This is a genomic window from Bacillus sp. PK6-025, assembly GCF_056530265.1.
In genome coordinates, this window is sequence record NZ_CP096509.1 from 1,466,667 (window position 1) to 1,519,961 (window position 53,295).

The window sequence follows — 53,295 nt, forward strand, 5'->3', positions numbered from 1 at the left end:
TCACATCGGTCATCGGCAATTTATATGGTCTTGAAAAGCAGATTAATGAATATCTTCATATGAAAAGCCTGTATGTATTTATGTTCATCCTGCTGACAATCTACTTGACGGGACAAATCGGCTACGGAAAACTGATATCGACCATTTATCCTTTGTTCGGCCAGCTGAGCCTCGTCTTTATATTCTTTTTGATCGTCAAAAGGGTGCCTGAGCGTTGAATGGCAGGCATTGCACTTGGCGAAACATGCGATTTGTGATAAGATGGCGAAGGAAAATTGAAACAAAATCCGCTTGAAACTGCGGGAGAGGTTCTAGCAAAACCCTCTATAAAAAACTAAGGAAAGCTGTATCCTTGGGGTATGGCCTTTTTTATTGTTTTTTTGCTAGAACACTTTTCTCACAGAGAAAGGTGTTTTTTCGTTTAGATATCAGTGAATCTCTTCTTTTATGAAATACTGACGGAAAGCGGAGAAGGAGGAATTATGAAACAGGAAAAAGCGATCGTCGTATTCAGCGGCGGTCAGGACAGTACGACTTGCCTTTTGTGGGCGCTTCGGCAATTTCAGGAGGTGGAAGCGGTCACCTTCCAATATAATCAGCGGCACCGAGAGGAAATCGAAGTCGCGAAAAAGATCGCTGAAAAGCTTGGCGTCAAGCATCACCTTCTTGATATGGAACTGTTAAATCAGCTCGCGCCGAATGCTTTGACAAGGGATGATATCGAGATTGAGGCGAAAGAAGGCGAACTTCCGTCCACTTTTGTTCCGGGACGCAACCTCGTGTTTTTATCGTTCGCTTCGATCCTCGCCTACCAGGTCGGCGCGCGGCACATCATAACAGGTGTATGCGAGACGGATTTCAGCGGCTATCCGGATTGCCGGGATGAGTTCGTCAAATCCTGCAATGTCACTGTCAACTTGGCGATGGAGCGCCCGTTTGTCATCCACACGCCGCTGATGTGGCTGAACAAGGCGGAAACGTGGGAGCTCGCCGATGCGCTTGATGCGCTTGATTTCGTGAAAAACGAGACGCTGACGTGCTACAACGGAATCATTGCCGACGGCTGCGGCGAATGCCCGGCCTGCAAACTTCGGGCGAATGGCTACAATGAATATATGAAAATGAAAAAGGAGCGAGCTTAACAGTGCTTACACAAATTTACCCGCAACCAAGCCATCCTTACTCTTTTGAACTAAATAAAGATATGCAGATGTCAGCCGCGCATTTTATTCCGAGAGAGGATGCGGGCGCATGCAGCAGAGTCCACGGCCATACGTATACAATCAATATCACGATTGCCGGGGATGAATTGAATGAATCAGGATTCCTTGTCAACTTCAGCACCATTAAAAAATTGATCCACGGGGAATACGATCATACGCTTTTAAATGACCATCAGGAATTTTCGGGTGAAAGCGCGGATCGGATCCCTTCGACAGAAGTGGTGGCGAAAACGATTTACGATAAAACAGAGGCTTATTTGAAAGATCTCAAAAACCGTCCGCATTGCGTTCAGGTGTTTGTCAGGGAAACGCCGACAAGCTATGTCGTCTACCGTCCGAAACCGGGTGTTCACAATGGCTAAGCCGATTCCCGTACTTGAAATTTTCGGTCCGACGGTTCAGGGAGAGGGGATGGTCATCGGGCAAAAAACGATGTTTGTCAGAACAGCCGGCTGCGACTATTCGTGCAGCTGGTGCGATTCAGCTTTTACCTGGGACGGTTCGGCGAAAAAAGACATCAAATGGATGACCGCTGAAGAAGTATACGAATCTCTTAAAGACATCGGCGGAAACGCCTTCTCGCACGTTACGATTTCAGGAGGCAACCCGGCGCTTTTAAAACAGCTGGACGGACTGATTTCCCTTTTAAAAGAAAACGGTATACGGACAGCGCTTGAGACGCAAGGGACGTTTTATCAAGACTGGTTTGCCGGAATCGATGATTTAACAATTTCGCCAAAGCCGCCGAGCTCCAATATGAAAACCGATTTTAACAAGCTTGATCATATTGTTGAAAAACTGAAAGAGCACGGCCGGGCGGAAGCGGCAAGTTTGAAGGTCGTCATATTCACGGCGGAAGACCTTCAATTTGCAAAGCAAGTTCACCAGCGTTATCCTGATGTCCCGTTCTTTCTCCAAGTCGGAAATGACGACGTTCATACAGAAGACCAAGAGCGGCTCGTCGAACGGCTGCTTCAAAAGTATGAACAGCTGGTAGAAGCGGTCACGCGCGACCCTGAATTGAACCGCGTCCGCGTTCTCCCGCAGCTCCACACCCTGATCTGGGGTAACAAACGAGGCGTTTGATTGAAGAAAGGAAGATGAATGATGACCACAAGAAAAGATTCAGAACTCGAAGGCGTAACCCTTCTTGGAAATCAAGGCACCAATTATTTGTTTGACTATTCTCCGGAAGTGCTTGAGTCTTTCCCGAATAAACACGAAAACAGGGACTATTTCGTGAAATTCAACTGCCCTGAATTCACATCCCTGTGCCCGAAAACCGGACAGCCCGATTTTGCCACGATCTATATCAGCTACATCCCTGATAAAAAAATGGTAGAAAGCAAGTCTTTGAAACTGTATCTCTTCAGTTTCCGAAATCACGGCGATTTTCACGAAGACTGCATGAACATCATCATGAACGATTTAATTGAGCTGATGGACCCGCGCTACATCGAAGTCTGGGGCAAATTCACCCCGAGAGGCGGAATCTCGATCGACCCGTACACAAACTACGGCAAGCCCGGTACAAAGTATGAAAAAATGGCCGAGTATCGGATGATGAATCATGATCTGTATCCGGAGACGATTGATAATCGGTAAGAGGTGCAGGAGAAGTGAGGGTTTGTGATCGATGTGTGACTGGAGTGACAGTAAAAGTGTGACTCGGGTGTGATGCCGGTGTGACGTCACTGTGACGTTTTTTATCTATAATATAAGCGGAACTTAATGCTAGTGTGACGTAGACGTACGATTGAGTGCGTCTATTTTTTTTGTCTAAAACGCGGTCCGATCCGGAAAGTTTATACGCAACTAATAATGAACGCAGAAAAACGTGTGCCAATCCGAAAGTGACTTCGCAGTTATTTATGACAGCGAAATTTTAAAAACGGTGTCCATTTCGGAAAGTCGTTGCGCAGTTATAAGTGAAGGCGGAAAAATTTCGAATTTATTGTGCGGTTTTGAAAAGTCGCGGGTATTATTTCGTGAAGGCTACAGCGGGGAGTTACTAACGCAAAGGAGGCGGTTGTCATATTACCGAGAATGAGGATTACGGGAGCAGCGGCGGAAATGCTCGTAGTAAGCGATCTTATATTGAAGGGTTACGAGCCGTACTTGCCTACGATGGGGAATACGGAATGCGACATGCTCGTTGAAAAAGACGGAAAGGCATATCGGGTTCAGGTGAAAAGCGCGCGTTCAGAAGACGGTGAAAAGGTTAAATTCGATATTACCCGTCCGAGTGCGTCCAGTAAGCATTACAGCAAAGAGGATTTCGACATTCTTGCGCTACACGACTTTTACTCCGGAAAAACGGCGTATCTAGTTTGGCGGGATCTTCCGCATAAAAGGAGTATTACGTTGAGGTATTCGAATACAGTCGGCAGCAACGCTTTTGTAGGCGCAAATGGACGTCTGTTCTTCGATGACTACTTAGAATTTCCGGAGATCATTACGAAAGAGATTGCGGGGTGATAAACGAATGACAAACGAAGAACGGGGCGTTTTGGATTTACGCGAGCACAAATTCGCACAGGTAGCGAGCAGCGTGTTAGCTGACGTCAAGATTCTCGACAAGAGTGCGCAAAAGCTCGTTTATACGATGTTGTCGATGCACGCGGACAATCACAGCAAGCAGTCGTTTCCTTCGGTCAAAACGCTGGCATCCGAATGTTTCTGCTCGGAGAATACGGTCCGGGAGGCTTTGCGTAAGTTGAAGGATGTTGGGTTGATCGACATTCGCGAAAGAAGGAGTAAGGAGAGCGGACAATTATCGAACCTGTACGTGCTGCTGCCGATACCGAAAGCATTCGAAAATGAAGCCGGGGGTTCATGAGGTGAACCCGTCCCTTGCTCAAACGACAGACGAACTATACTCATTTACTATACGCATTATCTATACTCAATTAAATAATAGCGCTCATATACATTCGCGCGGATATTCTTTATTAAAAGATGTATCGCTATTAATAACATCTGCAAGAGTGAGCGTATGCGAACGATTGCTAGGTCTTACTAATAAACGAAAGGATGTGCGGTATGTTTACGAAATACGAGCTCGCTGTTCTATACGAAGCTTTAAATGACTTGCGCCCGGAAACTTGCGCGCTGGTACAAGATGAGCTGCCGGTTTCTGTTTCAGAACTACGCGTTAAAGTTAAGCGACTAATTAACGAAGGAGCTGACGAAGATGACGGAAGTACAAACGAATGACCTGAAGTCGACAATCGAATTTTTACTCGACAATATGGAGCTTGTCGCCCGCCAAGTCGAACTGAACGCGGTCCTGATGCGAAAAGGAAAGGACGCCCTTATCCGCGCAGGATTCACCGAAGACCAGGCGTTTGAAATTATCAAAGCGAGAGGAGCGATGCTGTAATGCCGATTGAAATCCCGATTTCCCATGATTACAAACTCACGTCAGACGAACGCAATATCATCGTAAATGAACGCTATTTCACCGATCCAACGAAAGCGCCGAACTGGCCGAAGCGGCTTGCCGAAAATCCCGACCTGGATCCGTCACCAATCGCACGTTGGCGGGAGATCGCGTACTTCTCATCCGTTGATCGCGCAATCATGTTCGTTATGGATCGGCGTGTAAAACTATCGGACGCCACGACGCTGGAAGAGCTCGCACGAATTATACGGGAATTTCGCGGGGAATTAGCGGCTTTGCTGACGGTCGAGGGTAATCGTAAGGGCTGACGTTAGAAGGGCGAAAATACACGGAATGGAGGCGTTAAAATGAGAAACGGTGTTTATACAGAGGTTAGCGAATTAGCGGGGAAAACGCTAGACAAAATTACTCGATGTGCTGACGAAGAGTTATGGTTTTACACGGAAGACGGAGAAGTATACTGCATGTACCACGATCAAGACTGTTGCGAAAGCGTATATATCGAGGATGTTTGCGGAGATCTTGACGATTTGGTCGGCAGCCCGTTAGTCATGGCCGAAGAAATTTACGAAGATAGAGAGCCGTTAGACAGTTGGGACGATAGCTATACGTGGACGTTTTATAAATTCGCTACGAATAAAGGATACGTAACAATTCGATGGTACGGCACCTCAAACGGATATTACTCGGAATCAGTCTCTTTTGAGCGACTGGATGAGGAGGCGTTAAAATGATCGTTCCAAAATTCGATAGAGACCGCATTATCCAGGACGCAAAGGGACTCGGAATTGAGGTGCGGGAGGTAGCGCCGGGAGAGGGCGGCGTGTTTATCCAGGAGAAGGACGGATCAGAGCGTGAGTTGACGACGTTCGATCTGTTTCCGGAAGCCAAAGAAATCGCAGACCTATGTTGTGCCCTTGCCGGATTGATTGCGGAAAACGAGCGGCTGAAGAAGGCTCTGAAATTAATCGAATCGAAGTCGGAGATTCCCGAAGAATCAGTCGATTTAGTTCCGATTACTGAGTTATACGAAATAAATTTACACGCAAAGGAGGCGCTAAGATGAGCGAAATTAAAAGGCCGTTAATTACGAAGGAGCAGGCGTATGCGTTACTTGGGCTATACGCAGAGGAATGGTCGAAGGAGGACGTTCTGGAATACCATGTAACGCGTGAGTGGACGGACCGATTTAGTCCGTTAAATGATCTAGACACCGTGACGCTCGCGTCCGCATTAATCAACGGATATGAAGTCGAAAAGACGCCGGAGGAGAAGGTGCGGGAATATTACGAGAAACTCTGCGATGGGTACGATCGAGCACAGTTCTATGAGGACGAAGGCAAGTACTTGCTCATGAAGCGAGCAGTCCGTAGAACGTTGGATGCTCTCGGAGTCCAAATAGCCGGGATCAATGACGAAGAAGGTGACGAAAATGCCGACGACAGATAAACCGGTATCAAAATGGAATACGCACGACTTCCAGGCGTACTTAAAAGCGGAGCATGAGCGGCTGTACGGCGTCCCTTACGTTCCGATGCCTACTCGCGAACCATGGAAGGCCGAAGCGGGAATGCTCGGGCGCTGGGTCGGAACGAAGCGGAAGCCGAGCAAATACGGACCGGAAGTAACGAAGCGCTTCATAGATCTGTGCTTTGCGGAATACAGGCCGACGGCAGAATGGCCGGGCATCAGCTTCGGATTTATGCATACGTATATGGGACGGAATTTGCAGCGGGCAGTGGCGGAAATCAGGGCCGAAGAAGCGGCGCAACAAAGGCGGGAGCAGCAGGCGGAAATCGGCGACGACTTCTATTAAACGGAGGGATTGCGATGACTAAAACGAAAAAGTATGTGCGGATTATGAAAGCGGGAAAACCTTCGTACTGGTATGCGGATAAGATCGGTCAGGTGTTCGAGGTTACTCGCGACTTTGGAGAAGACTATACGGTAATACATTTAGAAGACGCTTATATTTACCGTGTCGCGAAAGAAGACGGAGAACTTATCGTCACAGAGAAGCGTCCAGCCAAGAGGCATGATCGAATTTTAATTACGAATGCCGCAATGCATGGTCTTTATAAGAATGGAGACGAGTTTGTTGTTGATATGGAGTATACATTCGGAAACGGAGTATCCGTTTATGCAGAGTACGACATACATCGGTTGTGGGGGTACTACGTGACTTATAGCGAATACGAAGTCATCGTCAATAACGAAGTTGAAAACGGGGAGGCTGACGAAGTGGAACGATATGATACTGCAGTAGAAACAGCAAGAGATGCGATCGAAGAATTACGCCTGGCGGCATACGCAAAAGGGTTCGAAGATGCGAGGCGTGAATTAACGGCGACGGCACCGGTTGAAAAGACTGCACAAGAACGTCGGGATGAAATCGTTGAGCAGGCGAAGGCTGATATCAATGAGTTGAAAAATCGCAATTTCTACGAAGTGCCTGACGCTGATAATTTCTATAACCCCTACATTTGTACTGCGGAGTTTATTGTAAACAACCAAAAACGAACTGTTGTAGCATTATTGCGTGGTGCTAATACGAGCAAAGTCTACGCAAGAGGTATCGCCAAAGCCGCACTGGACGACTGCTTCAACGTCCATATCGGAAAGGCTATCGCTCTTCATCGCGCACTCGGTATCGAAGTACCTGACGAATATCTGAACGCACCGCAGCCGACTGAGGTTCGTGTGGGAGACGTTGTTCGAATCGTAGCTACTGACGGGCGGGTCGCAGAATATACAGTCGGCAAATTAGAAAACGGCAAAGCGTACGATGCTGATTATCCGGATATGTTTACGTATTTAGACGCACAGAAACGGCACGGTCATCTTTGTAAAAATCCAAAAACAATTGACGATAGCCGGACGGAGGTGGGCGAATGTCTTTAAAGTATACGATGAGTCAGGCGGAAATCGTCGAAGCTATGATGCAGTGGCTTCAGCGGAAAGGGTATTCGGTAACTAACGGAAAATTTGTAGTCAACCCATGGGACCACGAAGTTAAAGCGGAGTTTACTATCCACAAGAACTAACGAAAGGAGTGAACGCCATTGACTAACGAAAGACACTGCGTCCTGGCTAACGGATGCAAAGCGGCCGGCACGTCCGCCTGTACCCGCCAATGCCCGCACTTCATCGCACTACACGGCGCGTCTGGCAACGGCGGTCGATCTGCGGCGGCAGGATTACCGCGAGAATATCGTTTGACAACGCTCGCCAATTCTCCGGCTCGAACGAGCCAGCCTGCGGTATATAAATCGGTTGAAAACTACGTCAAGACGTTCGAGCGCCAATTTGAGCAGACGGAAGGCTATATCGAACCGGCTGACCGGATTAAGTCGTTGTATCTCTACAGCGCAAACTCCGGCACCGGAAAGACGACGACAGCGGCGGCAATCCTTAACGAATGGCTGCGCGTTCATTACAGCGGATCTTTGCGGAGAGGTTTAACGCCATCACTGCGTCCGGCCTATTTCCTCGATGTGAACGAATGGCAAACGGAATTCAACCTCGCAACCATGACGAATGACGAGCACGGCTTGACGGAATTCAAACGGAAGATGACGCTGGCGATGGCGGCTCCATTTGCGGTATTGGATGACGTAGGTGTGCGGGATTGTACGCCAGCCTTTCGCGGATATCTTCACGCAATAGTTAACGCAAGAGTGACGAACCAACTTCCGACTGTCTATACGAGCAACATTGCGCTCGGACGTCTTTCGGATGTGTTCGGAGAGAAAAGGCTGGCGGACCGGATCGGCGATTTGTGCTGGGTGAGCGAATTCGAGGGCGAATCGAAAAGGGGGCTGCGGAGATGAAAACGGACATCGCTTTCGGAGACCTAGTTGCAGTAGACGGATATCCAGACCGCATTTTCTTCGTAGAAGCGCGAAGGAAAGTCGAAGAAGAGGACGATACCGGCGTTTCTAATTACGTTGAATTCGATCTGGCAGACGCAATTCACGGCGAGTGGATTCTCGCTGATTCGAACGACATCCGCCTAGTCTGCCGCAGTCAGTTTGTTGACGAATATCTTGACGGAGTTGATTACGAAAACTATCCGGAGCCGGAGGGAACGGCGTTTCACTTTGCGGAATTTCTTCCGGAATTGCCGAGTGCCGATACCATAGCTAAGCTTAGCGAAGGACTTGAAAAGGCGGGGAGTGAAATGGCGAAAGACAAGACGAAGAAAATCGATGAGCTGCTCGATAAGTACATCGATTTTATGACGCTTTATGAGCTGATTGGCGACGAGGATTACAAGTCGTATGCTGATGGAGTTCTGGCGAAATTGAAGCGGGAGGTCGAGCGATAATGTACCGCCTACTCTATCCGTTAAAGTGGACGTTTGCTGTGCTAGATTGGACGTTTTATTACATCGGTGTCGCTGCGGCTTCCGTTTCGGGCATGTTCGAAAGCGCAGCCGATAACTTCCGTATACGTATAGAAATCGCAGAGCAACTGAAGAGGGGCGCTAGAGTCGTTTATATCGAGAAGAAGAGGAGGGATCGCGGATGAACTACGGTGTTTTAATGCTATCGAAAGTAATCGAACAGAACGATCCGAACGCGCTGCTGCGCTTTAATATTACCGCCGAGGATCTGCCGACGGAAGGCGAACGCAAGGCACTCCGATACATCACGGAATATGCGGAGAAACACGGAGGCCAGGCGCCGACGGCCGAGATGGTTGCGAATGAGGTGCCGGACTTCCAGCCGGATTTTAATATCGATGCCAATTACGATTACCTTGCGGAAAAACTACGGAAACAGGCTGCGTTGCGAGAGTTCGTTGATATCGCGGAAAAGGAGCTTCCGGACCGGTTTAGCCAAGCGCAAGATAATCCGGAAGAATTATTTTCGTGGTTGACGGAAAAAGTCGAAAGTCTTAAAATAAGAACAAACGTTCGTAGTTCGGTCGGTACCGACATCAAAAAAGATACCGACAAATTCAAAGCCGAATACGAAAACCGCAAGGCTGGCGAGTCTTTCCGGATCTGGCGCAGTAAATTCGAATTCATAAACCGGGCGATGGGCGGCTATGTTTCGTCGAACGTATACGTTATTTATGGGAAATCCGGACGGGGAAAATCGGCCATAGCGTTGGAGGAAGCGATTAGTTGTGCGATGCAGGGGGCGAACGTTCTAATCTGGTCGATGGAGATGGGATGGTATGAGGTTCTCGTCAGGCTTTACGTTTCAATTTCGGGAGAGTTTGGGATCGATAATAATCCGTTAGAAGACGTTGATATGGAACTCGGAATCGACTACGCAGGCCCTGGCGGCTTTAACTCGCGAGATGTTCGCCATGGCAAGCTGTCCGAAGAATTCGAAGCCGGTTTTATGGAGTTCCTCGATAGGATGAACGAATTGATCCCGGGTAATATCATTGTCCGCGCGGTAGACGACGAGGACTTCGACTCTCGGAAACTCCGCGATCTGAAGGCGGATATACTCGAAACGAAAGCTGACGTCGTGCTAATCGATCCGTTTTACTATTTAGATTACGAAAAGAACACGTCAAAGACTGCGGGTGGAGACGCGGCCGAAACATCGAAAAAACTCCGTCGTCTAGCCGGTCAAACAAAAACGACTGTCTTTGCGTTGACGCAAGCGGAAGAAGGTGAAGGGAAAGACGCTGATTCCGAATTAAAGTTGCCGCAGCGTAAGGACGTCAAGAAAACGAAAGCCTTACTCGAAGATGCTGCGCTATTGATTGCGGTGGATACGAACGCAGAGGAAGGTCGAGGCCTGATCGGTCTGAACAAAGGACGGGATGGAGGCGAAGGGAAGAGCGCTGAGATCATTTATCTGCCGCAGTTCGGCGTCATCAAACAACTAGGAGGAGCCGAAGGGTCAGCGGATCAGTTCGACTTTTAAGCAGTTGGAATATAACGGATAACATTGTCAACATTTACCGCGGAAAATTCTGAATACTTTCGACAAAATACGATGGAATTTTTCGAAATCAGGGCGTAATATATAGAACAATCCGGCCTAATTAGGACGAAAGGAGTGATACGAAAGTGCCGATTTTAACGTTAAATGGCCGTCAGGTCGACGTCGACATCCGATTTGAACTCGAACAATTCGAATGGACGCGGCCGACCTGGACGGACGAGCGACTCCTGGCCGCAAGCCCTTTCCGATATGACCGGACACCGAGCTTCTACGTTTATCTTGACGATACGACATCCGCAAAGGCCGGCTATTGGGGCGATAGCGGCTATTATGACGCAGAGTATGCACGGGGCGGCTTCGTTAAGTTGCTGGCGTTCTTGCGCGAAGAAACCGAAGAAGAGACGGTCGAATACCTGATCGATGCGTATGCGCCGGAATCAAATGACGGTAAATTAACGCTCAGGCTGCCGAAGCTGAAGATCGCAAAGAATCGCGAACCTCTAAGCGAATCGATACTCGACGATGTGTCTGCGGGGCCTAACGATTATTTAAACAAGCGCGGAATCATGCCGGCTGTCCAGCGTCTAATGGGCGTGGGAATGGTTGGCGGTGCGGTTGCGCTACCCTGGCGGCTCCCGAACGGCCGGCTCGCCAACGTAAAGTATCGGTCAACGCGGGGCAAGGCGTTCTGGTATGTCAAAGGCGGATGGCCGATACGGGACCTTGTTTACGGAATGAATGTCGTGTATGACCGGCGGCTGAAGCGCGTTGTCTTATGCGAGGCGGAGATCGATGCGCAATCGTGGATGACGGCGGGAGTGCCGGCGATCGGAACCGGAGGATCTTCGTTCAACCAAAAGAAGGCGGACATTATCGTCCAGTCTCCGATCGAACACGTAACCATCGTGACGGATAACGATAAGGCCGGCGAGAAGTTGCGGGCGGAGGTCGAGCGTTATTTATACGGGAAAGTCGGACTGGCACACGGATATATTACGGAAGGGAAGGATGCGAATGAATTTTTGCTTGCGGAGGGGAGAGCGGAGTTGAAGTCGGTGTATGAGCGCGCAGAGGACGTTAAGAAGTGGCGGGTGGAGTTACCTAAACGGGTAAGTTTTTCGTTGACGGGCGACACTTAATCCCGTCAGCGACCGACTACCTGTTATTCCTCGACGATCCATTCGTACAGGTCGTCCATGCGGCAGTTTAGAATTACCGAAAAAGTTTTCGCAGTATCCAGGTTCATCCGTTTTGTTCCGTGTACATAACCGGATACATGCGATTCTTTAACGCCAGCCCTATCGGCGAGCTGCGCTTGGTTCATTCCAGCTTCACGGAGTCGGTCGCGAAGTAAACATTTACCTCGACGATACTTAACCGTATTAAACACCTCCGCAAAGCTTTTGCTTCACGGGGAAATTATAGCTTAAATATCGTTATTTTTCTACGTTATCAGGAACTATTTTAATGACTTTCTCAACGGGCACCTCTAGGAATAAGCAGATTTTTTCCAGGGTACCTATATACATTTTGAGATTGTTTTGTAAGTGGTTTTCTTTAATACTAGCTTGCGTCCTGGAACTGATAACTTGTCTCAAATCACTCAGTTTCATTCCTTTTTCTCTTAAAGTATCGAATAAAGGCGAAAAATCAACCATTGAAAATCCTCCTAAAAAATATGTTTACACGTATAAACATTTTCGTTATAATTCAATTATACTTAATCAGGGAATAAAAGTCATTCATTATTTAATCGGGGTGAATTACATGGAAGGTGTAAGGGAGTTCTTATTTAATAAAATTGAAGACAGAGATGACTTGGATGACAAAAAAGTTGCGGACTTTTTAAATATTTCTACAAGACAGGTTTATTACCTAAAAAGCGGACAGAGGGAGTTAACTTTTAGAAATGTATTGCGCCTAATTCTTCTTGTAGATCCTAAAAATTATAAAAGCAAAATGCGGCAGTGGTGCCTTAAAATGAGAACAGATGATTGTATTAAAAACACATTTGAGTATGCTGCTGTAACACGTGATGTTGGACTATTAAACCAATTGTTAACCAAACACAGGACAACAAAAGGTGTTATTGGTCAGTATGTGAAGGTTTACTCTTTTATATACAGTTATATGACTGGCGAAACAAAATTTCACCAAATGGGCGACGCGCTGTCTGCCTTAAAAAACATCAGTGATGCTTCTTTAAAAATTCTCTTGAATATCTACAAATGCATCGTTCTACTACACAAACGTCAATTCTCCTACTTAATAGATAAGGCAGCTGATATCGAGGCCGAAATTAAATCTTTGAGCGACAAGACACGGCTGTTCTTAAAGGAATGCTATCTGTTTCGTCTATCGGAGGTACTTTCCGTCGCGAATTTGTTTTTGAACAACTTAGAAGAGGCTAGGCACTACGCTAGTATTATTCTGCAATCTAATATCAACAAAAGAGCTGAATCAGATGCCTATTATGTGTTAGGTATGTCTTATCTAATTAAAAGCCCCAAAAAATGTCTTTTTTTCCTTGAGAAGAGTTGCGCTACGGCCGCGGAAACTAATTCAGAGTTAATAATGGAGGTTTCAGAATATAACCTGAGTATGGGGAAACTTCTCCTGTCTATTGAATTAGATAAAGATGATCACGAATCAGTTTTATCAGTTCAGCGCTATAAAGAAGGAAAAATCTCCTTTTCTGAAGCAGAGAAAAATGTTAAAAAAGTCGGCGATCTCGATTTATTGGATTACCTTAGAAGTATGGAAGGAAAAAAAGTTGAAAGTTTGTATAAAAAATTTCACTATTTCGTTGCCAATTCCAATCTTTATTTCGCAGTTATTATTGTGAGGGATTTGATCAACGCGGGGGAAAATTCCGAGTTTGTTAAATCTCTTGCTAATCTAAGTAAAGGTAATCCAAAAGGAGAGGTTTTATTTGAAAAAGATTTTATCAGTTGCTTTAGTGTTGGGAGTAGTTGTGGCAGGAGGGTTAGCGCTTAAATCAATTAATGGTGGCGGAGTAGAACAGCAGAAAGAACTTGCAATTAATATCATAGGAGGTTAGGACAAGGTCGCCCATTTAGGGCGGCTTTTATTTATCCATTTTGTTTAAACGTGTGAACAAAAGTAGTATTTCAAAACCTTGTTCACTTTCAGAAAATTCAATATCAAATCATGCTAATATATGGTCATGGAAGAAAAACTTATAAAAAAATAAAAAACATGTGCCAATCTTTATCCAAGATTCGCAGTTATTATTGAAAGGGGAAATGATAGTTGGAACACGAAAAAAACTTAATAAAGCTGATTGATGAGTTCCAGACCACAGGGAGCAGCCAATCATTCCGAAACATATTTGATCATTTCAAATCTATGGTTTCAAATATCGCGAGGAAATACTCAAGAACAAGCGCGGTATTGCGGGATGAAATTGTAAGTGAATTAAACGAACGAGTTTGGTGGTGTGCAAAGAACTTCGACAAGCAAAAATCAACCGATGTTGTTAGCCACTTCAAACTACACTTAGCAAGAGCTGCGATCGATGTTACCAGGAAAAAGAATGGGACATATGTTAAGCGATCAATTCCGTTAGACACGACCGCGGAGGAGAATGCGGCAACATTCGAATCTGCATCGGATTTCGATTTAGAATCTTATGTAGTTGATCGAGTATCAGGCGAAATAAAAACGGACCACGATAAGCGGCAACTTATCGAGGCCCTAACGAATAACTCAGATGCTTTAACGACGGCAATCGTTAAAGAACATCTTTCACCCGAACAACCTAGCGCCCGGCAAATTGGACGTAAGCTAGGTGTTCACCACTACACCGTAACACGAGAGATTCGCAAACTTGCGAAAAACTATGACGCATCACAGCACGGCGATATTAGTGTTTATCTTGCTGTATAAAACGTAACTAGCCTCGGGAGGCGTAGCCACATCCTCATGATAACCGTTCTCATGTCAAAAGACAAGCGAACAGTATGCGAACACACCTTCCGATCTAGTACGTTTTACCTAAATAATATGGAGGCGAACGTACTATGAATATCCCCAAAATTTCCGATTCCAATACGTATCCTGCGCTAGATCCGCGCAAACTTACCGAAATTTTATATCAAGGCGCATGGCCGGTCGATGAAGATCCGGCGGACTACTACCGACCACAATCGATTAAGGCGGTGCGCGTCGGATGAAACAATACGAAGTCACAAAGCACGCTATTGATCGCGCAGTCGAACGTCTCGGTGTCTTGCGGTCAGTCGCTCCTAATCACCTCGTTCAATTAATGCAGACGGCAGTTTATGTCGGAAGCAATCCGGATAAACGAGGCGGTCGGCAGGAAGTATACGATCACCACAAGAGCAGAGTTCGATTTATCGTATATAAAAATAAAATCGTGACCGTTTACAAAATGCCCGCACCACTCGACGCAATCCCTGACGAAATGAAGGCGGCTTTACGGCGCAAAGCAAACGCAATGATCCGCCGTATCAAACGCGAAGTCCGTGCTCTTAACGTCCAGATTGCGGAAAAGAACCTCGAAATTGCGCAGCTCGAATTGAATCGCGCAAAGGCCCGTTCGAATAAGGTTATCGCCAGTATTGACGCAAAAATTTCCGATCTGAAATCCGAATATAGCGAGCTTGCGGCCAAACGCTCGGAATTAACCGAGAAGGAAAAAGGAGTCGCCGCCTATGTCTAACGCATGGCTATTCGAAATATTTGCGGTGATTGCCGCGCTTGTACTTGGCCGACTTATTTACGAAGTTAATCGCGAAGAAGGCGAATAAGGGCGGCGGATAAGCGGCCCGGCGCTCGGAGAATGTCGGGGCGGCCGTTAAGTAACGGAGTCGCGTCGCTACGGCTTAGCGCTGGCGGCGTTTCGGACGCAGATACCGGCATTTTGCGAGGGCTAAAAGCCTCAAAATTAAAACGTAGGGGGAAATCGAATGAGTCTAAGAGATACTTTGAAGCAACGTGAGGAACAGCGTGAGGCAGCGCAATCAGGCGGTGAGTTCCCGGAAGGTGTCACTCGTTATGTCCGTATGGGTAAACACGGAGAAGTAAACGCGGAAGGACGCACATTCGTTATTCTCGCTGATCCAGACGACTGGTTTGCGTATTATGTGCATGAGCAAAGCACATTTAACGGCCAGAGGACGATCTATCACTTCCGTAAACATACGTGCCTGCATTCTCCGAAAGGAATTCGTGCTGATCAGAGCGCATTTAAGAAACCGAACCCTGACGCTTGCCCGTCTTGCTTAGTTGGTGCTCCTCGTAAGCTGTACGCGTTGATTCCGGTTTATGATCTCGAATACGAAACATATCGCGTAATCGATACGAAAGAGTTCCACATTAACAACTTGATCGCGGACTATGACAAAGCCGAAAAGATGGGTCGCAAGTTTAATCCGGACTACACTCTCGTCGGTGAAGCCGTTCATATCAAACAAGTCGACAAGTCGTTCTCGTTAGAATCTGGCGATGCCTCTCCGGAACAGCTTGAGGAAGCGAAAAAGTTCATCGGAATCGACTACGAGTATGAAGAACTCGCTAACTTCCGTGAAGAGGCCGACATCGTTAAACTACTGCACGAAGCGGATGAGGAAGCGAAGATTGATCGCGCTAAACTGCCACCAGTATCGGAATCCAATAACGAAAAACCTAACGAAGAAATCAGTGACGATGATCTACCGTTTTAATAAAACGAAGGAGGGCGATTGAATGGCGCATCTCAAGGAAACTATCGGCAAATATTCCGAACTGATCGCCCGCGCGGCTTTATTAGCCAGCGGGTGGCAGGCGGTATCAAAATCGGAGACAGAAGAATCCTTCGATATCAGCGCAAGAGATCCGGGCACTGGCGAATGGAAAACGTTCCAGGTTAAGACGATCCGGGACCGTAGAGAAGATCGCGGTTTCTTAACGGTAAGTGGGCGCAAAGGAGACGGCCAGCCTTATACGCCTGAAGACGTCGACTTCTTCATCGGAGTGCTAATTGGTGAGGGGGAATTCCCTCGTGTCTGGATGATCGATAATCGCGGCATTACGGACTATTGGGGGCCGTCAGAACGGGAAGGCAAGCGTTGGGTCGAAATGGATATGAATTTCATGCGGGAAGATTTTGCGGAAAATAACGAAGCGGAGGCGGTATGATGGCGAAATTAGAAGGTGTTAAAACTCTAGATATGGTGAACGGTGAAATTACGAAGGTTTCGTATGATGGAGCGGAGTATGTGAAGACGGAAAGTCCCGTTCAGGAGGGCGATCTATTCCTATTAACGGAAGGACACATGGTTATTGGCGGAGAGTCTGGCGAATTTTACCTCACCGAAAAGCATCAGACGGGCGCTATTTTTATTCCGACAAGATTTTTAGGTAGCGCTACAGTTACTCAGAGGAATGGCGATGGTATCGCTTTCCGCAAAGTCTCCGCATCCCAGCCGTCATTAGAAGATCGCGTCAGTACAAACGAAAAGGATATCGCGGCATTAAAATCCGACGTTGCTGCGCTAAAAGGCGAAGCCAAGACGGAGTACGTACGGATTTCCAAGAACGAGGCGAAAGCGGGCGATTTCGTTAAGTTTGACGAAGCTCCAAACGGTTGTCTAACCGCCGGGAAGTATTACGGAATCTATCGCGTAGATGGACATGGAGATCCGCGTATCATTGATGACGAAGGAGACGATTTTGATACTTACGAACATGTTTTCGAAGTCTACCGTAAAGTCAGCGCCGCCGAGCCGAAGCCTGAACGCCTGAAAGTCGGTGATTATGCGAAGGTGGTCGGGAACGAAAGCGGTCATTATGTGGAAATCGATGAAATCGTACTAATAAAAAGAGACGACAAAGATTTTGCGCCCTTCCATTGCGAAAAATTGAACGGAGATGCAGCCGGAATTTTTTACGAAGATGAACTCGTCCGCGCCACTGACGAAGAAGTTGCCGAAGCAAAAGACGCGGAAGCTCGCGCAAAGTTTAAGAAAGGCGCTAAAGTTCGGCTGAAATCGGGCGGCGGCGTATATCCGTTATTAGGTTTCGAAAACGGAAAAGTCTATTCCGTATGTGATAACGAGGTTCGTCGCGCCGATGGAAAGAGTATCGAAATTACGCAGGTCGGGGCGCCTGGATACGCAACGCCTGATCAACTCGAACTCCTACCGGAAGAAGAGGCCGCAGAGATCGAAAAATGGGCCGCAATCGGACGCGAGGTTGGCGAGTATAAGATCGGTGATATGGTTCAGTATTTATATGATGGGGAAATTTGCGAGGTTGTGGCTGTCGGCGAGGACGGTAGCGTAAAAGTCGCTACTCAGAACCACGGAAATTGCACAGAAAATCAGTCAAGCATCGAACTAATCGCGCCAGTCGAAGCGCGGTTTGATCGAAAGGGCGACGAGTAAGTGGACGCAAAACCTGCCGCCATCTGCGCCGCATGTAACCGGGCAATCAACGAAGGGCGATCCGCAACATACGATTCGCTCTTCGACCGGTACTTTTGTGACAACGCTTGCTGGTCGGATTGGTATGCGGATAACGAGGCGGAATACAAGCGGAAATGGACGGAGGAGGTTGATTTATGAGGACGTTTAGTTATTTCGTCGGTGTGATCAGTGGTGCCTTATGCGCTTTTTCGTTGTTGCAAGGCGAGTATGGGGACGCGATTCACAACGCTATTAACTTCCTATTATTCGCTTTAATAAACAAGATGTCGCGATAGATCGAACCCATCACGCGGGAAAGGAGGATGCGAATGGAACTAGGCAATCTGCGGTTGAATTTGAGCGCTTTGACGCCAAAGACTAACGAAGTTACAAACGAAAAAGTTGCCGAAACAGCCAAGCGGAAGAAGAAGGCGAAAACAGCCGAACCGATCGAGGAAAGCTGGCGTCGCATATTCGCAAGCAAGCTATCGGAAACTGACCGCCAACGATTAAACGAAGTCAAGGCGGCAATGGACGCGGGCAAGCTCGCCAGGAATCCGTCTGACTGCGTGAACAAGGCCGGAAACCCGAAGGCGTTCAGCAAGGCGGAGGCCATGCGGTTGTGGAAGACGCTTCAAGAATCCCAGCGCGAAGAAACCTTACGGAAGATGGTTGAGAATACGCCGGAAAACTACTGGCTGATTACGGACGATGCCCGGCTCGACGAATTCCTCGCGTTGCTTGCTGACGAAGAAGAGATCGTATTCGACGTTGAGACGACGGGCACAGACGTATGGAACGACTACATTGTCGGCCATGTGCTGACGGCTATTAAAGCGGACATCCACGCGTATATCCCAACGAAACATAAGACGGATCATCCGCAATTGGATAACGGCTATGTAGTCGAAAAACTGCGGCCATTTTACGAAGAGGAGTCGATCGGAAAGCTCGCTCATAACGCAAAGTTCGATATTCACATGCTGGATCGCGAAGGAATTACATTGCGCGGCCTTACGTGGGACACACAGGAAGCGATGCGGTTGCTTAACGAAAACGAGCCGTCCTTTGCGCTTAAGAACCTCGTCACGAAATATCTACGGATTAAATCGGACACATACGAAGACTTATTCGGAAAGATCGGCTTTGACGAAGTGAGCGATCTACGAATTGCGCTTGCTTATGCGGCAAAAGACGGGGATGTGACGAGGAAGCTTCGCGATTTCCAACGCGAACACCTGAAAAAGTTCCCGGATATCCTTCGCTACTATGAGACGGTCGAGGTACCGTTAATCAGCGTCGTGCAGAAGCTCGAGTCAACCGGTTTCGATATCGACCTGGAATTCGCAGAGGAATACGGTAAGGAGATCAAAACGGAGATTGATCGTTTGTATTCGGAGATTATCGACGAGTTGGGCGACATCAACATTAACTCGCCGGCGCAGCTTAAGCCAGCGTTAGAAGAAGCGACCGGAGAGAAGCTCGACTCAACTGACGCAAAGAAAGTCCTAAAACCTCTTGCGAGCAAACATCCGATCATTAAGAAGCTTCTCGAATACAAAGAAAAATTCAAACTGTATTCAACGTACATTAATGCTTTGCCGGAATTAATCGACAAGAGGACCGGCAAACTCTATACGAATTTCAATCAGAACGGCGCAAAGACTGGCCGATTCTCATCCGGTGGAACAGGCGTCAACCTACAGAATCAACCGAAGGAAGCCCGGAAAATGTTCGTAGCTCCTAAAGGATACGCGATATTAGGCGGAGACTGGAGCCAGCAAGAATACCGATGTCTGGCGTACTTCTCGCAAGATCCGAAGCTAGTCGATAACTACTTACAGGGCAACGATCTATATGCGTCAATCGCTGCGGAGGTTTTCAATAAGCCGATCGAAGAATGCGGCGACGGATCAGTGTACCGGAAACAGGCGAAGGTTATCATGCTTGCGGTTGCTTACGGAGGTGGCGCGAACATGCTCAAGGACGCTATCGGAATATCGAAGAAAGAGGCGCAGAAGTTCCTCGACAACTTCTTTGAAAGGTTTCCGGTCGTCAAAAAGTGGGTCGAAACGAATCAAGCTTTCGTTAAGAAGCACGGATATGTTTGGATGGATCGCGGCCAACGTAAGAGACGCTTGCCTGACGCGAAGGACCGGAACGCGAAAGGCCATTACTCGGCTGTTTATACGCAGTCAACTAACGCAAGAGTTCAAGGATCGGCAGCGATCCAGACCAAAGCGACGATGATTGCATTGCAAGAGTTGTGCGATAGGAAGACGGCTGAAGGTCGCGGAGAATGGCGGATATGGTGTGTAGTACATGACGAAGCGCTGCTTTTAGTTCCGGACACCATCACGCGAGAAGACGTTAAAGATTTCGAGGATGTCATGCTGAATACGTACGTTTTCGGCAACATTCCGAACAAAACGGATATCGAGATCTGCCGCAGATGGGGAAACGGTTTCTCGGTGGATGAATGGCTCAAAACGAAGGGAGACGATTAATTGACGAATATAAACGGAAGATCATCCGCAAATTCACTGCGGGCACACTTAAAAGAACCGACCACATACGCGCAGCAGATTGCGGACGAATTGGTCGAATATCTAAACGAATGGCACTCGCTGCCGGAGACGTGGGATAACGCCCTGGACGCGCAGATTCATAAATGGTACGCCAATGCTCCGAAAGTATTTCCGAAGAAGCCGTATTTCTCACCGTCATCTGCTAACGCTTGCCCACGCGAGCTTTACCATAAAGCGATCGGATCTCCGAGGGACGAAACGAAAAAGCCTCCGTATCAAGGACGATGGACTAGAATCGGTACAGCGATCGGCGACGTAATCCAGCGCGACATTCTCTTCATGGAAAAACATTTCGAGAAGAAGACCGGCCGCCCCTGTCCGTTCAGCTTCGAAAAGAACGAAGACGGCACGCCGATGTTCGAGGATTTCGCGAAAAGGAATCATCCGGTCACACATCGCGGATACTCGTTCAACCTTTACGGAACGTGCGATGGCATCATGCGCTACGTAACGGAAGACGGCGAGGTGTTGCGCGTCGGTCTCGAAATTAAATCGAAGCAGACGACCGCTGCAAAGACGTCCCTCCATTCGATGCGACAGCCGGAAGAAAAGCACGTCAAGCAATGCGTCGCCTACGGTCCGATGTATGGCGTCGACCTATACGTTATCCTTTACGTGAATGCGTCTAAGAAATCGTGGGTGTATCCGGAAGGGGAATTCGAAAAGTCGCCGGATATGCGGGCGTTCGGTATCGAAATTACGGAGGAAGACGTCGAGCAACTATTCGATAGATTCGTAGAGATTCGCAAGTCTGTCGAGGAGGGAACGCCTTTACCGTTGGATCTGAACGGATGGACGTTTAACGGATACAAGACGGCTATTGCGAAGTCGCTGACGGACGAAGAACTGTCGGCGCTTCGTGCAAAAGTGTCGCAAGTACGGAGATCGAACGTATACGAATCTACGAAACGGCAATACGTTGAGGCGCTCGAATTTATCGAAAGAGTTCGCGAAGGGGAGGCGGAATGATGATGTCAGTTGTTAAAGCGAAAGTTATCGACGGTTGGAACAATGATCAGCTTAATCGGATGATGCAGGATTTTATTGACGAATGTGTTGCTGAAGGTTTGAGTGTTGATGTTAAAAACACATATACGTTGACAGCTGCTGGACCTGTTTTAATTGTTGCGTATAGGGAGGCGGAGTGATGAGTTTAGAAGAGTATGATGACATTTTAACAGACTATTGTCATGTTGTTATAAAGAGAAGAATCTCGGGATACATCGACGAAGAGAAGAAAGTTCGTGTGTTGCGAAAGATTGAAGAGTGGCGGGATGCTGCGCTTTCGGTGATGCAATGAGTAGCGCCAAGCCTATCCGAGTCCTCGGCCTTGACCTTTCGTTAACATCGCCGGGATTCGCAATCATCGAAGCCAAGGGCGGAAAAGCTCGCCTAATAAAATCCGCTCACTTTAAAACGTCCGCATCAACCGATCAGCCATTGCGGTATGAGGAGATCGAAGCATTTACGCTGCTATTTGTTCGCGATAATCAGCCGTTCGACGTAATCGTGCGGGAGATATGGCCGCCAAGCCGTAACTATGCGCAGAACAATAAGATTCACGGAACCTGGTCGTCAGTTGAGCGTGCGCTGCACCGATACGGATACGAAGTCGATGTCCACGTTACGCCGGCCAACGTTAAAAAGACGGTCACCGGAAACGGAAACGCAAAGAAGCCGCAAGTTGCCGAGAGCGTTCGCGAATGGCTCGGTTTGTCGGCCGACCACAAATTCGCAACAGACGATCATAGCGATGCTTGTGCGGTGGCGCTGACGTATCTGATCCGCGAGAAGATTATAAAACTGAAGGAGGGTGAATAGGTGGGAATACTTATTCTATCGATTATCGTTGCAGTGATATTCGCTGGGGCCTTTATATCCGACATGTGGGGATTTGGGCCGATCGAATGTATACTAGGAATACTTTTCGGGTCGGCGGTCGGTGCTTTGGTTTTTGTAATCGGATTTATCCCTGCATTCTTTTTACAAGACGAACCGGTGAATCCGCATAAAACCGAGATTTATTCGATCAAGGATAACTCGAATACAAAGGGAAGCTTCATACTTGGCTCCGGAACAGTAGACGAAGAACAATACTTCTATTATGTCGTTGAGAAAGACAGTTTTAAATCCGTAGACAAAGCGAAGGTTAAAGATTCGAAAATGAAAGAGGGAGATATCGAACAGCCTTATGTAGTCACATACGAAATGCAATTTAAGTCGGCCATTGCGAGATTCTTCTACGGAAAGTACACCGGAGAGAAGACTTACGAATTCTATCTTCCGGAAAATACGATTACAACCGACTATAAAATAGATTTGGAGTGATCGAATGTTTAAGCAGCGACTTATCGGAGCATTAGCGTACTTGGCTGCGCTCACCTTATTACTCGGACTGTTTTCTGCAGGATGTCTGACAGGCTACGTCATCGTGACGGCACTGTTATCGATCCCAGCGGTCGGAACAGTCGTTAAAGTCGGAATCACAATCGCAGTGGTTTTCACGGTAACCGCGTTACTTACCGGATTAGCTGACCGACTTTACACCGCATACCGCGAACATAAACGCGTTCAAAAGGACGTAGAGGAGGAAACGCAATGACCTACGAATGCTATGGCGCCCCGGCCGCACAGTTACGGCAGTCTTTGCGATGGCTTGACGAACAACTTACCGATGTTGATTACGCAATCAGCCGTCATGAGCGGAAGAAAACCGAACTTGAAATCGAACGTGACCGGATTCTGGCGCGAAAAGACGAAATAGAGGCGGAACTAAAACGGAAGGAGTCGATCGAATGACATACGTTGCGATAGCGTGCTTACTCTTCTTTACGGTGATGGCGCTGCCGATTGAAGCGAAAACTACCGCGGAGAAGATCGCAAAGACAGCCGTTTTGATTATGTACGCGATTCCTATCGGAGTATTGGTGGCGTCTTTATGCTAATCGCCTACTACTCGCTGGCCGGAAACGTCCGTCGATTCGTAGCCAAGACCGGCCTTCCTGCGGTCGAAATCAAGGCGGATATGCTGCTGACGGAGCCGTTCGTCTTGGTAACGGGAACTTACGGATTCGGCCAGGTTGCCGGCACCGTTTGGGACTTCCTCGCGGACAATGGCGATTTAATGGTGGGTGTGGCTGCGTCAGGCAATCGCAACTGGGGGAGTAACTTCGCAAAGGCGGCCGATCTGATTGCGGAAGAGTACGGAGTGCCGATCGTTCACAAGTTCGAGCTGGCAGGCACGGCGGAGGATGTCGCTAAAGTTCGCGAGTTTGTGAGCGAATATTTACGGAAAGGGTGAATGCTCTTGGGTAAAGAGATGATCGGGGAACTTGAATTAAATCAGATTTATCAACGCGATTGTATCGAAGGGATGCGGCTGCTTCCGGATAACAGTATCGATCTAACCGTCACAAGTCCTCCTTATGACGATCTAAGAACATACAATGGCTATAATTTTGATTTCGAAGCGACAGCTAAAGAATTATACCGCGTAACAAAAAATGGCGGTGTGGTTGTTTGGGTGATTGGAGATAGGACTCAAAATGGCTCAGAAACGGGCACATCCTTCAAACAAGCACTATTTTTTAAAGAAATCGGATTTAACCTGCATGACACGATGATATACGAAAAAGACAGTATTAGTTTTCCTGATACGAATCGCTATTATCAAATTTTTGAGTATATGTTCGTTCTTTCAAAAGGTAAGCCAAAAACAGTAAATTTGATAACTGATCGCAAAAATAAATGGGCTGACGGAAAGAAAAGAATCAAGGGTAGAGAGAGACAAAGTGACGGATCATTAAAAGGACGAAGAAAGGGAAATCTACTAAAGCCTTACGGAGTTCGTTTTAATATTTGGAGATTTTCCACCGGCAAAAATAAAAGTACAAAAGATACAATAGCGTATCAGCACCCTGCTATTTTTCCTGAAACTTTGGCAAACGACCACATCTTATCATGGACTAACCCAAACGATATTGTTTTGGATCCGTTTATGGGTAGCGGTACAACAGCTAAAATGGCCGCAGTAAACAATCGAGAATTTTTAGGGTTTGAGATCAGCGAAGAGTATGTAGGTATCGCGAACAAGCGGTTAGAGACTGTTAAGGAGGACGCCAATGACGAATAAGCATGCGAAGTATATCGAACTTAATAACGAAATTATGATACGGAAGAACGGCGGCTTTCAGTTCGAAAAGGATGCCGAAGCCGTCCGCAGTTATTTCATAGATTACGTGAATCAGAATACGGTATTTTTCCACGATCTGCGCGAAAAGCTCGACTATCTGATCGAGAACGACTACTACGAGCGCGAAGTCTTCGATCCGTATACGTTCGACGAGATCAAAGCGGTCTACAAGGCGGCTTACGCGAAAAAGTTCCGTTTCCCTTCGTTCATGAGTGCGTTCAAGTTTTACAACGATTACGCGCTCAAGACGAACGATAAAAAGAAGATCCTTGAACGGTACGAAGACCGGATCGCCATCTGTTCGCTGTTCTTCGCGAAAGGAGACGCAACCAAGGCGATCGAGTTTGCGGAAATGATGATCCGGCAGGAATATCAACCGGCCACCCCGACGTTCTTGAATGCCGGACGGAAGCGACGCGGTGAATTAGTATCGTGCTTCCTTCTCGAAGTTAACGATTCCTTAAACGATATTCAAATGGCGATCGGAACAGCGATGCAACTATCGAAGATGGGTGGAGGAGTGAGTTTGAATTTATCGAAGCTGCGCGCGAAAGGCGAATCGATTAAAGGAATCGAGAACGTAACAAAGGGCGTCGTCGGAGTTATGAAACTCCTCGATAATGCCTTCCGCTATGCAGATCAGCAAGGCGCAAGAGCGGGCGCGGGCGCAGCGTATCTCAACGTATTCCATGCGGACATTGACGCGTTCCTGGATACGAAGAAGATCAGCGCAGATGAAGACGTCCGGGTCAAGACGCTATCGATCGGCGTTGTCATTCCGGATAAGTTTATCGAATTGGCTCGCGAAGACCGGGACGCATACGTTTTCTATCCGCATACGGTCTATAAGGAATACGGCGAGCACCTTGACGAAATGGATATCGGAGAAATGTACGACAAACTCGTCGAGAATCCGAACGTACGAAAAGACAAAATCAATCCGCGGCAACTGCTCGAAAAGCTAGCGATTCTGCGGTCCGAATCGGGCTATCCGTACATCATGTTCGAAGATAACGTAAATGCGGCTCATGCGCTGAATCACATTTCGAAGGTTAAATTTTCGAATCTCTGTAGCGAGGTGCTTCAGGCGTCCAAAGTTTCGGAGTACACCGACTACGGCGAACCGGACGCAATCGGCCTCGATATTTCGTGCAATCTCGGATCGCTGAACATTGCGAACGTCATGGCGAACAAGTCGGTTGAGCATACGGTTAAGCTCGCAGTCGATTCGCTGACGATCGTATCGGAATCAACGAATATCAAGAACGCGCCGGCAGTCGCTAAGGCTAACCGTCAGATGCGTTCTATCGGACTTGGCGCGATGAATCTACACGGATATCTTGCGCAGAATGGGATCGCTTATGAATCGGAAGAGGCGCGGGACTTCGCTAACGTATTCTTTGCGCTCGTCAATTATTGGTCGCTTGTGAGATCGATGGAGCTTGCGAAAGAAACCGGTAGCACGTTCGAGGGCTTCGAAGGATCAACGTATGCGAGCGGTGAGTATTTCGTTAAATACGTCATCGAAGAATCGGATCGGTTCGTCGACTGCGCTCCGAAAACGGATAAAGTGGCAGCACTATTCGAAGGCGTACACATACCAACAGTCGTCGATTGGTTTAATCTTATGTGTGATGTCATCAAACACGGCCTTTACCATTCGTACAGACTCGCGATTGCACCGACGGGATCTATTTCGTACGTTCAGTCGGCTACGGCGTCAGTCATGCCGATTATGGAGCGGATTGAGGAGCGGACATACGGAAATTCCAAGACGTATTACCCGATGCCAGGGCTTAGCGCGAAGAATTGGTTCTTCTATAAGGAAGCGTACGACATGGATATGTTCAAAGTCGTCGATATGATCGCGACAATTCAGCAGCACGTCGATCAAGGTATCTCATTTACGTTGTTCTTAAAAGATACGATGACGACGCGCGATCTAAACCGAATTGACCTTTACGCGCATCACAAAGGAATCAAGACGCTTTACTATGCGCGAACAAAAGACACGGGGCAGGAAGGTTGCTTAAGCTGCGTAGTCTAAACGATGAGGAGGCGGATATATGCGAAAGGTTAAAATCGAGGGTTACGTGATTTACAACGAGGACGAATTAATTCATGGAACGTGTGTGACGCACGAAATCGATCATTGGTTATTCAACGAAGACTTTCCTCGCGAATGGTCTTTCAGCGCCGTATCAGACGAGGAAGTAGCTTATGACGAGGAGGACGAATAATTGACGCAATATACAGCGGCCAACTGGTCGCAACACGAAGACGGATTCACGCAGATGTTTTACGAACAGAACGTTAAGCAGTTTTGGCTGCCGGAAGAGATTTCGCTAAACGGCGACCTTCTAACGTGGAAATACCTCGGCGCTAACGAGCAGGATACGTACATGAAAGTGCTCGCGGGTCTAACGTTGCTCGATACGGAGCAAGGGAACGAAGGTATGCCGCTAATTGCCGCTCAGGTATCCGGTCACCAACGTAAAGCCGTCCTGAATTTTATGGCGATGATGGAAAACGCAGTCCATGCGAAATCCTATTCGAACATCTTCATGACGCTTGCGCCAACGGAGAAAATCACGGAACTGTTCGAATGGGTGAAGACGAATCGCTACTTGCAGCGGAAAGCCGCAATCATTGGCGGACTGTATAACGCGATTGAGGCTGGCAATGACATTTCGTTATACAAGGCGATGGTTGCATCGGTTTATCTCGAAAGCTTCCTATTCTACAGCGGATTTTATTATCCGTTATATTTCTACGGCCAAGGAAAGCTAATGAACAGCGGCGAGATCATTAATTTGATTATCCGCGACGAAGCGATCCACGGCGTCTATGTCGGCTTACTTGCGCAGGAAATATATAACCGCCAGTCACCGGACGTTCAGATCGAATTGCGCGACTTTACCGTCGAATTGCTTGCGGAACTTTACGAGAATGAGGCCGCGTACACCGAAGATCTTTACGATCAGGTCGGACTGACTCACGACGTTAAGAAGTTCGTGCGATACAACGGAAACAAGGCGCTGATGAACCTCGGCTTCGATCCGTATTTCGAAGATGAAACGGTAAATCCGATCGTGCTGAACGGGCTTGATACGAAGACGAAATCGCATGACTTCTTCGCAGCAAAGGGTAACGGATACAAGAAGGCGACGGTCGAAGCGCTTCAGGATGACGATTTCTATTTCGACTAATTTGCCATTACGAAAGTATATGCGCAGTTATTAACGAGGAGGTTTTCGGATGAGCTATTTATTGAGCGTCCTGGTTTCGATTGGGCTGTTGTTATGGATTAACGAATATAATCCGACGGATTCTGAAAAGATTCTAGTCGCTATGATTGCGGTCACATCGCTGTTTTGCGGTTTGTTAATACGGAAGGGGAAATCGAAATGAACGTAAATATTAAACGCCTGTCACCCGATGCACAAATTCCGCAATATGCTCACGCCTCAGACGCCTGCTTCGACCTGGTTGCGGCAGAAGACGTCATTATCGAGCCGGGAGAAACCGCGCTAGTCAAAACGGGGCTAGCGTTCGAGATTCCGGAAGGCTACGAAATGCAGATCCGACCACGCTCCGGCATTACGCTGAAGACGAAGCTTCGCGTTCAGCTCGGTACAGTTGACGCGGGCTATCGGGGAGAAGTCGGAGTGATTGTCGATAATATTGAGCAGAAGGAGCATAAAATCGAGCGTTTTTCGGTTAATTACACCGTTAGAACTGACACTTGCTACCGAACGGTAGAGGGTGCGTTGTTCGATACGATCGAGGGAGCGCCGGAAAACTTTCGATGGATGCCTATCGGAACATATCTCATCCGCAAAGGAGATCGCATCGCCCAGGCCGTAATTAAGTCGGTTGAGCAGGCGGCATTTACGGAAGTAACCGAGTTGGGCGATAGCGATCGAGGTGCGGGTGGATTCGGGAGTAGCGGGGTAAAGGGGGCGAAATAATTGGATAGCCTTAACGAAATAATACGAATTTGTCGTGAAGTACTAGACGGAACTACTTCCCTAGAAGAAAGCGTAATTAGTGAAATATTATTGGAAGCTCTCGAAGCAAAATCGGAGATATAGGAGGACGATTAAATGAACGACAAAATTGACGTGCTCGACCACGGCTATGTCCGCCTAACAAACGCAATGGGCTCCGACCTTTCCGTCGTGAACTCAGCCCGCGTTTCCTACGACAAGGAATCTACTAATCTATCCGAAAAGGACATCCGGCTCATTAAATTCCTTGCGCGGGAAGGCCATACGTCACCATTCCGACATGCGACGGTTCAATTCGAAATCTATGCTCCGCTGATGGTTGCGCGCCAGCACTGGAAATATATCGTCGGGTCCGATCACACAATGGACGCTTGGAACGAATCGAGTCGGCGCTATGTTACCGAAGAGCCTACGTTTTACATTCCACAGGCGGATGAATGGCGATCTGCCCCGGAAAATTCGAAGCAAGGAAGCGGCGAAACACTGCCGGAAAGCCAAGGCAAAATAGCCACGCAAGATCTACTCGATTTCGTTGCATTCGGTGAGCGTTTATATGAACGGGCAATGAAATCGGGTGTTTGCGCCGAACAAGCGCGTCTATTCCTCCCGGCTTACGGAATGTACGTACGCTACTACTGGACGGCATCGCTTCAATCGGTCGCGCATTTTCTAAACCAACGCCTGGCACACGATAGTCAAGTCGAAATTCAAGAGTACGCGAAAGCTGTCTACGAGTTAGTCAAACCGAAATTTCCCGTCAGCATTTGCGAATTGGTCAAAACGGAGGTGTAAGCATCGGTATCCTAACGAATTTCACGCTAACAGCGCAGCTATTCTCCGGCCATTGTCCGGCAGATCAGCCGCTAGAACCGCCAAGGATAACGCCAGAGCAGGCCGCCATCCAATCGGCTGAATCGCGCAACAGAGAATTAACGAAAGAGCTAACGAAAAAGGACGCGGAGATACAGGCGCTTGAGGACGAAATTAGGGCGCTGAAGAAAGCGAAGAAGCCGACCGCCACTAAAACGTCAGCATGGCGGACTTTCACCGCGACAGCTTACACGGCATTCTGTGCGGAAGGCTGCTCCGGCATCACCAAAACGGGAGTCGACGTCAGCCATTCGATCTATTACGAAGGAGCACGCGTCATAGCGGTCGATCCATCTGTGATTGCGCTTGGCTCTACGGTTGAAGTCCGGCTCGCTGACGGTTCTAGCTTTCGGGCGAAGGCGATCGACACGGGAGGCGCGATTAAAGGCGCACGACTCGATCTGTTGGTCGCAAATGAAGCCGACGCATTACAGTTCGGCCGGCAGTCGGTAGAATTGCGAGTTATTAAATAACGGGAGGGCGATCGGATATGGACGAAACTAAATACTTGTGGAAATTCGGATGGAGATTCGGTTACGGAGTTGTAGAAGGGCTTTTCGTTGCGACAGAAGCGAAAGTCGCTGATTTAATCGGAGAGGTAATCGATTTTGGAGAAATCCTCGGTAAACACAACGAAATTTATGGCGAAGTCAAAGAGGGCGAAATCCGAAAGGTGGAAATAGATCCGGAAACAGTTGCAAAGGTATCCGCAGTATTAGGCGATACCTGGTCCGGATATAACCCGTTACATTACGTATGGGAGGACGAATAAATGCTCGAATTTGATGTTGTTATTACACGTGAGTATGCCGATAAAGAGTCGATTGCCGGAAGAATCGATAAAGGATGGATGTTCGTCGCGACAGTACCCGCTAAAATGGTTCATCCCTACGCACTAGAATCCGACAAAGCAACGATCTTCTGCAAATACACTGCGCCAAAAATTCCGGATGATATCCCAGAAGCACCTTTTAAGGAGGCGGAATAAATGACGAAAACTAACGAAAAAATCCACGTATTGGCTGACGAATCACTTGGCGGCATCAAACGAGAATATGTAGAGGTCGATAGGAAGGCGGAGGGAGGCGAGAAGATCGTTATTGTTGATGCGATCCTATCCTTCGGAAAATACCACAACGGCGACATTTTTGATTTGGCAACAAAACGATCGGCAAGCGTTAGAACAGCCTGTGGAAAGTGCATCTATGATGAAGAATACAACGTCCTCGAACCGACCAACGTCGTCCACATTGACGGGGAGCGCTACGAAATGGTCGATCGAAAGGCGGAGGAAGGCGAGAAGATCGTTATTGTCAACGCTGATGTTCAGTCAGAAGATCCGTATTCGAACGGCGATGTATTCACGATTGGTGAGTCGTGGTCACGTGGCGATGGATTAACGGAATGTGGGCGTTTAATTTTCAGAAGAGAGCATCGCGTCCTCGTCCCGGTCGAATCCTCCGAAGAAGAACCGCAGCCATCCGACCCGATCGACGTTATCGCTAACCTAGCGACGCGTGTTGCGGAATTGGAACGCGAGAATAAACGGATCAAGGAAGATCTCGGATGGAACGAAATGGGGCCGGGAAGAATCGCTGAGCTGCGGAATGCTGATTCGGACATCCGCCACGATATCGCTGCGTTAGAAGAAAAAGTCGAACATGATCGCGCGGAAAACGAGGAGATGGACAGTTATGTGTACGAAGAAATGAAGCGTATGAAAGACGAGATCGACACGCTGCACAAAGACAACCGGAGGCACGGCGAAGAATTGGAGGCGCTGAAATATGCCGCAAAGGAAACGGACGGAGAGGTGGCGCACCTCGAATCCGACTCAGATACGCGCTTGTTCACTGCCGAAGAAGTTATCGCACTTCTTAACGAAATGAGAGAACGCCGATGAAAATCGCCCTCACCGCACCACTTCGCGCAGGCAAGTCGCTTGCCGCATCGTACATCTCGCTTCACTACGATTTCCAGCCGTTCGCATTCGGCGACGAACTAAAGGACGCATTCCACCGTGCATTCCCTCACGTTCCGCGAAATCCGAAGCCGCGCGCTCATTATCAGAAGTTCGGACAGTGGGCGCGGGAAGCCTTCGGAGAGGACGTATGGATCGACGCCCTCATGCCGAAAATAGCCGCCTATCTCGACCGCCATCCTTGCGACTGCGGCAATACAGCGCTAAAGAATCGCGTGATCATCGATGACTGCCGCCAGCCTAACGAATACAGGCGGTTGAAGGACGAAGGTTTCGTATTTATCCGCATAACAGCACCGGCCGATATCCGTATTGAACGCGCTAAAAAAGCCGGCGATCAATTCGATCTTGCCGACTTGGAGCATCCGACTGAGCTTGCCGTTGAAAGTTTCGAAGTTGATTACGAAGTTGAGAACGTAGGCACGCCGGAAGAGCTATACGAGAAGCTGGACGCGATTATGGCGGAGCTAGTCGTCTAACTGAAACGCATACGTGCCTTTCGGATAGGCTAGGTACGGCTGTTTAGACGCTTCACCGTCGCCGATCATAAAAAACCGTAGCGGAAGATCCTTTTTGCTAAATCCAGCAGCTCCGAGCACCTTGCGAGCTGACTTATTATACGAGCGTTTATCGAACTTAAACGGAGCCGAATCGGTCTTAACGTTTTCGGGCTTTGCGACTATAATACGGTTTTCATCGGGGTCGTATCCGATTGTTAAGAGGAATGGAGCATTTTTAGGAAGCCCGATAATTTCCCGCGCTCGGGCTGATATGTATATTCGTTGCTGTGAATCCAGCGTTATGTACGATTCTTCATTACGCGAGGAAATCCAATTAATTACCATGCGATTTCACCTCGATTATTTTATATGTAAATTTTAGACGAAATGAGGGCGAAAGTCAAACGATAGGAGGCGGTTGTTATCGGAAAAGTAAAAATCGATCTTCACCGAAAGGATCGCGAATTTGAAGCGACATATGCGCTAGACAATGCGGAGGGTGTTAAAACGCTGCTCTCCGATTATCCGAAGTTCGTCAGCCGCAAACGACTCGGAGAATACGAAGCTGCCGAAGTGCTTCTCGATCTGCACAACGCGGTTGAGCTTGCGGATCTGACCGACAGACAACGCGAAGCTATCCGGCTCGTATATTTCGAAGACCTGACGCAAGTCGAGGCGGGGAAACGGATGGGGATCGCTCAGAAAAACGTTAGTGAAGCGATTGACCGTGCGGCTGATTCAATCGCAGATATCTACTATTATTGGGCGGGACACAACGAAGGATACTCGATGGGAGGACGAATTCATGGATAAAGCGCTACTGCACGAAATGATTACGGAATTACAGCAGCGAACGAAGGCCGGAGAGCTTGACCGGATCCAACGTATCGAGGAAATCACTGCGCTGGCCGACGCTTATTTTGATGCAGTCGGAGAGCATCCGGATTCTATCGTGCTTGAACGTATGGCGAATCTTGTAATCTACGAAGAGCTAGCGAACCCACACCCGGATAAAATGGCTCGCGAAGAGTACCCGATCATGAGCGAAACGCAGCGAGAAGAGCGCATCAAGTCGGAGGCCTCCGAAAAACTTGCCGAAGAGTACGGGGCAGATGGCCGAAATTATAAAGTTCCAACGCGAAGAAAACGCTCTTCATACGAGGAAAAGTTCGTTGATAGGGCGGCCAGGGCGCGAAATAAAGAACGAAGAAGCCGTTATAACGATTTCGTAAAGGGAAGATCTCCGGGGCAGTTCACGATCAATATTGAAACCGGCGAAAAAATTTCTTATTAAACCCGATAATTTTACCCGTTTAGCTGTCTATACGTTATGAAGGCGCCACATCCGCGCTCTTTTATTTTGCGAAAAAGGAGACGATATTTTGAAGAGATTACGAGTAGTAAACGCAGATACAGGTGAGGATCTATCGACAGACTACACGCTTAGACACCGGAACCAAGACGAAGCCTTCCGGGAACAGCAAAAGCAGACGACGGATAGGCGCGACTTTTCTAACGCCAATATGCCGAACATTCACGAAGTATATGACGCTCTCACAACGGCACAATGCGGCTATCTGATGCTGCTGCAATGCTACGTTGACTATAACGGTGTTCTCGTTAGATCCAGCCGGGATAAAACTCCGATGACCACGGCGGATATGATTTCCGTTCTACAGCTCGCGAAAAAGCCGAGAACGTTCTACGATTTCCTGAGCGCCTGTACTGCGCACGGTATTATCCGGGAAGAGGGCGGCGACTATTCGGTGAACGAACGCTATCATTTCAAGGGCAATTTCGGCAGCCAGTACGTTGTCAAATTATATACCGCGAAGATCAAGAAGGTATACAGCGAAGTGAAGGCGACAGACATCGGACTGATCTACCGAATGCTGCCGTTCGTCCACTACGAAACAAACGCTCTTTGCGAGAATCCTTTCGAAAAGAATCCGAAGTATATACGGTGGTTCAATAAGAAAGAGCTTGCGGCAGCGATCGGAGTGACGCCCGACACGCTCGGCCGACGCCTGAAGCAGATGAAATTCGACGGTGAATTCGTTGTCGCGCGAATAAAGGTCGGTGGCGAGCCGGAGCGATATACGTTCAATCCTAACGTGTTTTATCGGCAATCCAAGACGCCAGACAAGACGCTGCTTGCGATGTTTAACGTTAAGAAGCCGTAGATGAACGAAAAGAGGGCGCCAATTATGGCGCCTTTATTAGTTTTCAATTCCTCTGTTACTTGCGTGTGTAAAAAGTGAAAGTAATGACCAGAATAAATTCTGCCTAGTCATGAAAATGAATCATTTAACAATTATATATTAATAGCAAAAAATATAAAATAAGGGAAATAATGTTGAAAATCATCGTATTCTAGTTTAGAATAAAGTTACAAATAATAGAAAGGGGACTTTTGTTTTGAGTAAGAGAGTAGTGAGCATTGTCGCGACCGTTTTAAGTTTTGTGTTGTTTTTAGCTTTTACAATGCCGTCAGTTAGCTATGCTTTTGCTTCAAGTAAGGGGACATTAAGTGTTGAAAAGGATAAGTACATATCTATTTTAGACGCTTTGGAGAACTCTATTGTGAAAAAGGGTTCTGGTTATGAAGTCGACACTAAAGTAGCTCAAGACTTCGGTCTAAATGCTATTGAAATTACTAATTTAAAAGAATTTGTAAAAAGTAGTTCAAGCCAACAAATTGAAAAGACGTTAAAAGAAGTGCCTCAAGCTAAGGAGCAAGCGAAAAAAGAAAAAACTACAACTTTCGAGATTGCCGGTTTTAAGGAAAAATTGACTGCTGCTATGTACGCGGTATTTGTCACACTTTGCGGAGTAACTTTAGCTCAACAATTTATTTCTGATATGTATGAATATGGCGCTTATAAAGCATGCCATGCCCTCGGTAAAAAACATAAAAGCATAAAAGAAGCATGTAAAATAACAGGGCATTGGTAAAAAAAAAAAAAAATAAGAGGGCGGTAAAACTGCCCTCTTATTTTTTGATAAGCTCTAGCTCTTGAAGACTTTTAAAAAGTTTTTTCAAACCGTAAACCGTAATTAAGCCGGACAAAGTTAAGCCACCAATAAAATACAGCGATAAGTATAATGCACCCATTGTGACTATCCTTTCTTGCTTGAATTTTATTTAGTTGTTAACTTATTATAGCATATAATCCAAACAATTTCCAACACAGGAAAAGGTCCCGTTACGTCATATACTCTTCTTCATACCGCATCTGCGGCACTCCCGAAGGAAAATTCCGTCCTTCACCGAGCTTTTAAACAGCGTATAATCACAGTTGTCGCAGCGGCCATAATGAACATCCGGATATTCCTTGTAGTCGTATATAATCGTTATGTCGTATCCTTTTGTTTCGTAAACCATTCGGCCTCAACCTCCAACTATTAGAATACGATAAATGACCGACACATTCAACGCCATTCATGGAACGACGGGATCCGAAGCAAGCCGTTTTTCGTCTTGAACCGGTGCTTAACGCGGCACCCAATCGGCTCGATATAGGCATACCTCTCCGTTTCCTCCACGATTACTCTATCCGCATGTAGCTTCCGCCGCTCACCATACGGCATAAATTCCATCACGCCGGCATACTGGCCGTCCAGGTATGAAAGCAGCAACGCATTGTCTTCCTTGCGAAGACCTGTAATCAAAACGTCAGTATATTCGTAGTTTACGATCTTCAGCCAGCGGTTCGATCGCTTATTTTCTGCATACGGCGCGTCTACACGCTTCATAACGATGCCCTCGATCTTATTTTCGCGGACCAATTCGAAATAATCCGCAGCGTGGCCTCGAACACCTTCGACTATTTTAACGTTAGGATGATCGATTTTAAGACCGGCCAGCAATTCTTTTCGTTTATGTAGTGGCCTGGACGTAACGGTCACGCCTTCTATCCGCAGGATATCAAAAACGCAAAATACTATTGGATGATAACTTTTTCGCGACTGGAACCGTTCCATGACGGCCTCGAAATCGCCGGCGCCTGTCGATCCAGGCACAATAAGCTCGCCGTCTAGCACGGTGCCTTCCGGGATGTCGAGCGTTAATAATTCCGGGAATTTAGCGGTGACTTCGTTGTTGTGGCGTGTGTAGAGACGGATTAAACCGTTATTCCTGGACGCGATCAGACGGATGCCGTCGAATTTGGTTTCCGTGATATAGTCGTCAGAGTTAAACGGATCCTTTGCGGATTCAAGCAGCATGGGCGAAATAAACAAAAAGAATCACCTCGTTTCAGCGTAGTTACTATAATGATATAGTAAGAGTCCGCCGAGACAAAGCGATTCGGTTGCGGTAAATTATTCCGTTAGCTCTATTTTATATCATAGAATAGCTCTTCCATTATAATGTTAAATAGCTGAGCAGACTGAATGTTCTCTTTGTCTTGTTGGCTACTTCGTACAACCCAGATACTGTCGCTTCCTTTTACTTCAATTTTTACGTATGTATCATCAGGTTGATCTAATCTATTTGCGATAATCTTACTACCTTCGTATTTTATACTTGCTGTTTTTCCATCTAGTATTAATGATATCTCGTTTTCATCTGTTTCAGGGTCAAAACAGACTTTGCTTTCAGATACTTTAGAAATTAAAGCCCTTTCCATCATCTCTTGGAAGTTAAGCAAATGTCTTTTTATTATTTTGAAAACCTTGAATGTGTTAATCTCTATTTGATATTTATTTCGTAAACTTTCAAGCAGTTGTTTCGACTTTTCTTTGTTTGCCATTATTAATCACCCCCTTATATATTTTTTGGATTTTCCGAGTTTGAAAAACTGGATTATGTGTCTGACATGGTACTCTCTCCTCTCGCAGTCGAATTCCTCATGTGTCCTATTCGTAGTATAGTTATATTATAGCATAATTGCCTTGTTAATCCTTTTTTGTAAACGAAAATTTTACCACGAAATTAAAGCGCAGGAGCCGCCGGAAGCTATTTCGGGTATATTAGGTATCGGCGGCTCCTTAGCGTCTTATTTCGTGTGTTATTCGATAACCTTAATCGCTTTAAATCCGCTGCCATTTTCGTATTGATCCTTCGTAAAAGTAACGCTGATCCGATCGCCTGGCTTTGCGTCTGTGGCTGCCGGGTCGAAGGAGAAGCCGCCGTCGTCCGCTGATACCGCATAGTCTTTACCTTCGACAATATATTCGCGTTCAACCGTTTCTTGGGCGTCCTTGGCTTCGGCTGCCATGTCGTCAGCCACGCGATAAGCAATATCGACATCTTCGTTTAGTTTGGCGGCGTAGATTCCGAGAGCCGCGTTTCCTGCGATTGATAGGCCGAGGATGGCCGTTAAAAGTTTCGTTTTATTCATCGTCATTACCTCCGTATTTGGTTGCGATTAAATAGCCGAGACACGTAAGTGCCGTATTGAAGCCGATCTGATACGCTTTGCCTGCGTCTTTAAATGACGTAATAGGGCGTTGATATAGATCGAGAAGTTGATCGGCCTGCTGCGGCTTCAGCGGCGGTGTGTCGGACCACAAGCGTTTTATATAAAGCGTCATTACCGATTCCTCCTCGATCTAAAGAATAGAAGCGCGATAAAAACGACAGCTGAGCCGAGGCCGACGCAGTCCAGGACGGAAAGCCGGCCGAAGTTCATATCCGCAATCCAGGCGAGCAAGACGACGATTAACAAAATTTCCGTAGTATCAATTCGATTCATTCGTGTTATAATTGATTGACAAGGGGCGAAATGCCCCTCGTAGCTTATGTTCGGCGACGGTGCTTCGTGGTAGGAGGCCGTCGCTTTTTACTTTCGGTGTCTTTACGCATCTTCCGGATTTCTAAGACGATTTTTAGAATTCCGAGCCAAGTTGCGATGATTGCCGAAAGCTTCATTACGGTGTCAATCAATTACGTTCACCTCCTTTCGTTACCTTAATTATAACGCATAACCGTTATAACGTCAATGCGTTATTTACAAAAATATCGTTTTTACGTTATAATAATCGCAGGAGGTGCCGGCAAATGATCGTTAAATTAAAGATAGCTGAGCTACTTGATCGGAAGAATATGACGCAGAAGGAACTCGCAGAGCTAACCGGAATAAGGCCGTCTGCCATCAGCGAACTATGTCGCGGGATTAAGGAACGGGTGCAGCTCGACCACCTTAGCCGGATTGCAACCGCGTTGAATATATCGGATATACGGGAGCTTATCGACCTAGACGAAGACGCTGACGAATGATTGGCGTCTATTTTTTCGTGTTGATATCGTATATTTATACGTTTATATGAATGATAATGCGATTAATATGACGGCGAGATGGCGGATGATTACCGACATATTCTCAATTAGAATAACGTAATTGATAATGAACACGATCTTATTCGCACAAATCGGCCAAAAACACGACTTTATTCGCACAACCGAAAATGGGGTTCGTGCTTACAGCCGCAAGGGATACAGCGATTTTGAGTCCGTAATCACTTCTTAGTCTTCTGAATCCGAAGACTAGCGGGAACTACGTTTCACTCCGCCCCGCAGAAACGCAATCATGTATATTGTATAAATAATTGTATCGCGATAAAGGTCTTAATAATATCCGCGGACACGGAGGAGCGTAAGCGACGGAGTGGTCGCTAGGTTTTAAAACATACGAAAGAATGGCGTTAATACAACGCTAATACCGTATAAAAAATGTCCGTAGTTGTCTATACGTAATAGAAGGACGTGTAACATAACGTAAACCTAACGCTTTGCTGAACGAATAGCAAGGCGTTTTATTATGCGATTGTAACACCGAAGAGGAGAACGTAGATATATAGGAAGGGATACGGGAGGATTCGGATATAGGACGTTACGGAGGTCGGAGGGTAGGCCGCCTGTATATCAGCCTCGCGCTTCATGACGGAGACCCTTCGAAAACCTCGACCCTCGGAAGGCGATGGTTCACACCGTTAACTATATACGAAATTTTAGCGTAATAAAGCGATTGTGAAACGGCCTGAAGCCGCGCCAGTACTACGATGTATAAAAACGTGCATAACAAAGTAAACTGCGCAGTTCACAAACGCAGTCGTGACGCGTGTTGAGCGATTAAACAACTTCCGATAGCGGGAATTATGTAAACTAAAAATGAATACGAAATACATCGATATGCATAAACAACGGCGTCACCGACCGGAAAAACGGAAGGGGGCGGGGGAGGTCCGATCGGAAAAAGCCGTGCCGGACGCCGGCAATTTTCTCGCAAAATTTTAAATCCGAAGGGTCATTTCGGAATACATAAACGATAAGGAGGCGCTGTCATGACGCAAGCAATCGAAAACATAACCGAGAAGTTATCGAGACTTAAAGACGATGCGGATGTAGTCAAAGAACGGATCACAAGGGACGGTTATTTTGTCGAAATCCATTTCGCGGATAATCTTCCGGAATCACCAATCGAGATTGTCGGAAGCACGCCGCCTAAAGGAGCGGTTGATCGATTAGGGCGCGTATTTGAAGATGCGTCATTTTTCGGGGTTACTGGCGATTTCTTAAAAGGCGCGGAGTGGGCGTTAAAGATACTGCGTAAGGAAATCGATGGAACGGGTTTAAAATACGCAGTCTTCAGCGACTATTGCGACGCAGGTCAAGCGATTCACGACAATTACGAAGATGCACTCGCCGATTACGTTGAACGGATTATGAACGAAGCGCGTAACGGTGTTGATGCGTATATTTGCGAAGTAATTGACGAATACAAAGCGTAAAGGGGGCGGACTTATTGCGAAAATCAGAACGAGATATGTTAAGTGAAGTCATTGCGCTTTTAAATTCGTATCTGGAAGACGATAAGTACGAAATCGAGGACGTAACTCGTCAAACAACTGCGTCATTCTATACCGACGAGAACGGTATTAAACAATATGCAGATGACCTGTTCACGGTAATCACGGTGAATGTTTCCCGTTAATGACGAATACAAAGCGAAAAGGAGACGATAACATGGCGAAGCTAACCGAGGAGGAGAAAACGCATCTGCGAAAAGTATTCGAAAAGCTGCTCGAACAGGATTGCGTTAATTTTTCCGTAGACACAGACATCGATGATGAGTTTTACGAACGAGATACAACGCTAACTATTCGAGCTAAAGGGAAATAACGATTTTCACGCTCAAATCACACGAAACTAGACGTCTTAGCCTTCGTCGAGGGTATTCGGTAGGGGAACGGTTAGAAGCGCTAATTTCGTGTATTTTTATACGCAATCAGAACGAGGGCGATCCGAATAAGGGTCGCTCTTTTTGTGCTTGCGTTGCTTACGGGCCTTCCGGTGCGCAGGCGATCCTAGGGGCGCATGTTCCTCGGTGGCGATGCGGTCTCCAAAACCGCGTGGGCAGGTTCGATCCCTGTCGCCCCTGTAAGAGACGGTTTTGCCGTCTTAAATAACGAAAAAGGAGACGATGAAGATGACGAGAACAGAGGAATTACTGGCGTATTTAGATCGTTTGATTGCATTGCAGACTTCCGGACATTTGGTGCGTGACGAGATTGCAGAAGTCATCGACGCGATCAGATACGAATTGATGCCTGAAATCAAATAAACGAAAAAGGAGACGATGTGAATGGCGGAATCAAAGCGCGAATCAATCGGCAAAATTAAAATCGACTTGGATGTATCCGACGCGATAACCGGACTCAAGGCGGTTCAACGCGAAGCAAAGGCGGCGACTAAGGCGCTGGCTGAATTTCAGGACCTAGCGGAACGGCTCGGTGAGAAACCGTTAGCTGACGGTTGGGAGACGGCCGAATCATTGCGGTCTATATTCGGTAAATTTGACAGTGAGGATAAGTACGAAGAATACATCGACAGCATCAAAAAGATTGCCGGAGATCGTTATTCGGATGACTTTTCGCTGACTAATGAATTGATTTACCGAGCCTATCATCTAGGAAAAGGTTGCGAGCTTTTTGTGCGCAGGCACTCTGGAACTAGCACGTCGCTCATTGCGTTAGGAGACACATATGATGACGTAGAGTACCTTCAGTGGGGAGATCGAAATCATACTTCCGACCTTGACGGAAAGGTTGTTTTTGTTGATCCGGGAGTGTGGGTTCCTGAAGACTGTCAAATAAAGCGGATTTATAGAATTGTATCAGTAGATGAGCACGAGTTCCAATCGAAAATGACAGGAATGGGCGTCACCCATACATCCGCAACTATTGCTCGATAGATTATTTTATTTTTCGCATTATTAACGAAGGAGGTGACGAAAGATGTCGCGATTCAAATACGACGAAACAGCGTTCAAGCCGAATCAACGCGAAGCGGCGCTTGCCCTTGTTGAACGCGAATTTACGCCGACAAAAGAGCGCAAAACGAAGGATCAAATCGCAGAAGATTGCGGAATCAGCCGCATGACATTACACCGTTGGGAAACGGGCGATCCGAACTTTATCGCGTACAAAAATCACTTGGCGTCGCAGTTCATCGATACTAAGCTGCCGTTTGTATATTCGAAGCTGCTCGACAGCATCAAAAGCGGTTCAACGAAATCGATCGAACTGTATCTGAAGCGGATCGGCGATCTGAACGATCAGAGCGAGCTTACCATTACGGACAAGTCGAACACGATGTCGCATGAGGAGCGCAAAAAAGCGTTGCTCGCCCGTTTGGAAAACGAAAGTTAACGAAGGAGGTGCGTTGTTATCGCATTTGTTGACGGGGAATGGCTCGATCGAGAAGCGCGGCAGCAGCGCATCGACGAGTTAACCGAGGAAAATCGTTTGCTCCGGCAGCTAATCGAAAGGGACGAGGCTGTCGAATATGATTTCGAACGCGTCGAGATCAATCTAAAGCTACTCGAAAAGCTGAAGCGGGTGCACCGAGCTGAATACGATATGCTCTATTTCACTTACGAATACTTCAGCGCGGATCGAAATCCGGACAATAGCTCGAATTTAATTCCTGCCGGTCAAACACTGGAGACTGCGGCCGACTTTCACCGAGAGCTTTGCGGACTACTTGACGAAATTACTCGCGGAGAAATAAAGACCAATGTTGGGTGGTCAGTCGGTCGTAAGCACGCCAAAACAGCATATCTATCAAACTCGTATCTATGCCATCAGGTCGTATTCCGTCATCAAAAGTACATCATCGAGGTGTCCGAAACAACTGACGTAGCCGGCGACTTTATTAAATGGACCGTCAACCATCTGAAATTTAACGAAAAGCTACGTGAAGATTTCGGCCCGTTGCTCCACCAAAAGCCTTCGATGAATGAAGTCGATAACAAATACGAATTTATTACGTCTTCAGGAACGAAGGTAGAAGCGAAAGGAATGGGAACACAGATGCGCGGGCTACGTCATTTGAGTGAACGTCCGGGCTTATTCATCCTCGATGATCTTGAGTCCGATGGCAGCACGAACACGGCAGAGTTAAGGGCGAAAAACCTAAACTGGTTCCGATCGGAAATGCTTGAGGCGCTAGGCTTTGGCGGAATGTGTATCTATATGGGTACGATCGTCCACTACGACTCGCTGTTAAACCACGTTCTGACTAAGCGTAAGGACTTCACATCGAGGAAGTTCCCGGCTATTTTATCGTGGTCTGAACGCGAAGATTTATGGGAACAGTGGCGGAAATTGTATAACGAAGACAATAAAGACGCCTTGAAAAATGCGAACGCTTTTTATGAAGCGAACAAAGAGGAAATGGAACGCGGAACCCGGGTCCTTTGGCCGCAGGCATACACGTACAAGCATTTCATGGAAAAGCGCGAAGATATGGGTGCTAGGGCTTTCAATCAAGAGTACCTCGGCAATCCAGTCGATGAAGAATCGCAAGTTTTCCGGAGCGAAGACTTTAAATATTATTCGGATAAAGAACTCGAATCAAAAGAATTCGATTACTATTGCGGCATTGACTTCGCGATGGGTAAAGAAAAAGGCGACTACTCCGCGATCATAACGGTGGCTCGAAACAGGGCGACCGGTTTTTGTTATGTCGCCGATGTATTTTTGCAACGCGTTCACCCTGATGTCCTACTCAACGAAGTTGTCGAGAAGACAATGCGATTTCAGTACGAAGGTATCGCAGTCGAGGCACAGCAGGCGCAGGAATGGTTCGCGGATAAGCTAGGCGAGGCTTTACAGGCGAACGGCTATCCGGCATCCACCCGGCTGAAACAGATCAAACAGAGGACGCGGAAAGCCCTTCGGATTGAGTCGTTGCTGCCGGATATTCAGAGCGGAAAGATCCGATTCAAGCGCGATCAAAAGCTACTACTTGAGATGTTCGAAATGTACCCGAACCATAACCACGATGACGGCCCCGATGCCCTACATATGGCGTACTCCATTGCGGGGAAAGCCAGACGGAGGAAGGGCGGAAACATCGGAAACTATCGCTACTAGAAAGGAGGCGTTTTAGATCGTAGTCATCGACCGAAATTTTATAAACCCGTTTCAATTCGTAATACCGATGAAGGAAGCGCTCGGATCGAAAGAATTCCAGCGTATCTGTGACGAGATCAAGCTTTATCGGCGCTATGAAGGAGACCTCAACGTTTGGACCGACTATAAAAAGCCGCAAGAGATCGACTATGAGCCGACACAGCTAACGATGAATTATCCGCGTAAGCTGATCGATACGACTGCGGCCTGGCAATTCGAGAAGGAACCGAAAGTGACCGTGCCGCCGGATGTTCTCGACGATCCTGCGGACATGATCAAGCCAGGCTACACGCCGAGTAAAGAGCAGGAGGATGAAAACAGCCGGGCGAAGGCGAAAGAGCGTTTGCTGACGTGGGTATGGGAAGACAACCGGATGCACGAAAAACTACTCGCTGCGGCAAAAGATCGTGCTATCAGCCGAACCGGCGTTTATGCTCGTCTGCACTACGATACCCGGCGCGGCGAAATTAAAATCCTTTGGCATCCTTCGACTGAGGTTATCGCAGTTCATAACGAATGGGATGTCGACCAACTTGACGAAGTTCATTTCGTTGCGTGGCTGGACGAACAACAGACGAAGCTCTGGAAGCTGTCGTACTACCTCGAATGGGAGGGCGACGAAGATACCGGCAACTACGATTGTAAGATCGAAGAGGCCATTTACGATGATGGACTTAGTCTTGTTGAAAGGCGAGTCGAGAAGAAATCGATGGGTCTCGATTTTATTCCGGTCGTCCACGTTCCGACCGAAAAACTTTCCGGCCAAACTAGCGGATTTAGTGAACTCGAAAAGCTCGTAGATACCGCAGACGAGATTGATCGAAAGCTATCGGATTACTCTGACGCACTGCGCTTCGAGATGTTCGCGATTACACTACTGACGAACGTCGAGTATGATCCGAAAAAGCCGTTTAAGATTGCGCCGGGAGCCATTTGGGACCTTGGCGAAACGAGTAAAGAAATCGGAGATCCTGACGCAAAGAAACTCGAAAGCGGCTTTAAATTTAAAGAGGCGATCGAGGCGTATCTCGACCGTCTACAGAAGCGCCTTCACGAAATAAGCGAGGTTCCGATGGTTAATACTGCGGACATGAACACGGGTGGCATAAACGATATGGCGCTCAAATTGTTGTACAGCTCAATCATTTCTAAAACCCAGCGAGCATGGATCGTTTGGCAATCGCGATTACAGACGTTGAATGAGTACATTCTGCGTTACATGAAAGCGCGCCAAGACCATCCTCGCTTTAAATATGAGAAGGAATGGCTTGCGCAAGTTGATGACAATTACGGAAGCAAAATCGTATTCGGACTTCCGTTGCCGGAGGATCAAAAGGCTCTCGTCGAGCAGTTAGGCGAAGAAATCGCCAATGAAATGGAGTCGATTAAGGGCGCGATCGTCCGGAGCGGTAAGGAGAACCCAGAAGTTAAATTCATGGAGATTTTACAAGAAAGAAACCTAAAAAAACAGGTAGGAGATCCTTACAAAGCTGAACCAGAACCAACATCGAACGAATAACAACGCTCTTGACCTACGGTATTGTCGGTAAACTGCCGGATGTTGTTATTCGTAATCTACAGTCTACTCGGACTTTAAACGTGGAGGTACGATATGCCGAAATTATTACCTTTAAACCTACAATTTTTTGCGGAACAAACAGAACCGGAAGATCCTAACGCTCAACCTACGGCTGGGGAGCCGGAACCAACACCGACAGAGCCATCACAGGGGACGGAAAAGACGTTTACACAGGCTGAACTCGACGAAATTCTTAACAAGCGTCTTGAGCGCGAGAAAAAGAAGCAAGCTGAACTCGAAGAAAAAGCGAAACGCCTTGAAGAGTTAGAAAAGGCGGAAGAAGAACGCAAAAAAGCCGAGATGTCCGAAGCTGAGCGCCTGCGAGCCGAAAAAGAAGAAGCGGCCAAGAAGGCGGAAGAAGCAGCGGAGGCGGCCAAAAAAGCGCAAGAATCAGCAAATCAGCGCATTATCAATACGGAGCTTCGCGCAATCGCTCGATCTCTTAACGCAAATGATCCGAACCAAGTGCTCGCGCTACTCGATAAGTCTGCGGTCGAAATTGACGAAGATGGAAACGTAAAAGGAGCCGAAGAAGTGGTCGCAGCGTTTAAGGAATCAAGCCCGTGGATGTTTAAACAACCGATCGGAGCCGACGCATCTGGCGGAAGCAACCCGGCCAAGAGCAACACCCAAACGGAGATTGTCGCAAAAGAAAAAGAACTTGAAGAAGCTAAGCAAAAAGCTCTCAAGGATAGTAGGTACTATGGAGCGGTTACAAGGATATTCAACGAGCTTTTGAGCTTAAAAAACAAACGGTAATTCAGTCGCCTTAGGGCGGCTTTTTTAATTACAAAAAATTATTAGGGGGATTTACACATGGCAGTTGCACAATCGTATGATTTCCAGCAACAAGTTCGCGACATGCAGGCGAACGTAGATTTAATTCTTACAAAGGCACCGGTTCTTTTCGGCCTGATCGGAACGGGAGATGCTCTATCGCAAACTAAATTCGAATGGCAGAACGATTACCTCAACAGCGATACGGCCGTTGTAAAAACTGCTGCCGCAGCGGACGCAACAGAGGTCGAACTAGGCGAAGGAGAGGCGCGCAAATTTACCGAAAATGCGCTTGTTCAAAACGGCCTAGAAGTAATGCGCGTAACTAAAGTCGATGAAGCAGCCGAAAAAATTACGGTTCAACGTGGATACGACGCAACTACTCCGGAAGCTGTCGAAGCAGGCGCCGACCTGAAAGTTATTTCTCGTCCGCGTCCAGAAGGTGAGTCCGTATTTAGAAAGAACGAAATCAACGACCGTATTGTATCGTTCAACTACTCTCAAATTTTCACTCGTTACGCTTCCGTTTCTCGTACGCAACAACAAGTAAATACTTACGGAGTTGCTGACGAGCTGGACTACCAAGTTAACTTGCGTCTACAAGAGATGGTTCGCGAGATCAATAACTCTCTTATTTACGGTCGGAAATACCAAGGATCTGGTCAGCAACCACGCACTTCTGGCGGTTTATTCGCTTTTGCTCAAGAGCAAGGTTCCGCATCAACAGACTTCGGCGGTAAAGAAATTACTGCTAAGGGTTTGAATGATGCTATCGAAGAAACGTTCAAGCGCGGAGGCCGTGTAAACACAATCCTTTGTGCTCCGAACGTCTCTCGTCAGATTACTAAACTTGCAGGCGACACTATCCGTACAACTCGCGGAGAAGGTCAAGTCGGTTATCAAATCATGTCCTTCATGAGTGATCTTCCTGGGGGCGCAGTTTCTCAAGTTGTTGTCGATCAAAACATGCCGAAAGATCGTGCTGTCTTGCTTAACCTTGACAACATCAAAGCTCGTTACCTTACTTCAATTTACGACCAAGATGCTACAGAGCCGGGCGCTGACTACTTCGCTCGCGTAATCCGTGGAGAACTTGGTTTCGAAATCAAAAACGCAAAAGAATCAGTCGCAATTCTTTCTGGAATCTCTAAAACAGTTTCCTAATCAACGAGGCCTTTCGGGGCCTCTTTTTATTTTGAAAGGGGTGAGGCCGTAAATGGCTTTAAGTAAAGAAGATGTACAACGATTGAACATGATCTCGCCGGCTGCAAACGATCTAAAACTCGGAGAAATTATCCAAAGTCTATTACAATCCGAAGGCAGCGTAGAGATTCCCGACAAATCAATTACGAATGAAAAACTCGCGGACAATTCGGTTCTGAATCGCAATATCGGTGACGGATCCGTGCAAAACCGGAACATCGGAACGGGTAGCGTTCAAGAAAGCAACCTCGGCGCCAAAGCGGTGACCATGACGAAACTAGGCGACGATGTTAAATCGGCCTTGGACGGGAAACTAACCGCAACAAAAGCGGCTACGCAAGCGAACAGCACCGCAGCAGACGTCGACGGTTTGAAGGCCGATTTTAACGCATTGCTTGCGAAACTCAAAACGGCGGGGCTGATGTCCTGATGGCGGAATATAAGACGCTACCAAACTACGAATTTAACAGAGACGGCCTATATATCGTTTTTAACGGATACGGCGTTTATAACACGAATGTTGAAAAAGAAATCGTGGCACTTGATAAGGCTGCGCCGTTCATTCAACGCGTGGATAAGCCGGCAGCAAAGCCGAAAGCAGCAGCAAAGCCGAAAAAATAACGGGGGTGTGTCATGTGGCGGTAGAGGATCGACTACGAACGCGTTTATCACGAGTGCCGGGCGTCACAGCGGATGACATCGCCGCATGGACTGCCGAAGCTGTTAAAGAAAGCGGCCTAAATCCGGAAGAACATGAAAATGCCGTGTTGTTTTGCGCACTCGGAATCGCCTATGAAACGATTGCGTCGGAAGCAGCTCGGTTTTTTAGTTTCGGAGATGGTGAGGAAACGATCGACAAGACGAATATCTTTGCGAATTACTCGCAGCTTGCGAAAGACGCGAAGAAAGATTTCCGTAAGCAACTCCGATTACTGACGAATCAAAGCTTCGCGCCAAGGGCGGACGGGCGATGAGTAAGCAGGCGGAACTAGAACGGCAGCTTAAAAAGGTATCGATGGAATATCGGAAGTTTAACGCAGAGCAACAGGAGTTTGCGATTAAGGAGATCGGCCGGATTCGATTAGAAATTATCGACATGCTCTCGGAGTACAGCGGCAGCGATGGAACTATTAAGAAGCAGCGCTTGAACAAACTACTTCGCGAGCTTGAGTCGATAGAAAAACTCGTACGGGATACCGGCATGGATGCGTTAAGCCAAGTCATCTCGGAGACGGCATCATTTACTAACGACGGGATCAAGAAATCACTATCGGACGTTGTGGGTGCCGCGGCGATCTCCGGTGTTGCTTTCGATAAGATCAACAAAAACGTACTACGGTACATGGTTAATCGTCTAGGAGCCGATGATCTCGTTTTGTCCGATCGTGTTTGGAACTTTGCCGGCGATCAGCGTGCCGAGCTTACGAAGGTAATTCGGTCCGGAATTATCCGGGGAGATTCGGTTAATACGATCAGCGCCAACGTGCGAAAAGTCTACGACAATGATGCGTGGAAGATACGGCGTTTAGTTGTGACGGAAGGGAATACGGCGCATCGTGTCGCTACAGCTTATTCTGCGCAACAAAGCGAAGTCGTTAAGGCGGTTCGGGTTCATCGCGGGAAGGCAAACCGCCCGGACCACCGATGTACTCAGCTCGAACTCGAAGATCGTTACGGAATGGGGCCCGGCCTATACAAACCGACCGATTCCGAAATCTACATGATGCACATTAATTGCACCGGATATCTGACGTATGAAATCGATCCGAAATACCTTTAGAAAGGCGGTGGCTGCGTGATTGATTCGTATGATATTGCGTTTATGAAACAAGCGCGTGAAGATATGGTCGGCGGGCGGACGTATGAGATTACGGTAGTTTATGAGGCTGGATTCACTACCGATCCAATCACTGACGAAAAGAATCCGGTATATGACGAGATTAAGGTATCGTCTGTAGTTACAGAAATCAGTTCGCAGGTCAAGATCGATCGGCAACTGCTGGATAGTATCGAAGTAGAGGGCGGAGACATCTGGTTCTCTGTCGCTATTGAACTGATTGCGGATATTTACGAGAATATCAAACGCGTTATCTATGATGGAAAAGACTACGAGGTCCTTTCGAAAGATAAGAAAGGAATCGGCGAACGGAATCATGCGGAGTTCGTTGGGAGGAGGATAACGTGAGGAACGGAAGGGTTCGTATCGATATAGAGGGCGTTAACCGAGTTGTTCGCGCCTTGGAGTACGAAGGTCTTGTACGCGATATCGGCAACACGACCGAGGCATACACACGAAAGATGGCGAATGAATCTGCGGATTATGCTCCGGTTAAGACCGGTAGGCTTCGTAATTCTATCGTCTCAAGTCCGGAAGAAATCGACCAGACAACGTGGGAGTACGGTTCGGACGAAGATTACGCGAAGATTCAAGAATACACAAATAAAACGCATAAGGCGTTCATCCGAAAATCCGTATGGAACAACGAGCTGCCGTATACGGAGAAAATAAACAGCCTTGTCCGTCAGTTAGGGCGGTGATTATTACGAAACAGATCGATTTACAATATTCGATTAAGCAGCATCTGGCGGAAAAGACCGGCTATAAAGTCGTTTGGATTTATGACGGCGTTACTTTGCCGGAAACGAGACCGTTCATTACGATCGAACAAATGCAAGACAATACGTCGATGCTTGCGAAATTACGTGAAACAGTTCGGACGATTTACCACTTTCAAGTCGGAGTTTACGCTAATTCAGCGACAGAACGAGCGGCTATTCAGGAGACAGTCCGGAGGATTTTCCTGTTCGATCGCTTCCAATTAATAGATGCGAATGACCCGAGCAAAGAGCTCGGGCTTTTTTGCGTGGATATGACGGCCGAGACACCTATATCGGCCGAGGATTTATCGGACAAAACGAGCTATCATCGGGTCTTCTTTGATATCGAAGTAGACTCGACATACCAGGCTTACTAAACAAAGGGGGAGTTAATTTGGCAATAGAATATCGCGGTGAAGAGATTTTATTCGCGGTCGTCATTGATGACGGAAACGGCGATAAACTTATGCGACCGTTTAACCAAACAAGCGGATCAACAAGTACAGAAGCAGATTCTATCGATCTTGATACAAAGGATAAGACCGGAAGTGATTACGGAAAGGTTACCCAATCCGTATCTTTCGAAGGCGTCATCACAGAAGGCGATCCATTTGTTAAAGCGATGAAAAAGAAAATCCGAAATAAAGAATTCGTAAAAATTTACGAAATTGATACTCGTACAAAAGAAGCGGAAGTCGGGATGTACATGATTTCTTCTTTCGAGCGCGAGTTCAGTAACGGGGACTTTGCGACATATTCACTCGAAGGATCATTAAACGGGGATATTACCGAGCAAACACTGACTGAGATTCCGGCTGGCGCACCTAGCTCGGATACCCCAGCTACTCCCTAGCGCGCCCCAAAATCTATCGTACACAGCTACGGTCGATAGCGTGACAGTTAGCTGGGACCCGGTAGATGGGGCGACATCATATAAAGTGTATCGTGGCGTTGAGAAGAAATTAGACGCAGAAGTGACCACAACTTCACATACATTGACGGGAATTGCGGCGGATACACAACTAACGGTTAACGTAACGGCAGTCAATGCGGCCGGAGAATCGCCTATGAGCGAGATCGTTACCCGTACAACAGCATCCTAAATAAAAATTAACGGGGCGCCTTGCGGGCGTCCTTTTTCTATAGGAGGAATTGGAATATGGCACGTTTTGAAATCGAAGGAAATGAATACGAACTCAAGCTAACATACGCAAGTGTTGAATACTTAAACGGACTATACAAAGGCGGCTCATTCGAATTGATCGGAAAAGCGCTGATGGGTGATCTCGAAGCATTCCCGAATATCATCCACGCGGGTCTGTTCCATACCGGAAAGAATTTCTCGATTAAAAAGGTTCGCGAGGCAATCGAAGCTGCGATTTCGGAAGAAAAGCTCGATATGGACGAAATTATGAGACTTTCAAACGAGGTTGTTTCTAAAAGTTTTTTCTACAAGAAGACGGTCGAGAAAATTCTGAAGAAAGATCCACAGGCAGCGGGAATGCTAGCGGACTTTCTGAAGTAGAAAAAGCCTTTAGCCTCGGCTGGCGTATTCTCGGCAAAACACCGGATGAAATTCAGAAACTCACGCCACGAGAATTCTACATTCTGTTAGAAGCGGACAATGAGCGTAAATATGATCGGCTCGAAGAATACGCCATGTTTGCGATGATGAACGCAAAAGCAAGTAATTCGAAGAAACGCGTTAAACTCAGCGACCTATTCAAAAGGCCGAATCAAGAGGACATAGCGAACCAGAAAGCCGAAGACTTGTTCGAAAAGCAGCAGAAAGCCAACGAATGGTTGTCACAGTTTGAAATCAAATAAGAAAGGAGGTACTAAATGGCGGACCATAATATTACCGTCCGAATAGGAGCTACAATCTCCGATCTGACGCGTGAACTCAACCAAGCTCAGAGTCGGCTCGAAGATTTCGGTTCACGACTGTCGAACATGGGTCAGAATATCGCGTTAGGGTTCGGAGCCATAGCGGCCGGAGTCGGTGGTGGGCTTGGATTGGCGGTCAATAAAGCGATGGATTTTGAGCAGCAAATGTCCAACGTTAAGGCCGTTTCTGGCGCAACCGGCAGCGAAATGAAGAAACTGACGGACTTAGCGGTAGAACTCGGAGCTAAGACGAAGTACAGCTCGTTAGAAGCCGGTCAAGGCATCGAGGAGCTCATGAAGGCCGGTGTATCTACTGCGGATATCTTAAACGGTGGATTAGCCGGTGCACTAGACTTAGCAACAGCGGGCGAGCTGGACCTTTCTGAAGCGGCGGAAATCGCATCGACTGCGCTTAATGCGTTCAGAAACGACAATCTGTCCGTTACTGATGCGGCGAATATGCTTGCGGGGGCAGCTAACGCTTCGGCGACCGACGTGCACGAATTGAAATACGGCCTTTCGATGGTTTCGGCTGTTGCTTCCGGGGTCGGCCTGTCATTTAAAGATACGTCTACGGCGTTAGCGGTATTCGCACAGAACGGGTTGAAAGGGTCCGATGCCGGTACATCGCTCAAAACAATGCTGTTGAATTTAACTCCGGCATCAGAAGCGGCTTATGGGCAGATGTTAGACCTCGGCCTAATCACAAAAGACGGATCTAGTATTTTCTATGACGCCAAAGGAAACTTGAAGTCCTTTGCAGAAATAGCGCAGATTTTACAGGATAAATTAAAAGGATTAACAAAAGAGCAGCAACAGGCGGCTTTGAAAACAATGTTCGGTACAGATGCGATCCGTGCAGCTAACATCATGATGAAAGAAGGCGCAAAAGGCGCGAATGCCATGTGGAAGTCGATGTCGAAAGTTACGGCTGCGGAAGTAGCTGCGGAGAAAATGAATAACTTAAGAGGACAGATCGAGGAATTAAGCGGCGCGACCGAAACGGCACAAATTGCGATAGGTAACGCGCTCATACCGGCGCTTTCCGCACTCGTTGGATTCGCACAGAAAGTAGTCGACGGATTTAACAACCTTTCTCCCGGTATGCAGAAATTTATTACGTACGCAGCGGCATCAGTAGCAGTAGTGGCCGGACTTGGTGCGGTATTTGGCGTTCTTTTAATATTTGTGGGTTCAGTTATCTCCTCTATCGGAGCAATATCCACAGGGCTTACCGCATTCGCGAAGGTACTCGGAACGACTCGCGGTGCCCTACTTCTAACGATGGGACAATTCGCTCTCATTTCGGCAGCAGTCATCGCATTAGCGGCCGCATTCGCCTACGCCTACAAACACAGCGATGTTATTCGCGAAAAGGTGACGGCCCTAGGAAACGCAATCAGCCGGAAAGTGTCGCCGATGGTCGATAAACTTACGAAGTTGTTCAAAGGCCTAGCGGAAACACTGACCGGGGACTTCACGAAAGGCTCAATCGCTTTACACAACCTGCTTCCACCATCTGTTGCGAATGTCGTCGTTAAAGGAGTCGCAATCATCCGAGGCGCATTCGAGGATCTGAAGAAGACGATTACTGACGCTTTTAATGGCGATTTCTCAGGGTTCGCAGAATTTATTCCGAATATCATCGGAATCATAGTCGGCGGCATCCCGGGACTGATCGTTGCGGGTTCGAAATACTTGCCGGCGATCGCGCAAGGCAT

Annotated in this window: 85 protein-coding genes, 1 tRNA gene and 1 riboswitch (2 of these 87 running past the window's edge); of the genes, 77 read left to right on the top strand and 9 right to left on the bottom strand. The window is 47.4% G+C overall.

Going from position 1 to position 53,295, the window contains the following annotated elements:
- From M1D67_RS07460 to M1D67_RS07555, 20 genes are all read left to right on the top strand, one after another.
- On the top strand, positions 1–218 hold the final stretch of the coding sequence (locus tag M1D67_RS07460) for a YkvI family membrane protein (RefSeq protein ID WP_161517300.1). Its footprint begins 820 nt before the window's first position; only the last 218 of its 1,038 coding nucleotides appear in the window; its start codon lies off the left edge, out of view; it ends in the stop codon at positions 216–218.
- A gap of 81 nt (positions 219–299) precedes the next feature.
- A riboswitch (PreQ1 riboswitch) is annotated at positions 300–344 on the top strand.
- Positions 345–482: 138 nt separating this feature from the next.
- Positions 483–1,142: a 7-cyano-7-deazaguanine synthase QueC gene (queC, locus tag M1D67_RS07465; protein WP_035338863.1), complete on the top strand. Its 660-nt coding sequence runs from the start codon at positions 483–485 to the stop codon at positions 1,140–1,142.
- Between the two features lie 2 nt (positions 1,143–1,144).
- Positions 1,145–1,585 (top strand): 6-carboxytetrahydropterin synthase QueD, encoded by a 441-nt coding sequence (gene queD / locus M1D67_RS07470; RefSeq protein ID WP_023857309.1) that lies wholly within the window; start codon positions 1,145–1,147, stop codon positions 1,583–1,585.
- Complete coding sequence (gene queE, locus M1D67_RS07475; protein WP_035338861.1) at positions 1,578–2,309, top strand: 7-carboxy-7-deazaguanine synthase QueE; 732 nt, start codon at positions 1,578–1,580, stop codon at positions 2,307–2,309. Before queD ends, queE begins: the two co-directional genes overlap by 8 nt.
- A 21-nt stretch (positions 2,310–2,330) precedes the next feature.
- Complete coding sequence (queF, locus tag M1D67_RS07480) at positions 2,331–2,828, top strand: preQ(1) synthase (protein ID WP_009328607.1); 498 nt, start codon at positions 2,331–2,333, stop codon at positions 2,826–2,828.
- Between the two features lie 468 nt (positions 2,829–3,296).
- A complete protein-coding gene (locus M1D67_RS07485; RefSeq protein WP_144498415.1) occupies positions 3,297–3,701 on the top strand; it encodes a group I intron-associated PD-(D/E)XK endonuclease in 405 nt (134 codons plus the stop codon).
- 7 nt (positions 3,702–3,708) lie between these two features.
- Positions 3,709–4,062, top strand: a complete 354-nt coding sequence (locus M1D67_RS07490) for a helix-turn-helix domain-containing protein (RefSeq protein WP_479831711.1) — start codon at positions 3,709–3,711, stop codon at positions 4,060–4,062.
- A gap of 203 nt (positions 4,063–4,265) precedes the next feature.
- Complete coding sequence (locus tag M1D67_RS07495) at positions 4,266–4,439, top strand: hypothetical protein (protein ID WP_189319637.1); 174 nt, start codon at positions 4,266–4,268, stop codon at positions 4,437–4,439.
- The gene (locus tag M1D67_RS07500) at positions 4,417–4,605 is read left to right on the top strand and encodes a hypothetical protein (protein WP_025810917.1); all 189 of its coding nucleotides are present in this window, start codon (positions 4,417–4,419) and stop codon (positions 4,603–4,605) included. Before M1D67_RS07495 ends, M1D67_RS07500 begins: the two co-directional genes overlap by 23 nt.
- Positions 4,605–4,934, top strand: coding sequence for a hypothetical protein (locus tag M1D67_RS07505; protein ID WP_479831712.1), 330 nt, complete (start codon positions 4,605–4,607; stop codon positions 4,932–4,934). Before M1D67_RS07500 ends, M1D67_RS07505 begins: the two co-directional genes overlap by 1 nt.
- A gap of 39 nt (positions 4,935–4,973) precedes the next feature.
- A complete protein-coding gene (locus tag M1D67_RS07510) occupies positions 4,974–5,360 on the top strand; it encodes a DUF7448 domain-containing protein (RefSeq protein ID WP_479831713.1) in 387 nt (128 codons plus the stop codon).
- Positions 5,357–5,692, top strand: coding sequence for a hypothetical protein (locus tag M1D67_RS07515; protein WP_479831714.1), 336 nt, complete (start codon positions 5,357–5,359; stop codon positions 5,690–5,692). Before M1D67_RS07510 ends, M1D67_RS07515 begins: the two co-directional genes overlap by 4 nt.
- Entirely contained in the window at positions 5,689–6,075 is a 387-nt protein-coding gene (locus tag M1D67_RS07520; protein WP_479831715.1) for a hypothetical protein, read from the top strand. Before M1D67_RS07515 ends, M1D67_RS07520 begins: the two co-directional genes overlap by 4 nt.
- On the top strand, positions 6,059–6,442 hold the full coding sequence (locus M1D67_RS07525) for a hypothetical protein (protein ID WP_479831716.1): 384 nt from the start codon (positions 6,059–6,061) through the stop codon (positions 6,440–6,442). The genes M1D67_RS07520 and M1D67_RS07525 overlap by 17 nt, the downstream gene beginning before the upstream one ends.
- Positions 6,443–6,456: 14 nt before the next feature.
- The gene (locus M1D67_RS07530; RefSeq protein ID WP_479831717.1) at positions 6,457–7,527 is read left to right on the top strand and encodes a hypothetical protein; all 1,071 of its coding nucleotides are present in this window, start codon (positions 6,457–6,459) and stop codon (positions 7,525–7,527) included.
- 161 nt (positions 7,528–7,688) lie between these two features.
- Positions 7,689–8,456 carry an ATP-binding protein gene (locus tag M1D67_RS07535; RefSeq protein WP_479831718.1) on the top strand — a complete coding sequence of 256 codons (768 nt, stop codon included), beginning with the start codon at positions 7,689–7,691 and terminating at the stop codon, positions 8,454–8,456.
- Complete coding sequence (locus M1D67_RS07540) at positions 8,453–8,953, top strand: hypothetical protein (protein WP_440097458.1); 501 nt, start codon at positions 8,453–8,455, stop codon at positions 8,951–8,953. The genes M1D67_RS07535 and M1D67_RS07540 overlap by 4 nt, the downstream gene beginning before the upstream one ends.
- Positions 8,953–9,156, top strand: coding sequence for a hypothetical protein (locus M1D67_RS07545; protein WP_479831719.1), 204 nt, complete (start codon positions 8,953–8,955; stop codon positions 9,154–9,156). Before M1D67_RS07540 ends, M1D67_RS07545 begins: the two co-directional genes overlap by 1 nt.
- The gene (locus M1D67_RS07550; RefSeq protein WP_479831720.1) at positions 9,153–10,517 is read left to right on the top strand and encodes a P-loop NTPase family protein; all 1,365 of its coding nucleotides are present in this window, start codon (positions 9,153–9,155) and stop codon (positions 10,515–10,517) included. Before M1D67_RS07545 ends, M1D67_RS07550 begins: the two co-directional genes overlap by 4 nt.
- 146 nt (positions 10,518–10,663) lie before the next feature.
- Positions 10,664–11,677: a toprim domain-containing protein gene (locus M1D67_RS07555; RefSeq protein WP_479831721.1), complete on the top strand. Its 1,014-nt coding sequence runs from the start codon at positions 10,664–10,666 to the stop codon at positions 11,675–11,677.
- A 23-nt stretch (positions 11,678–11,700) separates the two neighbouring features.
- Here the strand turns inward: M1D67_RS07555 and M1D67_RS07560 are convergent, their stop codons facing one another.
- Entirely contained in the window at positions 11,701–11,862 is a 162-nt protein-coding gene (locus tag M1D67_RS07560) for a helix-turn-helix domain-containing protein (protein WP_050821137.1), read from the bottom strand.
- A 112-nt stretch (positions 11,863–11,974) separates the two neighbouring features.
- Complete coding sequence (locus M1D67_RS07565; protein ID WP_050821138.1) at positions 11,975–12,196, bottom strand: helix-turn-helix domain-containing protein; 222 nt, start codon at positions 12,194–12,196, stop codon at positions 11,975–11,977.
- A gap of 109 nt (positions 12,197–12,305) precedes the next feature.
- Here M1D67_RS07565 and M1D67_RS07570 point away from each other — a divergent pair, with 109 nt between their 5' ends.
- The 29 genes from M1D67_RS07570 (at position 12,306) to M1D67_RS07710 (ending at position 32,088) form a co-directional block, all read left to right on the top strand.
- Positions 12,306–13,535, top strand: coding sequence for an AimR family lysis-lysogeny pheromone receptor (locus M1D67_RS07570; protein ID WP_023856087.1), 1,230 nt, complete (start codon positions 12,306–12,308; stop codon positions 13,533–13,535).
- A 276-nt stretch (positions 13,536–13,811) separates the two neighbouring features.
- Positions 13,812–14,447, top strand: coding sequence for a sigma factor (locus M1D67_RS07575; protein WP_023856086.1), 636 nt, complete (start codon positions 13,812–13,814; stop codon positions 14,445–14,447).
- Between the two features lie 134 nt (positions 14,448–14,581).
- The gene (locus tag M1D67_RS07580) at positions 14,582–14,734 is read left to right on the top strand and encodes a hypothetical protein (RefSeq protein WP_165688617.1); all 153 of its coding nucleotides are present in this window, start codon (positions 14,582–14,584) and stop codon (positions 14,732–14,734) included.
- Entirely contained in the window at positions 14,731–15,243 is a 513-nt protein-coding gene (locus tag M1D67_RS07585; protein ID WP_479831722.1) for a hypothetical protein, read from the top strand. Before M1D67_RS07580 ends, M1D67_RS07585 begins: the two co-directional genes overlap by 4 nt.
- Before the next feature lie 247 nt (positions 15,244–15,490).
- Positions 15,491–16,246, top strand: a complete 756-nt coding sequence (locus M1D67_RS07590) for a single-stranded DNA-binding protein (protein WP_479831723.1) — start codon at positions 15,491–15,493, stop codon at positions 16,244–16,246.
- 22 nt (positions 16,247–16,268) lie between these two features.
- A complete protein-coding gene (locus M1D67_RS07595; RefSeq protein ID WP_479831724.1) occupies positions 16,269–16,700 on the top strand; it encodes a hypothetical protein in 432 nt (143 codons plus the stop codon).
- The gene (locus tag M1D67_RS07600; protein WP_479831725.1) at positions 16,700–17,947 is read left to right on the top strand and encodes a hypothetical protein; all 1,248 of its coding nucleotides are present in this window, start codon (positions 16,700–16,702) and stop codon (positions 17,945–17,947) included. The genes M1D67_RS07595 and M1D67_RS07600 overlap by 1 nt, the downstream gene beginning before the upstream one ends.
- A gap of 350 nt (positions 17,948–18,297) precedes the next feature.
- Positions 18,298–20,475 (top strand): DNA polymerase, encoded by a 2,178-nt coding sequence (locus M1D67_RS07605; RefSeq protein ID WP_479831726.1) that lies wholly within the window; start codon positions 18,298–18,300, stop codon positions 20,473–20,475.
- Positions 20,476–21,525 (top strand): hypothetical protein, encoded by a 1,050-nt coding sequence (locus M1D67_RS07610; RefSeq protein ID WP_479831727.1) that lies wholly within the window; start codon positions 20,476–20,478, stop codon positions 21,523–21,525.
- Positions 21,525–21,704: a hypothetical protein gene (locus tag M1D67_RS07615; protein ID WP_479831728.1), complete on the top strand. Its 180-nt coding sequence runs from the start codon at positions 21,525–21,527 to the stop codon at positions 21,702–21,704. Before M1D67_RS07610 ends, M1D67_RS07615 begins: the two co-directional genes overlap by 1 nt.
- Positions 21,704–21,856: a hypothetical protein gene (locus tag M1D67_RS07620; RefSeq protein ID WP_479831729.1), complete on the top strand. Its 153-nt coding sequence runs from the start codon at positions 21,704–21,706 to the stop codon at positions 21,854–21,856. Before M1D67_RS07615 ends, M1D67_RS07620 begins: the two co-directional genes overlap by 1 nt.
- Positions 21,853–22,377: a crossover junction endodeoxyribonuclease RuvC gene (locus tag M1D67_RS07625; RefSeq protein ID WP_479831730.1), complete on the top strand. Its 525-nt coding sequence runs from the start codon at positions 21,853–21,855 to the stop codon at positions 22,375–22,377. The genes M1D67_RS07620 and M1D67_RS07625 overlap by 4 nt, the downstream gene beginning before the upstream one ends.
- On the top strand, positions 22,378–22,884 hold the full coding sequence (locus M1D67_RS07630; RefSeq protein ID WP_145614388.1) for a hypothetical protein: 507 nt from the start codon (positions 22,378–22,380) through the stop codon (positions 22,882–22,884).
- 4 nt (positions 22,885–22,888) lie between these two features.
- Positions 22,889–23,158, top strand: coding sequence for a hypothetical protein (locus tag M1D67_RS07635; RefSeq protein ID WP_271750080.1), 270 nt, complete (start codon positions 22,889–22,891; stop codon positions 23,156–23,158).
- The gene (locus M1D67_RS07640; RefSeq protein WP_231006521.1) at positions 23,155–23,355 is read left to right on the top strand and encodes a hypothetical protein; all 201 of its coding nucleotides are present in this window, start codon (positions 23,155–23,157) and stop codon (positions 23,353–23,355) included. Before M1D67_RS07635 ends, M1D67_RS07640 begins: the two co-directional genes overlap by 4 nt.
- Positions 23,352–23,501, top strand: a complete 150-nt coding sequence (locus tag M1D67_RS07645) for a hypothetical protein (protein WP_157678827.1) — start codon at positions 23,352–23,354, stop codon at positions 23,499–23,501. The genes M1D67_RS07640 and M1D67_RS07645 overlap by 4 nt, the downstream gene beginning before the upstream one ends.
- Positions 23,495–23,857 carry a class Ib ribonucleoside-diphosphate reductase assembly flavoprotein NrdI gene (nrdI, locus tag M1D67_RS07650; RefSeq protein WP_479831731.1) on the top strand — a complete coding sequence of 121 codons (363 nt, stop codon included), beginning with the start codon at positions 23,495–23,497 and terminating at the stop codon, positions 23,855–23,857. The genes M1D67_RS07645 and nrdI overlap by 7 nt, the downstream gene beginning before the upstream one ends.
- A gap of 6 nt (positions 23,858–23,863) precedes the next feature.
- Positions 23,864–24,688 (top strand): DNA-methyltransferase, encoded by an 825-nt coding sequence (locus M1D67_RS07655; protein ID WP_274685694.1) that lies wholly within the window; start codon positions 23,864–23,866, stop codon positions 24,686–24,688.
- The gene (gene nrdE, locus M1D67_RS07660) at positions 24,678–26,795 is read left to right on the top strand and encodes a class 1b ribonucleoside-diphosphate reductase subunit alpha (RefSeq protein WP_479831732.1); all 2,118 of its coding nucleotides are present in this window, start codon (positions 24,678–24,680) and stop codon (positions 26,793–26,795) included. Before M1D67_RS07655 ends, nrdE begins: the two co-directional genes overlap by 11 nt.
- 19 nt (positions 26,796–26,814) lie before the next feature.
- Entirely contained in the window at positions 26,815–26,988 is a 174-nt protein-coding gene (locus M1D67_RS07665) for a hypothetical protein (protein ID WP_479831733.1), read from the top strand.
- Between the two features lie 54 nt (positions 26,989–27,042).
- Positions 27,043–27,957, top strand: coding sequence for a class 1b ribonucleoside-diphosphate reductase subunit beta (gene nrdF, locus M1D67_RS07670; RefSeq protein WP_479831841.1), 915 nt, complete (start codon positions 27,043–27,045; stop codon positions 27,955–27,957).
- 49 nt (positions 27,958–28,006) lie between these two features.
- Positions 28,007–28,159: a hypothetical protein gene (locus tag M1D67_RS07675; protein WP_479831734.1), complete on the top strand. Its 153-nt coding sequence runs from the start codon at positions 28,007–28,009 to the stop codon at positions 28,157–28,159.
- A complete protein-coding gene (locus M1D67_RS07680; protein WP_479831842.1) occupies positions 28,156–28,719 on the top strand; it encodes a dUTP diphosphatase in 564 nt (187 codons plus the stop codon). The genes M1D67_RS07675 and M1D67_RS07680 overlap by 4 nt, the downstream gene beginning before the upstream one ends.
- A 135-nt stretch (positions 28,720–28,854) precedes the next feature.
- A complete protein-coding gene (thyX, locus tag M1D67_RS07685; RefSeq protein WP_479831735.1) occupies positions 28,855–29,550 on the top strand; it encodes an FAD-dependent thymidylate synthase in 696 nt (231 codons plus the stop codon).
- Entirely contained in the window at positions 29,523–30,101 is a 579-nt protein-coding gene (locus M1D67_RS07690; RefSeq protein WP_479831736.1) for a 3D domain-containing protein, read from the top strand. Before thyX ends, M1D67_RS07690 begins: the two co-directional genes overlap by 28 nt.
- Before the next feature lie 17 nt (positions 30,102–30,118).
- Complete coding sequence (locus M1D67_RS07695; protein WP_023856061.1) at positions 30,119–30,400, top strand: hypothetical protein; 282 nt, start codon at positions 30,119–30,121, stop codon at positions 30,398–30,400.
- Positions 30,401–30,616, top strand: coding sequence for a hypothetical protein (locus M1D67_RS07700; protein ID WP_479831737.1), 216 nt, complete (start codon positions 30,401–30,403; stop codon positions 30,614–30,616).
- A complete protein-coding gene (locus tag M1D67_RS07705; RefSeq protein WP_479831738.1) occupies positions 30,617–31,531 on the top strand; it encodes a hypothetical protein in 915 nt (304 codons plus the stop codon). It begins immediately after the preceding gene.
- On the top strand, positions 31,528–32,088 hold the full coding sequence (locus tag M1D67_RS07710) for an AAA family ATPase (RefSeq protein ID WP_479831739.1): 561 nt from the start codon (positions 31,528–31,530) through the stop codon (positions 32,086–32,088). Before M1D67_RS07705 ends, M1D67_RS07710 begins: the two co-directional genes overlap by 4 nt.
- Here M1D67_RS07710 and M1D67_RS07715 read toward each other — a convergent pair.
- Positions 32,077–32,454, bottom strand: coding sequence for a hypothetical protein (locus M1D67_RS07715; RefSeq protein ID WP_479831740.1), 378 nt, complete (start codon positions 32,452–32,454; stop codon positions 32,077–32,079). The genes M1D67_RS07710 and M1D67_RS07715 overlap by 12 nt on opposite strands.
- A 228-nt stretch (positions 32,455–32,682) precedes the next feature.
- On the opposite strand from M1D67_RS07715, the gene M1D67_RS07720 reads away from it, so the two are divergent.
- The 4 genes from M1D67_RS07720 to M1D67_RS07735 all read left to right on the top strand — a co-directional run bounded on the left by M1D67_RS07720 (position 32,683) and on the right by M1D67_RS07735 (position 35,064).
- Positions 32,683–32,922, top strand: a complete 240-nt coding sequence (locus M1D67_RS07720; protein WP_479831741.1) for a sigma factor-like helix-turn-helix DNA-binding protein — start codon at positions 32,683–32,685, stop codon at positions 32,920–32,922.
- Entirely contained in the window at positions 32,915–33,403 is a 489-nt protein-coding gene (locus tag M1D67_RS07725; RefSeq protein ID WP_479831742.1) for a hypothetical protein, read from the top strand. Before M1D67_RS07720 ends, M1D67_RS07725 begins: the two co-directional genes overlap by 8 nt.
- An 88-nt stretch (positions 33,404–33,491) precedes the next feature.
- Entirely contained in the window at positions 33,492–34,292 is an 801-nt protein-coding gene (locus M1D67_RS07730; RefSeq protein WP_479831743.1) for a hypothetical protein, read from the top strand.
- 235 nt (positions 34,293–34,527) lie between these two features.
- Entirely contained in the window at positions 34,528–35,064 is a 537-nt protein-coding gene (locus M1D67_RS07735; protein ID WP_216920456.1) for a hypothetical protein, read from the top strand.
- Positions 35,065–35,320: 256 nt separating this feature from the next.
- Here the strand turns inward: M1D67_RS07735 and M1D67_RS07740 are convergent, their stop codons facing one another.
- The 6 genes from M1D67_RS07740 to M1D67_RS07765 all read right to left on the bottom strand — a co-directional run bounded on the left by M1D67_RS07740 (position 35,321) and on the right by M1D67_RS07765 (position 37,808).
- Positions 35,321–35,494, bottom strand: coding sequence for a DUF8096 family protein (locus tag M1D67_RS07740; protein ID WP_149169434.1), 174 nt, complete (start codon positions 35,492–35,494; stop codon positions 35,321–35,323).
- Between the two features lie 47 nt (positions 35,495–35,541).
- A complete protein-coding gene (locus M1D67_RS07745; RefSeq protein WP_479831744.1) occupies positions 35,542–36,351 on the bottom strand; it encodes an ATP-dependent DNA ligase in 810 nt (269 codons plus the stop codon).
- A 95-nt stretch (positions 36,352–36,446) separates the two neighbouring features.
- Positions 36,447–36,863, bottom strand: coding sequence for a hypothetical protein (locus tag M1D67_RS07750; RefSeq protein ID WP_479831745.1), 417 nt, complete (start codon positions 36,861–36,863; stop codon positions 36,447–36,449).
- A 258-nt stretch (positions 36,864–37,121) separates the two neighbouring features.
- Positions 37,122–37,454, bottom strand: a complete 333-nt coding sequence (locus tag M1D67_RS07755) for a hypothetical protein (RefSeq protein WP_224145991.1) — start codon at positions 37,452–37,454, stop codon at positions 37,122–37,124.
- Entirely contained in the window at positions 37,447–37,647 is a 201-nt protein-coding gene (locus tag M1D67_RS07760) for a hypothetical protein (protein ID WP_224145992.1), read from the bottom strand. Before M1D67_RS07760 ends, M1D67_RS07755 begins: the two co-directional genes overlap by 8 nt.
- A complete protein-coding gene (locus tag M1D67_RS07765; RefSeq protein ID WP_445604684.1) occupies positions 37,647–37,808 on the bottom strand; it encodes a hypothetical protein in 162 nt (53 codons plus the stop codon). The genes M1D67_RS07760 and M1D67_RS07765 overlap by 1 nt, the downstream gene beginning before the upstream one ends.
- A gap of 305 nt (positions 37,809–38,113) precedes the next feature.
- Here M1D67_RS07765 and M1D67_RS07770 point away from each other — a divergent pair, with 305 nt between their 5' ends.
- The 24 genes from M1D67_RS07770 to M1D67_RS07885 form a co-directional block, all read left to right on the top strand.
- On the top strand, positions 38,114–38,332 hold the full coding sequence (locus M1D67_RS07770) for a helix-turn-helix domain-containing protein (protein ID WP_023856046.1): 219 nt from the start codon (positions 38,114–38,116) through the stop codon (positions 38,330–38,332).
- Between the two features lie 1,064 nt (positions 38,333–39,396).
- Positions 39,397–39,843, top strand: coding sequence for a hypothetical protein (locus M1D67_RS07775; protein ID WP_479831746.1), 447 nt, complete (start codon positions 39,397–39,399; stop codon positions 39,841–39,843).
- A gap of 14 nt (positions 39,844–39,857) precedes the next feature.
- On the top strand, positions 39,858–40,046 hold the full coding sequence (locus M1D67_RS07780; RefSeq protein WP_154059194.1) for a hypothetical protein: 189 nt from the start codon (positions 39,858–39,860) through the stop codon (positions 40,044–40,046).
- 32 nt (positions 40,047–40,078) lie between these two features.
- Complete coding sequence (locus tag M1D67_RS07785) at positions 40,079–40,234, top strand: hypothetical protein (RefSeq protein ID WP_479831747.1); 156 nt, start codon at positions 40,079–40,081, stop codon at positions 40,232–40,234.
- A gap of 187 nt (positions 40,235–40,421) precedes the next feature.
- A tRNA-Trp gene (locus M1D67_RS07790) sits at positions 40,422–40,493 on the top strand.
- A gap of 48 nt (positions 40,494–40,541) precedes the next feature.
- On the top strand, positions 40,542–40,676 hold the full coding sequence (locus M1D67_RS07795) for a hypothetical protein (protein ID WP_263629318.1): 135 nt from the start codon (positions 40,542–40,544) through the stop codon (positions 40,674–40,676).
- 21 nt (positions 40,677–40,697) lie between these two features.
- Positions 40,698–41,306 (top strand): hypothetical protein, encoded by a 609-nt coding sequence (locus tag M1D67_RS07800; RefSeq protein WP_479831748.1) that lies wholly within the window; start codon positions 40,698–40,700, stop codon positions 41,304–41,306.
- Between the two features lie 43 nt (positions 41,307–41,349).
- Positions 41,350–41,763, top strand: a complete 414-nt coding sequence (locus M1D67_RS07805) for a phBC6A51 family helix-turn-helix protein (RefSeq protein WP_025811940.1) — start codon at positions 41,350–41,352, stop codon at positions 41,761–41,763.
- 96 nt (positions 41,764–41,859) lie between these two features.
- Positions 41,860–43,491, top strand: coding sequence for a phage terminase large subunit (gene terL / locus M1D67_RS07810; RefSeq protein WP_206761275.1), 1,632 nt, complete (start codon positions 41,860–41,862; stop codon positions 43,489–43,491).
- Positions 43,492–43,558: 67 nt separating this feature from the next.
- Positions 43,559–45,049 (top strand): phage portal protein, encoded by a 1,491-nt coding sequence (locus tag M1D67_RS07815; protein WP_479831749.1) that lies wholly within the window; start codon positions 43,559–43,561, stop codon positions 45,047–45,049.
- A 93-nt stretch (positions 45,050–45,142) separates the two neighbouring features.
- Entirely contained in the window at positions 45,143–45,868 is a 726-nt protein-coding gene (locus tag M1D67_RS07820; RefSeq protein WP_479831750.1) for a phage scaffolding protein, read from the top strand.
- Positions 45,869–45,925: 57 nt separating this feature from the next.
- Positions 45,926–47,050 (top strand): SU10 major capsid protein, encoded by a 1,125-nt coding sequence (locus tag M1D67_RS07825; RefSeq protein ID WP_337819265.1) that lies wholly within the window; start codon positions 45,926–45,928, stop codon positions 47,048–47,050.
- A 52-nt stretch (positions 47,051–47,102) separates the two neighbouring features.
- Complete coding sequence (locus M1D67_RS07830; RefSeq protein ID WP_479831751.1) at positions 47,103–47,519, top strand: hypothetical protein; 417 nt, start codon at positions 47,103–47,105, stop codon at positions 47,517–47,519.
- Positions 47,519–47,710: a hypothetical protein gene (locus M1D67_RS07835; protein ID WP_337819263.1), complete on the top strand. Its 192-nt coding sequence runs from the start codon at positions 47,519–47,521 to the stop codon at positions 47,708–47,710. Before M1D67_RS07830 ends, M1D67_RS07835 begins: the two co-directional genes overlap by 1 nt.
- Positions 47,711–47,724: 14 nt before the next feature.
- Complete coding sequence (locus M1D67_RS07840) at positions 47,725–48,063, top strand: hypothetical protein (protein WP_006636952.1); 339 nt, start codon at positions 47,725–47,727, stop codon at positions 48,061–48,063.
- Positions 48,060–48,869 carry a structural protein gene (locus tag M1D67_RS07845; RefSeq protein ID WP_023856036.1) on the top strand — a complete coding sequence of 270 codons (810 nt, stop codon included), beginning with the start codon at positions 48,060–48,062 and terminating at the stop codon, positions 48,867–48,869. Before M1D67_RS07840 ends, M1D67_RS07845 begins: the two co-directional genes overlap by 4 nt.
- A 15-nt stretch (positions 48,870–48,884) precedes the next feature.
- Entirely contained in the window at positions 48,885–49,274 is a 390-nt protein-coding gene (locus M1D67_RS07850; protein ID WP_075213333.1) for a hypothetical protein, read from the top strand.
- The gene (locus M1D67_RS07855; RefSeq protein WP_006636955.1) at positions 49,271–49,627 is read left to right on the top strand and encodes an HK97 gp10 family phage protein; all 357 of its coding nucleotides are present in this window, start codon (positions 49,271–49,273) and stop codon (positions 49,625–49,627) included. The genes M1D67_RS07850 and M1D67_RS07855 overlap by 4 nt, the downstream gene beginning before the upstream one ends.
- Positions 49,564–50,064, top strand: a complete 501-nt coding sequence (locus M1D67_RS07860; protein WP_165688615.1) for a hypothetical protein — start codon at positions 49,564–49,566, stop codon at positions 50,062–50,064. Before M1D67_RS07855 ends, M1D67_RS07860 begins: the two co-directional genes overlap by 64 nt.
- Positions 50,065–50,081: 17 nt before the next feature.
- Positions 50,082–50,540 carry a phage major tail protein, TP901-1 family gene (locus M1D67_RS07865; protein ID WP_075213331.1) on the top strand — a complete coding sequence of 153 codons (459 nt, stop codon included), beginning with the start codon at positions 50,082–50,084 and terminating at the stop codon, positions 50,538–50,540.
- Positions 50,491–50,790 carry a fibronectin type III domain-containing protein gene (locus M1D67_RS07870; protein WP_075213330.1) on the top strand — a complete coding sequence of 100 codons (300 nt, stop codon included), beginning with the start codon at positions 50,491–50,493 and terminating at the stop codon, positions 50,788–50,790. Before M1D67_RS07865 ends, M1D67_RS07870 begins: the two co-directional genes overlap by 50 nt.
- Positions 50,791–50,846: 56 nt before the next feature.
- Complete coding sequence (locus tag M1D67_RS07875; RefSeq protein ID WP_075213329.1) at positions 50,847–51,212, top strand: tail assembly chaperone; 366 nt, start codon at positions 50,847–50,849, stop codon at positions 51,210–51,212.
- A gap of 134 nt (positions 51,213–51,346) precedes the next feature.
- Positions 51,347–51,514 carry a hypothetical protein gene (locus M1D67_RS07880; protein WP_165688614.1) on the top strand — a complete coding sequence of 56 codons (168 nt, stop codon included), beginning with the start codon at positions 51,347–51,349 and terminating at the stop codon, positions 51,512–51,514.
- Positions 51,515–51,529: 15 nt separating this feature from the next.
- Positions 51,530–53,295 carry the 5' portion of a phage tail tape measure protein gene (locus M1D67_RS07885; protein WP_479831752.1) on the top strand. Its footprint extends 1,405 nt past the window's final position, so only the first 1,766 of its 3,171 coding nucleotides appear in the window; it begins with the start codon at positions 51,530–51,532; its stop codon lies beyond the right edge, outside the window.

Coding starts and splice junctions, on each gene's coding strand:
- M1D67_RS07600 (WP_479831725.1), top strand. CDS start 16,700: ATGGCGAAATTAGAAGGTGTTAAAACTCTAGATATGGTGAACGGTGAA.
- M1D67_RS07615 (WP_479831728.1), top strand. CDS start 21,525: ATGATGTCAGTTGTTAAAGCGAAAGTTATCGACGGTTGGAACAATGAT.
- M1D67_RS07880 (WP_165688614.1), top strand. CDS start 51,347: ATGTTTGCGATGATGAACGCAAAAGCAAGTAATTCGAAGAAACGCGTT.
- M1D67_RS07820 (WP_479831750.1), top strand. CDS start 45,143: ATGCCGAAATTATTACCTTTAAACCTACAATTTTTTGCGGAACAAACA.
- M1D67_RS07595 (WP_479831724.1), top strand. CDS start 16,269: ATGGCGCATCTCAAGGAAACTATCGGCAAATATTCCGAACTGATCGCC.
- M1D67_RS07755 (WP_224145991.1), bottom strand. CDS start 37,454: ATGAATAAAACGAAACTTTTAACGGCCATCCTCGGCCTATCAATCGCA.
- M1D67_RS07830 (WP_479831751.1), top strand. CDS start 47,103: ATGGCTTTAAGTAAAGAAGATGTACAACGATTGAACATGATCTCGCCG.
- M1D67_RS07845 (WP_023856036.1), top strand. CDS start 48,060: ATGAGTAAGCAGGCGGAACTAGAACGGCAGCTTAAAAAGGTATCGATG.
- queE (WP_035338861.1), top strand. CDS start 1,578: ATGGCTAAGCCGATTCCCGTACTTGAAATTTTCGGTCCGACGGTTCAG.
- nrdF (WP_479831841.1), top strand. CDS start 27,043: ATGTTTTACGAACAGAACGTTAAGCAGTTTTGGCTGCCGGAAGAGATT.
- M1D67_RS07635 (WP_271750080.1), top strand. CDS start 22,889: ATGTTTAAGCAGCGACTTATCGGAGCATTAGCGTACTTGGCTGCGCTC.
- M1D67_RS07580 (WP_165688617.1), top strand. CDS start 14,582: ATGAATATCCCCAAAATTTCCGATTCCAATACGTATCCTGCGCTAGAT.
- M1D67_RS07760 (WP_224145992.1), bottom strand. CDS start 37,647: ATGACGCTTTATATAAAACGCTTGTGGTCCGACACACCGCCGCTGAAG.
- M1D67_RS07765 (WP_445604684.1), bottom strand. CDS start 37,808: ATGAATCGAATTGATACTACGGAAATTTTGTTAATCGTCGTCTTGCTC.
- M1D67_RS07705 (WP_479831738.1), top strand. CDS start 30,617: ATGACGAAAACTAACGAAAAAATCCACGTATTGGCTGACGAATCACTT.
- M1D67_RS07565 (WP_050821138.1), bottom strand. CDS start 12,196: ATGGTTGATTTTTCGCCTTTATTCGATACTTTAAGAGAAAAAGGAATG.
- M1D67_RS07520 (WP_479831715.1), top strand. CDS start 5,689: ATGAGCGAAATTAAAAGGCCGTTAATTACGAAGGAGCAGGCGTATGCG.
- M1D67_RS07560 (WP_050821137.1), bottom strand. CDS start 11,862: ATGAACCAAGCGCAGCTCGCCGATAGGGCTGGCGTTAAAGAATCGCAT.
- M1D67_RS07700 (WP_479831737.1), top strand. CDS start 30,401: ATGCTCGAATTTGATGTTGTTATTACACGTGAGTATGCCGATAAAGAG.
- queF (WP_009328607.1), top strand. CDS start 2,331: ATGACCACAAGAAAAGATTCAGAACTCGAAGGCGTAACCCTTCTTGGA.
- M1D67_RS07645 (WP_157678827.1), top strand. CDS start 23,352: ATGACATACGTTGCGATAGCGTGCTTACTCTTCTTTACGGTGATGGCG.
- M1D67_RS07570 (WP_023856087.1), top strand. CDS start 12,306: ATGGAAGGTGTAAGGGAGTTCTTATTTAATAAAATTGAAGACAGAGAT.
- M1D67_RS07515 (WP_479831714.1), top strand. CDS start 5,357: ATGATCGTTCCAAAATTCGATAGAGACCGCATTATCCAGGACGCAAAG.
- nrdE (WP_479831732.1), top strand. CDS start 24,678: ATGACGAATAAGCATGCGAAGTATATCGAACTTAATAACGAAATTATG.
- M1D67_RS07800 (WP_479831748.1), top strand. CDS start 40,698: ATGGCGGAATCAAAGCGCGAATCAATCGGCAAAATTAAAATCGACTTG.
- M1D67_RS07620 (WP_479831729.1), top strand. CDS start 21,704: ATGAGTTTAGAAGAGTATGATGACATTTTAACAGACTATTGTCATGTT.
- M1D67_RS07835 (WP_337819263.1), top strand. CDS start 47,519: ATGGCGGAATATAAGACGCTACCAAACTACGAATTTAACAGAGACGGC.
- M1D67_RS07500 (WP_025810917.1), top strand. CDS start 4,417: ATGACGGAAGTACAAACGAATGACCTGAAGTCGACAATCGAATTTTTA.
- M1D67_RS07540 (WP_440097458.1), top strand. CDS start 8,453: ATGAAAACGGACATCGCTTTCGGAGACCTAGTTGCAGTAGACGGATAT.
- M1D67_RS07625 (WP_479831730.1), top strand. CDS start 21,853: ATGAGTAGCGCCAAGCCTATCCGAGTCCTCGGCCTTGACCTTTCGTTA.
- nrdI (WP_479831731.1), top strand. CDS start 23,495: ATGCTAATCGCCTACTACTCGCTGGCCGGAAACGTCCGTCGATTCGTA.
- M1D67_RS07695 (WP_023856061.1), top strand. CDS start 30,119: ATGGACGAAACTAAATACTTGTGGAAATTCGGATGGAGATTCGGTTAC.
- M1D67_RS07740 (WP_149169434.1), bottom strand. CDS start 35,494: ATGGTTTACGAAACAAAAGGATACGACATAACGATTATATACGACTAC.
- M1D67_RS07795 (WP_263629318.1), top strand. CDS start 40,542: ATGACGAGAACAGAGGAATTACTGGCGTATTTAGATCGTTTGATTGCA.
- M1D67_RS07815 (WP_479831749.1), top strand. CDS start 43,559: ATGAAGGAAGCGCTCGGATCGAAAGAATTCCAGCGTATCTGTGACGAG.
- M1D67_RS07785 (WP_479831747.1), top strand. CDS start 40,079: ATGGCGAAGCTAACCGAGGAGGAGAAAACGCATCTGCGAAAAGTATTC.
- M1D67_RS07770 (WP_023856046.1), top strand. CDS start 38,114: ATGATCGTTAAATTAAAGATAGCTGAGCTACTTGATCGGAAGAATATG.
- M1D67_RS07605 (WP_479831726.1), top strand. CDS start 18,298: ATGGAACTAGGCAATCTGCGGTTGAATTTGAGCGCTTTGACGCCAAAG.
- M1D67_RS07710 (WP_479831739.1), top strand. CDS start 31,528: ATGAAAATCGCCCTCACCGCACCACTTCGCGCAGGCAAGTCGCTTGCC.
- M1D67_RS07725 (WP_479831742.1), top strand. CDS start 32,915: ATGGATAAAGCGCTACTGCACGAAATGATTACGGAATTACAGCAGCGA.
- M1D67_RS07510 (WP_479831713.1), top strand. CDS start 4,974: ATGAGAAACGGTGTTTATACAGAGGTTAGCGAATTAGCGGGGAAAACG.
- M1D67_RS07665 (WP_479831733.1), top strand. CDS start 26,815: ATGCGAAAGGTTAAAATCGAGGGTTACGTGATTTACAACGAGGACGAA.
- M1D67_RS07490 (WP_479831711.1), top strand. CDS start 3,709: ATGACAAACGAAGAACGGGGCGTTTTGGATTTACGCGAGCACAAATTC.
- M1D67_RS07675 (WP_479831734.1), top strand. CDS start 28,007: ATGAGCTATTTATTGAGCGTCCTGGTTTCGATTGGGCTGTTGTTATGG.
- M1D67_RS07525 (WP_479831716.1), top strand. CDS start 6,059: ATGCCGACGACAGATAAACCGGTATCAAAATGGAATACGCACGACTTC.
- M1D67_RS07590 (WP_479831723.1), top strand. CDS start 15,491: ATGAGTCTAAGAGATACTTTGAAGCAACGTGAGGAACAGCGTGAGGCA.
- M1D67_RS07640 (WP_231006521.1), top strand. CDS start 23,155: ATGACCTACGAATGCTATGGCGCCCCGGCCGCACAGTTACGGCAGTCT.
- M1D67_RS07545 (WP_479831719.1), top strand. CDS start 8,953: ATGTACCGCCTACTCTATCCGTTAAAGTGGACGTTTGCTGTGCTAGAT.
- M1D67_RS07875 (WP_075213329.1), top strand. CDS start 50,847: ATGGCACGTTTTGAAATCGAAGGAAATGAATACGAACTCAAGCTAACA.
- M1D67_RS07585 (WP_479831722.1), top strand. CDS start 14,731: ATGAAACAATACGAAGTCACAAAGCACGCTATTGATCGCGCAGTCGAA.
- M1D67_RS07680 (WP_479831842.1), top strand. CDS start 28,156: ATGAACGTAAATATTAAACGCCTGTCACCCGATGCACAAATTCCGCAA.
- queC (WP_035338863.1), top strand. CDS start 483: ATGAAACAGGAAAAAGCGATCGTCGTATTCAGCGGCGGTCAGGACAGT.
- M1D67_RS07825 (WP_337819265.1), top strand. CDS start 45,926: ATGGCAGTTGCACAATCGTATGATTTCCAGCAACAAGTTCGCGACATG.
- M1D67_RS07775 (WP_479831746.1), top strand. CDS start 39,397: ATGACGCAAGCAATCGAAAACATAACCGAGAAGTTATCGAGACTTAAA.
- M1D67_RS07495 (WP_189319637.1), top strand. CDS start 4,266: ATGTTTACGAAATACGAGCTCGCTGTTCTATACGAAGCTTTAAATGAC.
- M1D67_RS07860 (WP_165688615.1), top strand. CDS start 49,564: ATGGAACAACGAGCTGCCGTATACGGAGAAAATAAACAGCCTTGTCCG.
- M1D67_RS07485 (WP_144498415.1), top strand. CDS start 3,297: ATGCTCGTAGTAAGCGATCTTATATTGAAGGGTTACGAGCCGTACTTG.
- M1D67_RS07715 (WP_479831740.1), bottom strand. CDS start 32,454: ATGGTAATTAATTGGATTTCCTCGCGTAATGAAGAATCGTACATAACG.
- M1D67_RS07530 (WP_479831717.1), top strand. CDS start 6,457: ATGACTAAAACGAAAAAGTATGTGCGGATTATGAAAGCGGGAAAACCT.
- M1D67_RS07505 (WP_479831712.1), top strand. CDS start 4,605: ATGCCGATTGAAATCCCGATTTCCCATGATTACAAACTCACGTCAGAC.
- M1D67_RS07550 (WP_479831720.1), top strand. CDS start 9,153: ATGAACTACGGTGTTTTAATGCTATCGAAAGTAATCGAACAGAACGAT.
- thyX (WP_479831735.1), top strand. CDS start 28,855: ATGAACGACAAAATTGACGTGCTCGACCACGGCTATGTCCGCCTAACA.
- M1D67_RS07805 (WP_025811940.1), top strand. CDS start 41,350: ATGTCGCGATTCAAATACGACGAAACAGCGTTCAAGCCGAATCAACGC.
- M1D67_RS07750 (WP_479831745.1), bottom strand. CDS start 36,863: ATGGCAAACAAAGAAAAGTCGAAACAACTGCTTGAAAGTTTACGAAAT.